This is a genomic window from Streptomyces sp. NPDC044984, from assembly GCF_040646935.1.
Classification (GTDB): domain Bacteria; phylum Actinomycetota; class Actinomycetes; order Streptomycetales; family Streptomycetaceae; genus Streptomyces.
This window is the reverse complement of record NZ_JBEZBE010000026.1, coordinates 57,165-112,944: the sequence shown is the minus strand read 5'-3', so window position 1 is coordinate 112,944 and position 55,780 is coordinate 57,165. Positions and strand designations below refer to the sequence as shown.

Here is a 55,780-nt window from a genome sequence, read left to right as displayed (position 1 = left end):
CACCGGTGACGCCGCGCGGACCCAGTACGGCGCGGTGCAGGTCCGGCTGACGGTGAGCGGCGGGAAGATCACCAAGGCCGAGGCGGTGCAGGCCCCCAAGGGCGGGCAGAGCGACCAGATCACCTCCCGGTCCGTCCCCAGGCTCAACCGGGCGGCCGTCGCGGCGCAGAGCGCGGAGATCGACGCGGTGTCGGGGGCGACCTACACGAGTTCCGGCTACCGGAAGTCGCTGCAGTCGGCGCTGGACAAGGCGCGGGCGGCGGGGCCCGCGGAGTCCTCCGGACCGGGGAACGCCGGGAACGGCGGGAACGCCGGGAGTGCGCAGGCGCGGACCGTCACCGGGGACGTGGCGCAGACGCAGTACGGGCCGGTACAGGTGCGGATCACCGTCAGCGGCGGGAAGATCACCAAGGCCGAGGCGGTGCAGACGCCCGAGGGCGGACGGAGCGACCAGATCACCTCCGACGCCGTGCCGAAGCTCAACCGGGCGGCGGTGGCGGCCGGCGACGCGGAGATCGACGCGGTGTCGGGGGCCACGTACACGAGCGCGGGGTACGAGCAGTCGCTCCAGTCGGCGCTGGACAAGGCCGGTGGCTGACACGGTGGCCGGGTCGGCTGAGGCTCCCGCCGCGGTGCGTCACGCGGAGGAGACGATGGGGACCGTCTTCTCCCTCGACGTCCGCGGCGGGGAACCCGCTGTGGTGCGCGCGGCGCTGGAGGAGGCCGTCGCGGGGCTGCACCGGGTCGACGAGGTGTTCAGCACGTACCGCGACGACAGCCAGCTCTCCCGGCTGGCGCGGGGGGAGCTGGGCGTCGGGGAGTGCGATGCCGAGGTCGCCGAGGTGCTGGAGCTGGCCGCGGAGGCGGAGCGGGTGAGCGACGGCTGGTTCAGTCCGCGCTACCGGGGGCGGCTCGATCCGACGGGCATCGTCAAGGGCTGGGCCACCGAGCGGGCGGCGCGGCGGCTCGCGGCGGCGGGGGCGACGGGGGTGAGCGTCAACGGGGGCGGTGACGTGCAGGTGCTGGGGGCGCCGGGGGCGGGGCGGCCGTGGCGGGTGGGTGTGTCGGACCCGTTGCGTCCGGGCGGTCTCGCCGCCGTCGTCTCCGCGGCCGGCGCGGGCGAACTGGCGGTGGCGACGTCCGGTACCGCGGAACGGGGGGATCACATCGCCGATCCCCGGACGGGGCGGCCGGCGGTGACCGATCTGGTCGCCGTGACGGTCGTCGCGCCTCGGCTGACGTGGGCGGACTGCTGGGCCACGGCGGCGTTCGCGATGGGGTCGCGGGAGGGGTTGCGGTGGCTGGAGTCCTTGCCGGACGTCGAGGGGCTGCTGATCACCGCGGGTGACGAGGTGCGGTGCACCGGGGGGCTGGCGGGGTGGCTGGGGTGAGCGGCGCCCCTGGGTGAGCGGTGCTGCGGCTGAGGTACCGGTGTGGCACTCACCCGCGTTCGCGGGTGCCGCTGCGCCCACCCGTGCCGCCCCAGCGGCACGACTGCCCGCAGCTGGGGGACGCTCGGCGGGCGGTGCAGCAGCTCCCTCAGGGGCGCGGGGAACTGCGCGACCGGCCACGACGCACCCGCAGTCGGCAGAGCACCGCCCCGGCCCCTTCAGTGGCCGTTCTGGGCCAGGCGCAGCAAGTGGTCGGCCAGCGCCTGGCCCCCCGTCGGCTCCCGGCTGATCAGCAGCAGCGTGTCGTCGCCGGCGATCGTGCCGAGGATGTCGTGCAGTTCCGCCTGGTCGATCGCCGAGGCCAGGAACTGTGCGGCACCGGGCGGGGTGCGCAGGACCACCAGGTTCGCGGAGGCCTCCGCGGAGATCAGCAGCTCCTGGGAGAGCCGCCGCATCCGCTCCTCCTTCGCGGACTCCCCCAGCGGCGCCCGGGGGGTGCGGAACCCCCCCTCGCTCGGCACCGCGTAGATCAGGTCGCCGTCGGTGTTGCGGATCTTCACCGCGTTCAGCTCGTCCAGATCCCGGGAGAGCGTCGCCTGGGTGACGCTCAGCCCGTCGTCGGCGAGCAGCTTCGCCAGCTGGCTCTGCGACCGCACCGGCTGCCGGTTGAGGATGTCCACGATCCGGCGGTGGCGTGCGGTGCGCGTCTGCGGCACGGCAGGCCCGGCGTGCTGGCCCTGGTCCTGCTCCTGGCTCATCGTCGTCTCATTCTCCGGATCGTCCTTCCCCGCCCGCCGTGCCGGCCTGGTCCAGGATGCCGGGCAGCGCCCCGAGGAAGGCGTCCACCGCGTCGTCCCCGAGGTTCAGCGGCGGCATCAGCCGTACGACATCGGGGGCGGGCGCGTTCACGAGGAATCCGGCGTCCTGAGCCGCCTGTTGCACCTGGGGCGCGAGCGGCTCGGTGAGCACGATACCCAGGAGGAGGCCCGCACCCCGGACATGGTCGATCAAGGCGTGGCCGGATCCCTCGATCCCGTCGCGGAGTTTCTCGCCCTGCCGCTTGACGTTCTCCAGCAGTCCCTCGTTCTCGATCGTGTCGAGAACGGCGAGTCCGGCGGCGCAGGCGACGGGGTTGCCGCCGAAGGTCGTGCCGTGGTGGCCGGGCCCCAGCAGGTCGGCGGCGCGGCCGAAGGCGACGGTGGCGCCCAGCGGCAGGCCGCCGCCGAGCTGCTTGGCCAGGGTGACGACGTCCGGCAGGACGCCCTCGTGGGCCTGGTACTCGAACCAGTTGCCGGTGCGGCCGATGCCGGTCTGCACCTCGTCCAGCACGAGCAGCGCGCCCTTGGCCGCGGTGATGGCGCGGGCCGCCTTCAGGTAGCCGGGGGGCGGGACGACCACGCCGTGTTCGCCCTGGACGGGTTCGATGACGACCAGGGCCGTCTGCTCGGTGACCGCGGCGTCCAGCGCCTGCGCGTCGCCGAAGGGCACGTGGGTGACGTCGGCGGGCAGCGGCTGGAACGGCTCCCGCTTGCCGGGCTGCCCGGTGAGCGCGAGGGCGCCCATCGTACGGCCGTGGAAGCCGCCCTCGGTGGCGACGACGTGGGTCCGTCCGGTGAGCCGGCCGATCTTGAAGGCGGCCTCGTTGGCCTCGGCGCCGGAGTTGCAGAAGAAGACCCTGCCGTCCCGGCCGAAGAGCTGGAGCAGCCGTTCGGCGAGGGCGACGGTCGGCTCGGCCATGAAGAAGTTGGAGATGTGGCCCAGGGAGCCGATCTGGCGGCTCACGGCCTCGACGATCGCCGGGTGGGCGTGGCCGAGGGCGTTGGTCGCGATGCCGCCGACGAAGTCGAGGTACTCCGTGCCCTCGGCGTCCCAGACCTTCGGGCCCTCGCCGCGTACGAGGGGCAGGCGCGGCGTGCCGTAGTTGTTCATCAGCGCGCCCTGCCACCGTGCGGTCAGTTCTGCGTTGCTCACGACTCCCCCTGTTCGTCGGGCACGACCATCGTGCCGATGCCCTCGTCCGTGAAGATCTCCAGCAGGATCGAGTGCTGGACCCGGCCGTCGATGACGCGGGCGGTGGTCACGCCGTTGCGTACGGCGTGCAGACAGCCCTCCATCTTCGGCACCATGCCGGAGGACAGCTCCGGCAGGAGTTTCTCGAGCTGGGACGCGGTGAGGCGGCTGATCACCTCGTCGGAGTTCGGCCAGTCCTCGTAGAGGCCCTCGACGTCGGTGAGGACCATGAGAGTCTCGGCGCCGAGCGCCGCAGCGAGTGCCGCAGCCGCCGTATCAGCATTGACGTTGTAGACATGTCCGTCGTCCTGGGAGCGGGCGATCGACGAGACGACCGGGATGCGGCCGTCGGCGAGCAGGGCCTCGATCGCGCCCGTGTCGATCGCGGTGATCTCGCCGACCCGCCCGATGTCGACGAGCTCGCCGTCGATCTCGGGCCGGTGCCTGGTGGCGGTGAGGGTGTGCGCGTCCTCGCCGGTGAGGCCGACGGCGAACGGGCCGTGCCGGTTGAGCAGTCCGACCAGTTCCCGCTGCACCTGTCCGGCGAGCACCATGCGTACGACGTCCATGGCCTCCTCGGTGGTGACGCGCAGGCCGGCCTTGAACTCGCTGACGATGCCGTGCCGGTCGAGCGCGCGGCTGATCTGCGGGCCGCCGCCGTGCACGACGACGGGCTTGAGGCCGGCGTGCCGCAGGAAGACGACGTCCTGGGCGAAGGCTGCCTTGAGGTCCTCGTCGACCATGGCGTTGCCGCCGAACTTGATGACGACCGTCTTTCCGTGGTGGCGGGTCAGCCAGGGCAGCGCCTCGATGAGGATCTGGGCCTTGGGCAGCGCGGTGTGCTTACGCGTGGTGCTCATGACGAGTAGGCGCTGTTCTCGTGGACGTAGTCGGCGGTGAGGTCGTTGGTCCAGATGACGGCTCCGGCGTCACCGGCGGCGAGGTCGGCGACGATGTGCACCTCGCGGTAGCGCATGTCGACCTTGTCGCGGTCCTCGCCGACGCCGCCGTTCTTGCAGACCCAGACGCCGTTGATGGCGACGTTGAGCTCGTCGGGCTCGAAGGCGGCCTTCGTGGTGCCGATGGCGGAGAGGACACGGCCCCAGTTGGGGTCCTCGCCGTGGACGGCGCACTTGAGGAGGTTGTTGCGGGCGATGGAGCGGCCCACCTCGACGGCGTCGTCCTCGGTCGCGGCGTTGATCACCTCGACCTTGATGTCCTTGCTGGCGCCCTCGGCGTCGCGGATGAGCTGCTGGCCGAGGTCGTCGCAGACGGTCCGTACCGCCTCGGCGAACTCGGCGTACTCGGGGGTCGCCCCGGTGGCACCGGAGGCGAGCAGCAGCACGGTGTCGTTGGTGGACATGCAGCCGTCGGAGTCGACCCGGTCGAAGGTGACCCGGGTCGCGTCCCGCAGGGCCCTGTCGAGCACCTCGGCGTCGAGGTCGGCGTCGGTGGTGAGGACGACGAGCATGGTGGCGAGGCCGGGGGCGAGCATGCCGGCGCCCTTGGCCATGCCGCCGACGGTCCAGCCGTCCTTGGTGACGACGGACGTCTTGTGGACGGTGTCGGTGGTCTTGATGGCGATGGCGGCCTTCTCACCGCCGTGTTCGGACAGCTGGGCGGCGGCGGTCTCGACGCCGGGGAGCAGCTTGTCCATGGGGAGCAGGACGCCGATGAGTCCCGTCGAGCAGACGGCGATCTCGCCCGCGCCGGTGCCGAGCACCTCGGCGGCCTTCTCGGCGGTGGCGTGGGTGTCCTGGAAGCCCTTCGGTCCCGTACAGGCGTTGGCGCCGCCGGAGTTGAGGACGACGGCGGACAGCTGCCCGCTCTTCAGCACCTGCTCGGACCAGAGGACGGGTGCCGCCTTGACGCGGTTGGAGGTGAAGACGCCGGCGGCGGCGCGGCGGGGGCCGTTGTTGACCACGAGGGCCAGGTCGGGGTTGCCGTTCTCCTTGATCCCGGCGGCGATGCCCGCCGCCGTGAATCCCTTCGCTGCCGTCACACTCACGGCGCAACTCCGATCGTCGTCAGCCCGGTGGCCTCGTCGAGCCCCAGGGCGATGTTCATGCTCTGGACGGCACCGCCCGCGGTGCCCTTGGTCAGGTTGTCGATGGCGCTGATCGCGATGATCCTGCCCGCGGCGGCGTCGTACGCGACCTGCACCTGAACGGCGTTGGAACCGTGGACGGACGCGGTCGCCGGCCACTGCCCCTCGGGGAGCAGACGGACGAAGGGCTCGTCGGCGAAGGCCTTCTCGTAGGCGGCGCGCACGGACTCGGCGGTGACGCCGGGCTTCGCCTTCGCGGTGCAGGTGGCGAGGATGCCGCGGGGCATCGGCGCGAGGGTCGGCGTGAAGGAGACCACGACCCGCTCGCCGGCCGCCGCACTGAGGTTCTGGATCATCTCGGGGGTGTGCCGGTGCCCGCCGCCCACGCCGTACGGCGACATGGAGCCCATGACCTCGCTGCCCAGCAGGTGCGGCTTGGGCGCCTTGCCCGCGCCGGAGGTGCCGGAGGCGGCGACGACCACCACTTCGGGCTCGGCGAGACCGGCGGTGTACGCCGGGAAGAGGGCGAGGGAGACGGCGGTGGGGTAGCAACCGGGCACCGCGACGCGCTTGGACCCCTCCAGCGCGGCGCGGGCACCCGGAAGTTCGGGCAGGCCGTAGGGCCAGGTGCCGGCGTGCGGGGAGCCGTAGAACGTCTCCCAGTCGGCGGCGTCCTTCAGCCGGAAGTCGGCGCCCATGTCGATCACGAGCACCTCCTCGCCGAGCTGCTCGGCGACGGCGGCGGACTGGCCGTGCGGCAGCGCGAGGAACACGACGTCGTGCCCGGCGAGCGCCTCGGGCGTGGTCGGCTCCAGTACGCGGTCGGCGAGCGGCAGCAGGTGCGGCTGGAGCGCGCCCAGCCGCTGGCCGGCGTTGGAGTTTCCGGTCAGGGCACCGATCTCGATCCCGGGGTGTGTCAGGAGCAGACGCAGCAGCTCACCGCCCGCGTACCCGCTCGCTCCGGCCACCGCCGCACGTACCGCCATGGAAAACCCTCCTCCTGGATGGCATGACTATACGTTTCCATGCACGTTTATGCAACGGCGGACGCGTGCGGGCCGCCGTCGCGGAGACGGCGGCCCGTGTCCCGGTACCCGCTACCGCTGCTTGATCCGCAGGAACGTCACCGAGTTCGCCGGGAAGGTGTACGTGAACTTCTCCGCCGCGCCCCGGAAGGTGGACGTCACCGGGGTGACCGGGGCGTCCGTCTCGGTGTTGACCGCGTCCGCGTCGGCGGCCAGGGTGGTCACGCGAGCCTTGGCGGAGACCCTCGCGCCGCCGAGGTCGATCGCCGTGCGGGCCTCGGCCGGCCGGGCGTTGACGACCTTGACGATCAGGTCGCCGGTGCGGGCGTCCTCGGTGACCACCTGGCGGAACGGCTCGGCCGGCTTGTCGTCGGTGAAGCCGCCCCACTCCTGGCCGTCGAGGTAGAGGGTCACCTGGCGGCCCCGCACCTTGACGTCGATGTCGTAGGCGCGGCCCGTCTCGATCGAGCCGGCCTTGGAGATCAGCGTCGACTTGCCGCCGTCCGAGGCCTGCTCGACGGCGGACCGGGTGTTGTTCCAGCCGCCGAGGTTCCACCAGTAGTAGTTGCCGGTGTCCTTGACGCCGAAGGCGACGAGGAAGCCCTCCTTGCCGGCCTTCTTGGTGGCCTTCACGTGCAGGTCGTAGTCGTGCCAGGCCGGGTCGCCGGCCGTGACCAGGGTGTTCTCGGCGGCCTCGTCGGTCTGCACGTACTGCCCGTCCTGGACGCTCCAGCTGCCGCCGCCTTGTTGCGTCCACTTCGAGGCGTCACCGGAGAAGTCGTCGCTCAGCAGCGTCGTGCCGTCGGCGGCGGTCACCTCCACGTCGTCGTACGCCGCGCTCGTCGCCCACGTCGACAGGCCGACGGCGCCGGTGACGGGGCCGCTGACGTCCGGGGTGGTGCTCGCCCGCGACGGGACCACGCGGTCGCCGACGTTGGTCATGAACAGCTTCTGGACCTCGTAGTTGGCCGAACCCCAGGAGGCGTGGTTGTTGAACCAGATCATGTCCGGCGACCACTGGACGTAGTCCTCGTTGGCGAGCAGCGGCGCGTACGAGGCCAGCTCGACGATGTCGGCGTTGCGCTCCAGGCCGGTCATGAAGGCGGCTTCGGCGAGGCCGTTCTTCCAGGCGTTGCCCTGGGAGGCGTACTCGCCGAGGAAGACCTTCGGGCCGTTCCTGTCGTAGGAGTCGTAGCGGTCGTTGTTCTGCAGGAACCACTGCGGGCTGTTGTAGTAGTGCTCGTCGACCATGTCGACCTCGCCCTCGCGGTTGAGCTGCCAGGCGGTGTCGAAGGTCGTGCCGGAGTCGTCGGGGCCGGAGTTGGAGACGACCGTGATGTCCGGGTACTTCGCCTCGATGGCGGCCCGGAACTGCTGGAAGCGGGCGAAGAACTCGCGCGGCAGGTTCTCCTCGTTGCCGACCCCGATGTGGGTGAGGCCGAAGGGCTCGGGGTGGCCCATCTCGGCGCGGACCTTGCCCCAGGTGGAGGTGGCCGGGCCGTTGGCGAACTCGATCAGGTCGAGGGTGTCCTGGATGTGCCGCTTCAGCAGTGCGGGGTCGTCGGTGGCCCTGTTCTGGCCGCAGCCGGTGACCAGCGCGGGGACGACGGGCAGCGGCATCGCGCCGACGTCCTCGGCGAAGCGGAAGTACTCGTAGTAGCCGAGGCCGTAACTCTGGTTGTAGCCCCAGAAGTTGGCGTTGGTGGCGCGTTCCTCGACCGGGCCGACGGTGTCCTTCCACTGGTAGGAGCGCTTGCGCTGCCAGCCGGAGGCCTCGCTGTAGTCCTCCATGGAGCCGGTGTTGACCAGACAGCCGCCGGGGAAGCGGACGAAGCCGGGCTCCAGGGCGGCGATCTTCTCGGCGAGGTCCTTGCGCAGGCCGTTGGGCTGGTTCTTGTAGGTGTCGCGCGGGAACAGCGACACCATGTCGAGGGCGGCGGCACCGGAGGAGGCGACGGCGAGCCGGCCGCGGTTGCTGGTGCGGGTCGCCTTGAAGGTGGCCTCGTACTTCGCCCAGCCGCCCTCGACGGCCACCTTGCGGGCCTTCGCGAGCTCACCGGCGGCGTCCTTCAGCGTGACGGTGAGGGTGGTGCCGCTCTCGGCGCGGGCCCACACCGAGAAGTCGTACCGCTCGCCCTCCTCCACCCGGACGCCGGTGTTGTAGCCGGAGTTGGTGACCGACGAACCGGCGGCCAGGGAGAGGTAGTTGCGGTTGCGCTCGTTGAGCCGGCCGGAGTCGTTCACCACCTCGGCCGTGCCGCCCACCGCCCAGGAGGTCAGGGGCGTGTAGGAGCCGTTGTCGGCGGTGGAGTACTCGAAGGACCGGTTCTGCACGAGCTCGGCGTACAGGCCGCCGTCGGCGGCCCGGTTGATGTCCTCGAAGAAGACGCCGTACATCGTGTCGTCGATCTCCGCGCCCTCGGCTCCCGGGTCGACGGTGATCGTGTAGTCGGTGGTGTCCTCGGCGTGCGCGGGGGCCGGGACGAGGGCGGCGGCCGTCAGGAGCGCGGTGGCGGTGAGACCGAGTCTGAGGCGGGTGCGGTGGCGTGCCGTGCGTGACATGGATACTCAGCGGCTCTCTCTAGGAGTGGATGACTCTAGGAGGTGTTCGATATATCGATCAGTGGTCAGCACTTCGAACGGCAAGATAGGGAGGAGGCAGGAGCACGTCAATGGGTCGTGCGACGACGAGCACCACGCGGGAACGAGGCGGGATGGGCGAGTTCTGGCCAGTGCCCGACGTACTGGGCTATCTGAGCGGCCGCTGGCGGGCGGAACGGACCGTGCGGGACCTGGCGAGCGGCGAGGAGGGGCGCTTCGAGGGGACGGTCGTTTTCGGCCCGCTGGAGGGCGGCGGCCTGCTGCAGAGCGAGACCGGCGACTTCACCTGGCGGGGCGTCACCCGGCCCGCCGGGCGGACCCTGCGCTTCCTGCCCGGTCCGGGCGGCACGGCGGACGTGCGGTTCGCGGACGGGCGCCCCTTCCACGGCCTGGACCTCTCCACGGGACGGTACGTCGCCGACCACCCCTGCTCGGCCGACCTCTACCGGGGCGAGTTCACCGTCCGGGACGCGGACCACTGGCGGACCCTCTGGCGGGTGCGCGGTCCCGCGAAGGACCTGGAGCTCACCACCGGCTACGCGCGCGTGGGCTGAGCGGGCACCCCTTCGAGGCGCAGGCTCCAGCGGCCCGCCCGGCCGGCGACGCCGATCGTCGACAGCGAGCGGACGTCGATGTTCCAGTACGTGGCGGGCGGAGCCTTGAGCACGTACACCAGGGCCGCGCGGATCACCGACGGCTCGGCCACGGCGACGATCCGGCAGCCGTCCTCGACCGGCCGGGTGTCGAGCCAGCCGCCGACGCGGCCGATGAAGGCCGGCAGCGACTCCCCGCCGTGCGGGGTGGACCGCGGGTCGGCGAGCCAGGCGTCGACGGCCCCCGGCTCCCGGGCCATCGCCTCCCCGAGGGTCAGCCCTCGCCAGCGGCCCATGTCGCAGTCGCGCAGGGCGAGTTGCACCAGCGGCGCGTATCCGAGCCCTTCCCCGGTGGCACGGCTGCGCGGGGCCGGGGAACAGTAGCGCAGATCGGCCGCGGCGAGCGGCAGCAGTTCGTGCGCGACCCGTCGCACCTCGCTCCAGCCGGCCTGGTCCAGCGGCCGGTCGTCCTCGAAACGTTCGGCGAGGACCGAGGAGCTCCCCGCGGCGGCGACGAACGTGACCCGAAGTGCCATGCGGGGATCGTGGGTCTCCGGGGTGCGCGGGTCAAGAGGTGTCACGGAGACGTCACTCAAGGTGCATCCGGGCTTACCGGCTGGCAGGGACGCGTCGGGCAAGTGCCCCGAAACGCGCCGTCATTCCCGGACGAGCGTCATCCAGTGGTCGGGCCGCTCCAGCGGCCGGAACCCGAGCTTCGCGTAGACCCCGTGCGCGTCGTACGTGGCCAGCATGATCCGCTTCAGCCCGCAGGGCCGCAGTTCCTCCCGCACGGCCGCCACCAGGGCCGTACCAATGCCCTTGCCGCGCACCGACGGGTCCACGTACACGTCGCACAGCCAGGCGAAGGTCGCCCGGTCGGTGACGACCCGGGCGTACGCCACCTGCTCCCCCGAGAGCGTGTCGTGGACGCCGAAGTTGAGCGAGCCCTCGATCGCCCGGTCCTGCTTCTCACGGGAGCGGCCCAGCGCCCAGTAGGCGTCGGTGGACAGCCACCGGTGCACGCGCTCGGCGTCGATCCGGGCGGTGTCGGTGGAGGTCTCGTAGCCCTCGGGCAGGCGCGGGGTGTCGGTCACGGCCGGATGCTCGCAGGTCGGGCGGGGCGGCGTCGAACCGTTATCCCCGGTGTCCCGGCACCTCGTCGCGGGCGGCGCGCAGTCGCCGTACCCCCTCCGCGATCTCCCCGGTGCCGGCCACCGCCGCGAAGCTCAGGCGGAGGTGGCCGGCCGGGGGTTCGGCGCTGAAGTAGGGGCGGCCGGGAGTGACGGCGACGCCCGCGCGCAGGGCGGCGGCGGTCAGGGCCGGCTCGGACGTGCCGTCGGGCAGCCGCAGCCACAGGTGGTAGCCGCCGGACGGGATGTGCGGCAGGGCGAGTTCGGGCAGGCGCAGGCGGAGCGCGGCGGTCATCGCGTCCCGGCGGGCCCGCAGCGCGGCCGAGACCGCGCGCAGATGGCGCGGCCAGGCGGGCGAGCCGACGAGTTCCAGCGTGGCCTCCTGGAGGGGCCGGGGCACGAAGAAGGTGTCGACGACCTGGATGGCCCGCAGCCGTTCCAGGACCGGGCCGTGCGCGGCCAGGGCGCTCACCCGGAAGCTGGGCGAGGTCGCCTTGGTCAGCGAGCAGACGTGCACCACCACCCCGTCGGGGTCGTCGGCGGCGAGCGGGCGCGGCAGCGGGCCCGCGTCCTCGTGCACCAGCCGCCGTACGAAGTCGTCCTCGACCACGAAGGCGCCTGCCTCGCGGGCGATGCGCAGCACCTCACCGCGCCGGTCGGGGGCGAGCACGGCGCCGGTGGGGTTCTGGAACAGCGGCTGGCAGACGAAGACCCGGGCGCCGGTCGCCCGGAACGCGTCCGCGAGCAGCGCGGGCCGTACGCCGTCCGCGTCCACCGGGACGGGCACCGGGCGCAGTCCCGCCGCGCGGGCGATGGCCAGCATGCCCGGGTAGGTGGGCGACTCGACGAGGACGGGGGCGCCCGGCGGGGCGAGCGCGCGCAGGGCGGTGGTCAGCCCGGACTGCCCGCCCGAGGTGACCAGCACGCCCGCCGCCGTCATCGGCCCGCCGATGCTGCGCGCGAACCACTCGCGCAGCTCCGGCAGCCCCTCCATGGGCGGCCGTCCCCAGGCGCCCGGCCGCCGTCCGGCCCGGGACAGCGCCGCCGCCATGGCCCGCTCCGGCTGCAGGGAGGGGTGCAGATAGCCGCCGTTGAACTCGATCACCCCGGGCGGCGGGGCGGCCAGCGAGACCAGCACCCCGGAGGCGTCCACCGAACGCGGTACGAGGTCGGCGGCCCCGTCGGCGCTGAGGGCGACCTCCTGCCAGGAGGTGTCCCCGGCGGGCGCGGCCGTCGTCCGGGGCTGTGCGCGGAAGGCGCCGGCGCCGGGCCGGGTGATCACCAGGCCCTCGGCGGCGAGCTGCGCCAGCGCCCGGGAGACGGTCACCGGACTCACCCGGAACCGCTCCACCAGGGCCCGACTGGAGGGGAGCTTTCCACCGGGAGAGTAGCGGTCCAGCTCCCTCCGCAACTGTTCCGCCAGCTCACCGACACTGCTACGCTCATGCATGAGAGCACAGAATAGCGCTACCGCTGATCTGCCGATAGCAGTCACCGCCCCCCGCGACCGCCGCGGCTTCGGCACCCTCCAGGCCGCCCTCGGCGTGATCGCCTTCTCCCTCACCTTCCCGGCCACCGCCTGGGGTCTCGAAGGCTTCGGGCCCTGGTCGCTGGTGGCGGTGCGCAGTGTGCTCGCGGCGTTCATCGCCGGCGGCTGTCTGCTCGCCCTGCGCGTCGCGCCGCCGGCCCGGCGGCACTGGCCCGGACTCGCGGTGGTCGGCGCGGGAGTGGTGCTCGGTTTCCCGATGCTGACCACCCTGGCGCTGCAGACCTCCACCACCGCGCACGCGGCGGTCGTGGTGGGCCTGCTCCCGCTGACCACGGCACTGCTGTCCGCCCTGCGCGTCGGCTCCCGGCCCTCGCGCGTCTTCTGGGTGGCGGCCCTCGCCGGGGCCGCCGCCGTCGTGGCGTTCACGGTGCAGCAGAGCGGCGGCGCGCTGACCACGGCCGACCTGTACCTGTTCGGGGCGCTGCTGGTGTGCGCGGCCGGGTACACCGAGGGCGGCAGGCTGGCCCGGGTGATGCCGGGCTGGCAGGTGATCGGCTGGGCGCTGATGCTGTGCCTGCCGCTCACCGTGCCCGCCGCCGCGGTCGCGCTGGCCGTCGAACCGGTGACGCTGACCGCCCACAGCGTGACCGGCCTGCTGTGGGTGGCGGCGGGCTCGCAGTTCCTCGGGCTGATCGTCTGGTACCGGGGCATGGCGGCCATCGGCATTCCCAAGGCCAGCCAGTTGCAGCTGGCCCAGCCTCTGCTCACACTGGTGTGGTCGGTGCTGCTGCTGAACGAGCAGCTGACGGTGGCCGCCCCGCTGACGGCCGCGGCTGTGCTCGTGTGCATCGCCGTCACCCAGCGGGCACGCGGTTGAGAGGAGGCCCCGATGCGCGCAACCGAGGGCGACCAGCTTGTCCAGCACGGCAGGGTGGTCGGCCAGCACGACAAGGTCGGAGAGATCGTCGAAGTGATGGGCCAGGAAGGGAACCCGCCCTACCGCGTCCGTTTCCAGGACGGGCACGAGGGCGTGTGCTCGCCCGGCCCCGACACCGAGATCCGGCACAAGACCCCACAGCACTAGATCAGCGCGGAGGTTCCGCCGGCTGCCGGTAGTGGTCGGCGACCACCCGCGCCATCGCCCCGACGGGGTCGGCCGTCACCTCACGGGCGGCGAAGAAGACGTGCCCGCGCACCTCCGGGTGCGCGGCGGCCAGCGTGAGGTGGCGGGACAGCTCGGCCGGATCCCGCCAGGCCGCGGGCTGGGCCGGGTCGCCCGCCTTGTAGAGGGCCTCCCCCGCGTACAGCAGGGTCCCGGAGCCCCGGACGACCTCGGCCCACCAGGGCAGCAGCTTCGCGTAGTCGGCGGCGGCGAAGCCGATGTTCCAGTACAGCTGCGGGCAGATGTAGTCGATCCAGTTCTCCCGGGCCCACCGGCGGGTGTCGGCGTGCAGGTCGTCGTACGTCTGCACGCCCGCGCGGGTGTCGGAGCCCCGCCCGTCCACGTCGGCGTTGCGCCACACGCCGAAGGGGCTGATGCCGAAGCGGGTGCCGGGCCGGATCTCCTTGATCCCGGCGGCCGTCTCGCGCACCAGCCGGTCGACGTTGTCCCGCCGCCAGGCCGCCCGGTCCGGGAAGCCGCCGCCGTGGGTGTCGTGGGCGAGGTCGTCGTCGAAGGTCTGGCCGGCCACCGGGTACGGGTAGAAGTAGTCGTCGAAGTGGACCGCGTCGACGGGGTAGCGGCGCACCGCGTCGAGCATCGCCTCCCGTACGAAGGCACGGACCTCGGGCAGCCCCGGGTTGTAGTAGAGCCTGCCGCCGTACGGGACGGTCCAGCCGGGGTTGCGGCGGGCGGGGTGGGAGGCGGTGAGCCGGCCGGGGTCGGCGTGCGTGGCCACGCGGTACGGGTTGAACCAGGCGTGCAGCTCCAGGCCTCGGGCGTGGGCCTCGGCGACGGCCGTGCCGAGCGGGTCCCAGCCGGGATGCGCGCCCTGGGTGCCGGTGAGGTACTGCGACCACGGCTCGTACGGCGAGGGCCACAGCGCGTCGGCCGTGGGCCGCACCTGGAGGATCACGGTGTTGAGGCGGTTGCGGACGGCCGCGTCGAGGTGGGCGAGCAGTTCGGCGCGCTGCCGCGCGGCGCTCAGCCCCGGCCGGGAGGGCCAGTCCCGGTTGGTGACGGTGGCCACCCACATGCCCCGCATCTCACCGGTCGCCGCGGCCGGCACCGCGCGTCGCCGCGGCGCGGCGGACGCCCGCGGCACCATCGCCAGCGCGGCCAGCCCCGCCGTCGCGAACATCCTGCGTGACACCCGTCCCATGACGCCCCCCTGGAACACCGCCGAACCGCCTGGTCGGACACGGTCCTGCGCCCAGGATGCCCCACCCCCACGATCGATCATCGATACTTCGGAGTAACGTGCACGGACGGAGCAGGAACCGGGACCCGGCGAGCCTGCCACAGCCGTAAGCAGTAGCGAAGGGAACGATGTGACCGACATCGAGCGCGTCGGAGTGGTGGGCTGCGGTCAGATGGGTGCGGGGATCGCCGAGGTGTGCGCCCGGGCCGGACTGGACGTCAGGGTCGCCGAGACCACCGGCGAGGCCCTGGAGATCGGCCGTACCCGGCTGTTCAACTCCCTGTCGAAGGCGGCCGAGCGCGGCAAGATCTCCGAGGAGGAGCTGGCGGCCACGCAGGCCCGGCTGAGCTTCACCACGGACCTCGGCGAGTTCGCCGACCGTGATCTGGTGATCGAGGCCGTGGTCGAGAACGAGCAGGTCAAGACCGAGATCTTCCAGGTCCTCGACCAGGTGGTGACCCGGCCGGACGCGATCCTGGCCTCCAACACCTCCTCCATCCCGCTGGTGAAGCTGGCGGTCGCCACCTCGCGGCCCGACCACGTCATCGGCATCCACTTCTTCAACCCGGCCCCGGTGCAGAAGCTGGTCGAGCTGATCCCGGCGCTGACCACCTCCGAGGGCACGCTGAGCCGGGCCCAGGTCTTCGCCGAGAAGGTGCTGGGCAAGCACGCGATCCGCGCCCAGGACCGCTCCGGCTTCGTGGTGAACGCGCTGCTGATCCCGTACCTGCTCTCCGCGATCCGGATGTTCGAGTCGGGCATCGCCAGCCGCGAGGACATCGACAACGGCATGGAGATGGGCTGCGCCCACCCGATGGGCCCGCTGAAGCTGTCCGACCTGATCGGCCTGGACACGGTGGCCTCGGTGGCGTACTCGATGTACGAGGAGTACAAGGAGCCGCTGTACGCCGCTCCGCCGCTGCTGCAGCGCATGGTCGACGCGGGACGGCTGGGCCGGAAGTCGGGGTCGGGGTTCTACACCTACGGCTGACACCGCGGTCGTGGGCCCGGTCCGGTGGTTCCGGGTCGGGCCCACAGTCGTTCCCGCCGGGGCGACGGCTGGGCGGAGTCGCGTCACTCCCGAGACGGCCTGTCCCTCACGACGCTTTTCTGTCGCACTCGTCCGATTTCTCGACCTCCTTCGTGAAGGAGACGATCAGACGCTTCATGGCGTCGGCGTCCCTGTGGTCGGAACCGTAGGCCTGAATTCCGGTGTAGAGCTCCTGCTCGTACTTCTCGTCGACGCAGCCTTCCGTCTTGCCGAACGCCTGCCAGCCGGAATACACGTACCGCCCCTCGTCCGCGGTCTCCTCCACCCGCTCCAGGGTCTGGCCGCGGAGGAAGTGCGCCGTGTCATGGCCACCCTGCCACCATTTCTGGACCGTTCTGACGGCGAGCTTTCCGTCCACGGACACATCGCACCAGATCGACGCGGGGTTGACCTCGGGCTTGACGGAGAGCTTCTCCCCCGGCGGGAGGAACGGAGTGAGCTCCTCGGCGTCGACGCGTATGCCGCAGAGGGTGCCCGGCACGGAGTAGTCCCTGGTCTCTTCGTCGGCGCCGCATCCCGTGACCGTGGGGGCCAGGGTGGCGAGAAGGACGGCGACGAAGGCAGGACCGGAGCGTGGTCCGGGAGCCGGTCGACGGCGGGTCATGGTGGTACCTCTCAAGGGCTGTTTGATATCCGGGTGAGGTTCGGCGACTTGGTCAGGACGTTGTCCGGCTGCCCGGAGTACGGCCGTCGACGATCGCCTGGGCGTTGTAGAAGCCCTGTTCGCCGCTGTCTCGGGCCCAGTTCTCGGCGTCGGCGGGGTCGACCATGCCGTGCTCTTCCGCGGCCAGCCGGGCCGCCTGGCCCGAGTGGTTGCCGTTGCTCTCCAGGACCTTCTGCCAGCGCTCGCCCCTCGCGTCCTCGGAGTCCTCCAGTTCCGTGCTCTTGAAGTCCTGGAACACGGATTCGAGGACGGTGCCGGTGACGGTGGTGGTGGCGCCACCCGCGAGGGCTCCGACCCAGGGGGTTGCGACGAAGGAGGTTCCCACGCCGACCGCCGTACCGAGACCACCGGAGATGCTGCTCTTGACCAGGTCCATCGAATCCTTGTAGGCCTCGTCCCGCTCCTTCCCCGCAGCCGCCAGTTCCTCTTGGCGGCCCGCGGCGAGGATGCCGGAGACCTCCCCCGACTTCTCCGCGATCTGCCGCACCACGTCTTCCGTGTCGTCGTCCACGACCCGGCCGGCAGGCAGATCGGGGTTGAGGTGGTACTCCATCAGATGGCTCATGTACGCCTTCTGGCCGACCTCCACCGCCGCGTAGCCGTCCGGGTTCTGGCCCACGGTGAAGAGGAGCTTCGTCACGTCCCGTGGATCGAGTACGGCCTCTTCCCCGTACATGGGGTACATCTTCTGTGTCCGCTCCCACGACGTCGACTCGGGGTCGTCCCGATCCGCGCCGCTGATGGACCGGTTGATGTCCGGGAGGTACTCGGCGGTGATCTGACCCACGCTGTCGATCATGTGTCCGTGCTTGAGCAGACGCTCCTCCGGGTCCTCGCCGATGGACGACACGAGGCGTTCCATGAGCTTGGTCTGCTCGGCGTTGTGGTGCGGTGTGTCCAGGGTCGGCTGTTCACCGGCCGGGTGGCCTGTGGTGGCGGCCTCGAGGGCCATCGCCAGGTTGTTCCGGCCCGCGATGCTCTCCTCGTGCTCGGAGTCGTAGTCGGTGGGCCAGTCACGCTCCTCGAAGAGGTAGTCGAAGTTGGTCAGTGACTTCTTGACCTCCTTGTCGTCCTTCTTCTCCGTGAAGTCGTGGTCCTCGTCCTTGGTGAGGAAGGTGTCGTTGAAGAAGGACGTCGCGGCGTCCGGGTTGTTGGCGAGGGCCTTGAGGTAACCCGTCATCGGGTCCCAGCCGCTGTCCGTGCCCGTGTGGTTGAGCGTCGCGTCGGGACCCATGCGCTGCCAGGCGCCGTGCCGCCCGTTGCTCGTGAACTTCTTCTCCGTGGCCATGAGCTTGTCGCCGTAGCTGTTCAGGAACCGGTCGTCGTAGTCGCCCCAGCGCATCAGGTTGCTCATCACCTGCCCGCCCAGCGGGAAACCGCCGCCGCGGCCCACGGGCTGGTCGACCAGGGCCACCATGTTGCCCTTCCACGAGGTCATCGCGGCGCTGTCGCTCTGGGTGGCGCTGGCGAGGGTGAGGCTCAGGTGCTTCTGGAGGTCGTCGAACTGCTCCCGGCGGTCATGGCGCAGCTCCCACCCCGCGTTCTGGCCGGTGATGCCGGTCCAGAAGTCCAGTGTCTTCCGCGGTCCGAGCGTGGTGGCGAAGCGTTCGGCGAACAGCGGGTCGGCGGAGTACTTCTTCAGCCCCGCGTTGAGCCGGTCGAACTCGGCGGTGGAGAGCTTCTCCGGGTCCTTCTTGGCGAGTGCCGCCAGCTCGTCGGCCGTCTTGAGCGCTTCGGCGGCCGCGTCCCGGTCCTGGTAACTAGCGTCGCCGAAACCGTAGTTGGTCTGGTCGGCCAGCGCCTTGAGGACTTTGCTGGCGGAGTTGTCACTCTCGGTGGCCTTGCCGAGGATGCCCTGGATCTCGTCGCGCAGGGCGTTGACGTCGCTCTGGGTGTGGGAGGGCGGGGTGTGGCCCTCCGCCGCGCGGTCCGGGTGGACGTTCATGGTGACGGTGAAACCGCCGTCACCGGTGTCCATCACGGTGAGGTTCTTCTTCAGGCCGCGGTCGATGGCGTCCTTCAGCTGGGTGCGGTAGCCCTTCAGCTCCCCGGCGGTGTCCTTGAGGATGTCGTGGATGGACTTGGCCTGGGTGTGGGCGTCCTTGATCTCGCCGGCCGTCTTGCCGATGAACTCCTTGGTGACCCGTGAGTTCTCACCGGCCCAGTTCGCCTTGTTGGCCGCCTGGCGCAGGCCCTTCTCGGCGTCCTCGGCGAGGGTGTTCAGATTGCGGACGATGATCGACCAGTCCTCGACGGCGTCGTCGAGCAGCTTGAGGTTGGCGTGGCGCAGAGTGTCGAGATCCATGAGTGGTGCCCCCGTTGTGCGGTTACTTCTTCTTCTCGCCGTAGATCGGGTTCTTCTCCCCGGCCGGTCCCACCCGCTCGTCGAACCCGGCGTCGAGGGTGGCGATGCTGCTCATCTGCCGCTGGATGTAGGCCTCGTCACCATTGTGGATCTTCTTGGTGACCTGCATGTGGTTGGAGATGTGTGCGCAGGCGTCGAGGACGGTGTTCAGCTGCGTGGACCAGCGGTTCGACACGTGCTGGAGTCCGGAGCCGAGCGCGAATCCCTGTGAGGACAGGTCGCTCGCCGCCTCGTCGACGCTCGTGTTGTCCAGGCGGGCCTGGTCCCAGAGCCGGTCGTAGAGCTCGTGCGCGTGGCTGCCGATCTTGGAGAGGTCCTGCTGGTTGACGTTGAGGTCACCCGTCTTGTCGGGCGTCGTCGGGGCCGAGCCCGGGCCGGAGTCGCCGGGATACTGGTTGAGCTGCATCTGTGTCGCGCCGCCCTGCTGGCGTTCCAGCGCTTCGGCCTTCAGTTGGTTCCACTCGTCCCACGCCACCGACCTGCTCCTTCATCCCCGAAGACCATCGCCGGCAGGCCACTGATCGGCCCCGGCGCCGCTAGCGTAGTCATTCGTCCTGGAGTTCGGGACCGCTGCCCGCAGTCTCCTCCAAGGTCTCCACAGGACGTGGCCCGGGGGTCGGCGAGTCGGTGGTGCGTCCGAGGGCCCGGCACCCGAGGGCGCCGGGCCCTCGGTGTCAGGGCCTGCCGTCCTGGCCGAGCCGGAGGTGGTGCAGCAGGAGTAACGCCGCCGCCATGCCGGCGGCCGGGACCTCGCCGGCGGCGACCAGGTCGGGGACCACTTTCAGGGGCACCCACTCCCGGCGGTCCGACTCGAAGTCGTCCACGGGGTGTCCGACGTACTCGCCCTCGTCGGACCAGTAGATGTGGTGCCGGGCGTCGGTGAGGCCGTTGGACGGCTCCACGGTCATGAGGTGGTGCAGCGGCCCCGGACGCCAGCCGGTCTCCTCCTCCAGTTCCCGCGCGGCGGCCCGGGTGACGTCCTCGCCGTCCTCGGCCACGCCGGCCGCGAGTTCCCACCCCCAGCTGTCGGTGATGAAGCGGTGGCGCCACAGCAGGAGGACCTCGTTGGCCTCGTTCACCACCGTGGCCGCGGCGACGGGCCGCAGCCGGATGAGGAAGTGGTCGAGATGTCGGCCGTCCGGCAGTTCGACATCCGCGAGATTGACACTGAACCAGCGATTTGAGTACACGGTCTGTTCGTTCTGCTTCGTCCACTGCACGGTTCTGCCACCTTCCGACGAGTGAGGGGCAATATCGCAGCAGCGGTGGTCCGGCAGGCAGGCGCACGGGAGGCAGCCCGTGGCGCAGCGGCGGGTGCGGCGGAGGCGCGCGGCCGGGCACGGGGGGTCTTGACCCGTGCCCGCGCCTTCGCCCGTGCCCGCGCCTGCACCCGTGCCCGCACCCGTGCCCGCGCCTGCGCTACAGCGGTACGCGCATTGCCCCGTCGATGAGTTCGGCCGCCTCGGCGGTGCCCGCGCAGCCGCTGCGGACGAGGTGCTCGCGCACCTCGCGCAGTCTGTCCCGCAGCCGCTGCGACTCCATTCCCCGGGCCTGCTCGGCCATCCGCACCGCGACGGCCACCGCCTTGTCGGCATTGCCCTGGCGCAGTTCGATGGTGCTCAGCATGGCCAGCCGGTGCACCCGGCCCCGGTCGTGCGCGGGGGTGTCCACGGCCGCCGCCGCGTGTTCCCCGGCCGCCGCCAGCTCGCCGAGGCTGAGCAGCGCCTCCGCCACCTGGACGTTGACCAGGCCGGGCTGGACATAGCCGGTCTCGTCGGGTTCGGTTCCGCGCCGGATCCGCTCGGCGGCCTGTTCGGCCCGCCGGATGCGGGACAGCGCGGCGGTGCCGTCGCCGAGGTGCGCGTACGCCTTGGCCTGCATCGCGTACAGGTCGGAGGCGAGGGCCGGGGTGATGTGGGTGCCGGCGGCGCGCAGCGCGGCCTCCGCGAAGGCGACGGCCTGCCGGTACTCCCGGAGGTACAGCGACTGGTTGACGAGCAGCGCGATCACATAGGCGCCGAGTCCCCGGTCGCCGCTGGCCTTCGCCAGCCGCAGCGCCTGGTGGAAGTAGCGCTGGGCGAGGCCGTGCGCGTCGGAGTCGTACGCGCAGATGCCGGCGACCGCCACCAGGCCGCCGGTGGCCCGGTGCAGTTGGCGGCCGGTGGCGTCGGTGTAGCCGCCGCGCAGCAGCGGGGCGGCCTCGGCGTTGAGGAAACCGACGATCCGGGCGCGGGTCGCGACGCCACCCGCCTTGCGGTACATCTGCTCGTAGTGGGTGCGGGCGGCGCGCAGCATGTCGAGGTCGCCGGGGGTGACCCGGTGCCGGCCGCCGCGGGAGACGTCCATGTCCTCGGGCGGGTTCTCCCACTCCCACACGGGCATGACGGCGGGCGTGCCGGTGACGGCGGGGGCGCCGAGTATGTGCGGGCGCCGCTGCTGGTCGGAGCGCCACAGCGCGGTGGCCCGCTCGACGAACCCGCAGAGCGAGCCGGTGTGCGGGGCGGACGGCTCGCCGGGCACGCCGAGGCCGATGTCGTCGAGGGTGACCTGGCGGTGCAGGCGGGCGGCGAGCACCTCGCAGATCAGGTCGGGCACCTGGCCCCGGGGCCGCTGTCCCTTCAGCCACCGCGCCACGGCGGTGTGTTCGTAACGGAGCGACAGGCCGCGCGCCCGGCCGGCCTGGTTGACGTGCGCGGCCAGGCCCGCGTGCGAGATCCCGGCCTCGTCCAGGAACGCGTCGAGCAGAGTGTTGGGCTGCATTCCAGGCCCCCCGGTGGCTCGGTGCCGGACAGAGTAGTGGTTGCGCGTTCACACGGGGTGTGAACGGAGTGCCCGAATCCGCAGTGTGCGCGCACTGTCGCCGAACGTGTCCGGCCGGTTGACTGAAATGCCTCGAAAGAGGCCGGCCGGGCCGCCGGCTCCCCCTCGCACAGTGCGGCGGCCCGTTTCCACGCCGTCCGCCCTGCTGCCTGCCCGACACTCCGTGGCGGGACGGACGGCGTGGCGCCGGTCACGCCGGGGACTGGAGGTGATCCGTCGGGTGCGGGGGCGGGTGCGCGGTGCTCTGCCGCACGGTGGCGCGCATCCCGGTGGGGGTGCTCCCCACATGCCGCTCGTTCCTCAGGATCAGCAGGGCCACGTCGTCCTTCGGCGGGCCGGCGGTGTGCCGCAGCAGTGCCGTGAGGACCGTGCGCAGTACGGACCGGGCGGTGAGCGGGTGCTCGCGCACGGCCTCGGTGAGGACGTCCCGCAGGGGGAAGAACCGGCCCTCGGCGTCCCGTGCCTCCTCGGCTCCGTCCGTGTGCAGGACGAGTGCGTCACCGGGCAGCAGGGCTCCGCAGGGGACGGCGGGCAGCTCGGACGGCAGCGGGAACGGGCCGAGCGGCGGGAGCGGATCGGTGCGGGCGAGCGGTTCGGCCCGTGCGCCGGTCAGCAGATACGGCCAGGGGTGGCCGCAGTTCAGGGCCCGTACGCCCCCGTCCGGGAGGATCTCCAGCAGCAGGACGGTGACGAACTCCTCGCCGGGCGGGCCGTCCTGGGCGGCGCCCGCCGGGTCGTGTCCGCCGTGGGCCCGCTCCCTCAGGTGCCTGGCCATCGCCCGCTCCAGCCGGCGCAGCACACCGGCGAGTTCGGCCTCGTCGTGGGCGGCCTCGCGGAAGCTGCCGAGCACGGTGGCGGCGGTCCGTGCGGCTCCGAGTCCGTGCCCGCGGACGTCACCGATGACGGCCCGTACGCCGTGCTCGGTGGCGACCACCTCGTACAGGTCGCCGCCGATCCGGGCTCCCGGGTCGGCGGAGAGGTGGACCGCGGCGGCGGCCAGGCCGTCGATCCGCGCGGGCGGGGGCCGCAGCAGCGCGCTCTGCGCCTCCTCCGCGACCCGGCGGGCCCGCCGCAGTTCGCGCAGCAGCCGGCACCGCACGTGCATCACCAGGCCGGTGACGATCGCGCACATCACGGCGCTGCTGACGAGGCGTGCGCCGAGGGCTGCGTCGTGGGCGAGCGGGCAGGTCAGCCGGTAGGCGACCGCGGTGGCGCCCAGGGCCGTGGGCACCGCGAGGGTGGGCACCCGTGAGGACAGGAACCGGGGTGGCACCCTGCGGGGAGCCCCAGGCTTGAAGCGGATCATGCCGATGGCCCCCCATATAGGCCCGGACAGCGCAGACCGGCCTCGAGAGGCCGGTCTGATTCTGTCGACCGTATGGCTTGATCCGGACGTATCACCTCGAATAGTCACCCGAATGAGTGAGGTGACCGGCGGGATGTGGGGACCGGGGGGTGCGGGGGGCGCGTGTCACGCCCCCCGCACCCCGGGAGCCGGCGGTTATCAGCCCCGCGGGCCGGCTTCGGTGCGCTTGGCTGTGCGGGCGGGGGCGGGGCAGGGGGTTCGCCCCCGCCGCCCCTTCCCGTCCCGTCCCCGGGGGCTGCGCCCCGGACCCCTTTGTCCTCAAACGCCGGACGGGCTGATTGTGCTGGACGGGGCGGACGGGTCGGAAGGGGCGGACGGGCTGAGACGGAGCCCTAGCCCCTCAGGACCGCTCCGGTGCGGTCGCCCGCGAGGGTGACCGCCGATTCGCGGGCCGCCGAGGCCTCGTCGACGGTCAGCGTGCGGTCGGTCGCGCGGAACCGCAGCGCGTACGCCAGGGACTTGCGTCCCTCGCCCAGCTGCTCGGCGTTCTCGTACACGTCGAACAGGCGGATGGACTCCAGCAGTTCACCGGCGCCCTCGCGCAGCGCCGCCTCGACGTCCGAGGCGGGCACGAACGCGTCGACGACCAGCGCGACGTCCTGCGTGGCGACCGGGAAGGTGGAGATGCCCGGCGCCTGCGGGATGCCGTCGCCGACCTGCTCCAGGGCGTCCAGGTCCAGCTCCATCGCGCAGGCGCGCGCGGGCAGGCCCAGGGCCTTCAGGACGCGCGGGTGCAGCTCACCGGCGTGGCCGATGACGCGCTCGGCGCCGTCGACGGTGACGGTCAGCTCGGCGCAGCGGCCCGGGTGCCACGGCCCGTATTGGCCCTTGCGGACGCCCAGTTCGGCACCGGCCTCACGGGCGACGGTCCGGGCGGCCTCGACCGCGTCGGCCCAGTCGGCGGTGCGGCCCTTGCCCCACCAGCCGGCCTGCTCGCGGGCGCCCGCCAGGACGACGGCGACGTGCCGCGGCTGGTGGGGCAGCGCGGCGTTCAGCGCGGCGATGTCGTCCTCGCTGGGGCGCCGGTCGACGGACAGGTTCGCGGCGACCCGCTGCTCCTCGCGCGGTCGGAAGACCAGGCCGGTCTCGAACAGCGCGAGGTCGTGCGAGCCCCGGCCGTCGTTGCGGCGCAGCGCGCCGAGCAGGCCCGGCAGCAGCGAGGTGCGCAGCGCGGGCTCCTCGTCACTGAGCGGGTTGACCAGCTTGACGACGCGGCGGGCCGGGTCGTCGGCCTCCAGGCCGAGCTGGTCGAAGACCTGCTCGCTGACGAACGGGTAGTTCGGCGCCTCGACGTAACCGGCACCGGCCAGGGCCCGGCCGATACGGCGGTGCAGGCGCTGGCGGGCGGTCAGCCCGCGGCCGGCCGGCGGCTTGGGCAGCGTGGAGGGCAGGTTCTCGTAGCCCTCCAGGCGGATGACCTCTTCGGCCAGGTCGTTGGCGTCGGTGAGGTCGGGCCGCCAGGACGGCACGGTGACGATCAGCTCGTCCTGCCCGTACACGTCGCAGCCGACCTCCTGGAGGCGGCGTACGACGGTCTCCCGGCCGTACGTCACCCCCGCGACCTTGTCCGGGTGGTCGGCGGGGACCGTGATGGTGTGCGGCGCGGTCGGGGCGATGGCCTCGGTGACGCCGGCCTCGGCGGTGCCGCCCGCGAGCAGCACCAGCAGGTCGACGGTGCGCTGCGCGGCAGCGGCGGCGGCCTGCGGGTCGACGCCGCGCTCGAAGCGGCGGGACGCCTCGGAGGACAGCTTGTGGCGGCGGGCGGTGCGCGCGATGGACACTTGGTCGAAGTGGGCGGCCTCGATGACCACGTCGGTCGTCGAGTTCCCGCCGTTCTCGGCGGCGTCGTGGTCGGCGATCTCCGTGTTGGCGCCGCCCATGACACCCGCGAGCCCGATCGGACCGCGGTCGTCGGTGATGACCAGGTCCTCGGCGTGCAGCTTCCGCTCGACGCCGTCGAGGGTGACGATCTTCTCGCCCTCCGCGGCGCGGCGCACACCGATGGTGCCCTGGACCAGGTTGCGGTCGTAGGCGTGCAGCGGCTGGCCGAGCTCCATCATCACGTAGTTGGTGACGTCCACGGCGAGCGAGATCGGGCGCATGCCGACCTTCTGCAGCCGGCGCTTCAACCAGATCGGGGAGCGCGCCTCGGGGCTGAGGCCGGTCACCGTGCGGGCGGTGAAGCGGTCGCAGCCGATCGGGTCGGAGACCTTCACCGGGTAGCCGAAGGCGTTCGGTCCCGGCACGTCGAGGAGCGCCGGGTCGCGCAGCGGCAGGCCGTAGGCGATGGCGGTCTCGCGGGCGACGCCGCGGAGGGACAGGCAGTCGCCGCGGTTGGCGGTGACGGCGATGTCCAGGACCTCGTCGACCAGTTCGAGGAGCTCGATGGCGTCCTTGCCGACCTCGGTCTCCGGCGGCAGCACGATGATGCCGTGCGTGCCGTCGTCGCCCATGCCCAGCTCGTCGCTGGAGCAGATCATGCCGTGGGAGGTCTTGCCGTACGTCTTGCGCGCGGAGATCGAGAAGCCGCCCGGCAGGGTGGCGCCGGGCAGGACGACGACGACCTTGTCGCCGACGGCGAAGTTGCGGGCGCCGCAGACGATCTCCTGGGGCTCGCCGGTGCCGTTGGCCTGTCCGACGTCGACGGTGCAGAAGCGGATCGGCTTCTTGAAGCCCTCCAGCTCCTCGATGGTCAGCACCTGGCCGACGACGAGGGGGCCCTTGAGGCCGGCGCCGAGGTGCTCGACGGTCTCGACCTCGAGACCGGCCGAAATGAGCTTGGCCTGTACGTCACGGCCGGTCTCCGTCGCCGGCAGGTCGACGTACTCCCGCAGCCAAGAAAGCGGGATCCGCATCAGATCTCCATCCCGAACGGCCGGGTGAACCGGACGTCACCCTCGACCATGTCTCGCATGTCCTCGACGTTGTGGCGGAACATCAGCATCCGCTCGATGCCGAACCCGAAGGCGAAGCCGCTGTACCTCTCGGGGTCGACGCCGCAGGCGGTGAGCACCCGCGGGTTGACCATGCCGCAGCCGCCCAGCTCGATCCAGCCCTCGCTGGAGCAGGTGCGGCAGGGGCGGTCGGGGTTGCCGACGGACGCGCCCTTGCAGACGTAGCAGAGCATGTCCATCTCGGCGCTCGGCTCGGTGAAGGGGAAGAAGTTCGGCCGCAGCCGGGTCTTCATCTCCGCGCCGAACAGCGACTGGACCATGTGGTCCAGGGTGCCCTTGAGGTCCGCCATGGTCAGGCCCTCGTCGATCGCGAGCAGCTCGACCTGGTGGAAGACGGGGGTGTGCGTGGCGTCCAGCTCGTCGGTGCGGTACACGCGGCCGGGGCAGATCACGTAGACCGGCGGCTCGCGGTCGAGCGCGGAGCGGATCTGCACGGGCGAGGTGTGGGTGCGCAGCACCACGCCGGACTCGGTGCCGCCGTCCGTCCCCCGCACGAAGAAGGTGTCGGCCTCGCCGCGGGCCGGGTGGTCCGGGCCGATGTTCAGGGCGTCGAAGTTGAACCACTCGGCCTCGACCTCGGGGCCCTCGGCGACCTCGTAGCCCATGGCCACGAAGATGTCCTCGATGCGCTCCGACAGCGTGGTGAGCGGGTGGCGGGCGCCGGCCCGGACGCGGTCGTAGGGCAGCGTGACGTCCACCGCCTCCTCGACCAGGACGCGCGCGTCGCGCTCGGCCTCGAGTTCGGCCTGGCGGGCGGCGAGGCCCTTGTTCACGGCACCGCGCGCCTGTCCCACCCGCTTGCCGGCCTCGGCCTTGGCGTGCGGGGGCAGGGCGCCGATCTCGCGGTTGGCGAGGGACAGCGGGGAGGTGGGGCCGGTGTGGGCGACCTTGGCCTCGTGGAGGGCGTCGAGGGAGTCCGCGGCGGCGAAGGCGGCGAGCGCCTCGTCCCGCATGCGCTCGATCTCTTCCGGTTTCAACGTCTCGACCTCGACAGGGTCGTACGACTTATTGGGTGCCGACATCTCTTCCCGTGCTTCCGATTGGCTGGCTGATGGTCCCCGTACCGACTCGTGGACGGTGCGTCCAGGTTTTCGGGACACAAAGGTGCCAAAGGCCGAGTCTAACGGGGTGAGGGAACGCGAATGCGCCCGTGGGGCCGCCGGGCGTCTCAGGTGAGATACGCCGGTGCCGCCACGGGCAACGTAAATCGGAACTCGGCGCCGCCACCGGGGGCGCGTCCGACCGTGATGGTGCCGCCGTGGGCCTCGACGATGCCCTTGACGATGTACAGCCCGAGGCCCGTCCCGCCGCGCTTGCTGCCCCGCCAGAAGCGGGTGAAGACGCGGTTCATGGACTCCTCCGGAATGCCGGGCCCCTCGTCGCTCACCGTGACCGACGTACCGGCGTCCTCCCGTTCGCGGGGGGACGCCGAGGGCGTGATGTCAATCGTGACGGTTCCCTCGCCGTGCCGCACCGCATTTTCCAGCAGGTTGCCCAGCACCTGGTCGATCTTGTCGGGGTCGGCCCACAGGGCGGGCAGCGGGCGCTGCACCCGCAGCAGGAAGCGGTCGGCCTGCTGTCCGGCGGCGACGTGGGCCTGGATGTGCCGTCCGACGGCGGCCCCGATGTCGACGGGCTGGCGGCGCACCTCCAGGCGCCCGGAGTCGATGCGGGATATGTCGAGCAGCTCGGCGATGAGCCGGGTGACCCGGTCGGCGTCGGCGTCGACGGTCTCCAGCATCAGCCGTTTCTGGTCGTCGGTGAACCGCTCCCACTTGGCGAGCAGGGTGGCGGTGAAGCCCTTGACGGAGGTGAGCGGGGAGCGCAGTTCGTGGGCGACGGTGGCGATCAGCTCGGCGTGGCTGCGCTCGGTGCGGCGTCGGGCCTCGGTGTCGCGCAGGGTGACGACGACGCGGCGGACGGGGCCGGTGGGTGCGGCGCGGACGTAGCGGGCGGAGACGAGGACCTCCCGGCCTCCGGGGAGCAGCAGGTTGCGTTCGGGCTGGCGGACGCGGATGGCGAGGCCGCCGTAGGGGTCGGTGAGCTGCCACCAGCGGCGGCCCTCCAGGTCCTCTAACGGCAGGGCGGTCTCCAGCGGCCGGCCGAGGGCCCGCTCGGCCGGGACGGCCGTGATGCGGACGGCCGCCGCGTTGAAGCAGATCACCCGTCCGTGTTCGTCGGCGACGACCAGTCCGTCGGGCAGCTGGTCGGGGTCGATGCCGAGTTCGGCGAGATCACCGGGCCGGGGCGCGGGCGGGCGCGCCGCCCGTTCTGCTCCCGGTGCGCTGCTCGTGCCGACGCTCATCCCCGTACCCCACCTCTCGGAACGTCCTCGGGGCGCCCCGTGCTCGAGCCCTGCCGAGAGCTTGGGGGAGGGTCCCCGAGCTGGTCACCCTACTAGTTCCCGGTGACGGAGCGGCACCCTCCGGCGGCGCGCTGTGCACGCGCCGACGCGTAGAGACATACGGCGGCGGCGGTGGCGAGGTTCAGGCTCTCCGCCTTTCCGTGGATGGGGACGCGGACGACGGCGTCGGTGAGGGCGCGGGTCTCCTCGGGCAGGCCCCAGGCCTCGTTGCCGAAGACCCAGGCGGTGGGCCCGCCCATGGTGCCCTTGTCGAGCTCGTCGTCGAGGTCGCGGTCCCCGGCGCCGTCGGCGGCGAGCAGCCGCACGCCCGCGTCGCGCAGCCCGGTCACGGCCTGTGCGACGGGGACGCCGACGGCGACCGGGAGATGGAACAGGGAGCCGACGGAGGCGCGTACGGCCTTGGGGTTGTACAGGTCGACGGAGGCGTCGGTGAGGACGACGGCCTCGGCTCCGGCGGCGTCGGCGCACCGCAGCACGGTGCCGGCGTTCCCGGGGTCGCGCACGTGGGCGAGGACGGCGACCAGCCGGGGCCGGGCGGCGAGGATCTCCTCGAACGGCGTGTCCAGGAACCGGCAGACGCCGACCAGCCCCTGCGGGGTGACGGTGGTGGAGATGTCGGCGATGACGTCCTCGGAGGCGAGGTGCACCCGGGCCCCGGCGTCCCGCGCCGCCCCGACGATGTCGGCGTACCGCTCGGCGGCCTCGACGGTGGCGAACAGCTCGACGAGCGTGCCGGCGTCCCCGGCGCGATGCCCGGCCGCCTCCCGCACGGCCTGCGGCCCCTCGGCGAGGAACAGCCGCTCCTTCCCCCGGAAGTTCCGCCTGCCGAGCCGCCGGGCGGCGGACACACGGGGCGAGCGGGGGGAGATCAGCTCGGGGCTGACGGGGGGCATCTTCTTCACCTTCGGGAGAGTCACAACGTGCGGCGCTTCTTGGGACTGGGGCAACGGTGTCGTCCCCTGGCGTCGGCGTGACGCGGCTGCCGTGGAGGCGGGCGTCGCCGCGACTCCCGGGGGCACGGGGCTGTATGACATGCGGCTCCGCCGCGTGGGCGCGACCAGCCGCAACGGACCCGCGGCCGAACGGCGGCCGACGACCTGGCAACGACAGGACCCGCAAGCTGCGAAGCCTGCGGGTCCTGGAAAGTCACGTCGGCTCAGGGCCGGCGCGGCGTCACGCGGCCTTGGGCGCGTTCACGTCCGCCGGCAGCGCCTTCTGCGCGACCTCGACGAGCGCGGCGAACGCCGTCGCGTCGTTGACGGCCAGCTCCGCCAGGATCTTGCGGTCGACCTCGACGTTCGCGGCCTTCAGACCCTGGATGAAGCGGTTGTACGTGATGCCGTTGGCGCGGGCAGCGGCGTTGATGCGCTGGATCCACAGCTGGCGGAAGTCACCCTTGCGCTTCTTGCGGTCGTTGTAGTTATAGACCAGCGAGTGGGTGACCTGCTCCTTGGCCTTGCGGTACAGGCGCGAGCGCTGACCGCGGTAGCCGGAGGCCTGCTCGAGGATCGCCCGGCGCTTCTTGTGGGCGTTGACTGCCCGCTTGACGCGTGCCACTTGTTTAACTCCTTGTAGCGGGGCCGTGGTTGTCCTCACACGGCCCGGAAACGATTGGGTCCCGGTGTGGGTGGATCAGGCGCTGGGCGCCCGGTCTCACTTGCCGAGAAGCTTCTTGATCTTCGCGGCGTCGCCCGGGGCCATCTCGGCGTTGCCGGTGAGGCGACGCGTCACGCGGGACGACTTGTGCTCGAGCAGGTGGCGCTTGCCGGCGCGCTCACGGAGCACCTTGCCGGAGCCGGTGACCTTGAAGCGCTTGCTGGCACCGCTGTGCGACTTGTTCTTCGGCATAGCGCCGTTCTCTCCTCGTCGGTGGCGCTCCGGTGCCCGGTCATGAGAACCGGGCACGGTGGAGCGTCGTACTTGTGTCGGTTTGCTTCCTGGGGACTCGCGTCCCCCGGGGTCACGCCTCGGCGGAAGCCTCGGCCGGAGCGTCGGCGTTCGCGGCGTCGGGGTCCGCGGCGTTCATCGAGCGGCCGGGGTTGGCCTTCGCCTCCGCCTTGCGGGCTTCCTGCGCCTGGCGAGCCTCGGCCATCGCCTCGGTCTTCTTCTTGTGCGGACCGAGGACCATGATCATGTTGCGGCCGTCCTGCTTCGGGTTCGACTCCACGAAGCCGAGGTCCTGGACGTCCTCCGCGAGGCGCTGCAGCAGTCGGTAGCCGAGCTCCGGCCGGGACTGCTCGCGACCACGGAACATGATCGTGATCTTGACCTTGTCGCCCTGCTTGAGGAACCGGACGACGTGACCCTTCTTGGTGTCATAGTCGTGCGGGTCGATCTTCGGCCGGAGCTTCATCTCCTTGATGACCGTGTGCGCCTGGTTCTTGCGCGCCTCACGGGCCTTCATGGCCGACTCGTACTTGAACTTCCCGTAGTCCATGAGCTTGCACACGGGCGGACGGGCGTTCGCCGCGACCTCGACGAGGTCGAGGTCGTACTCCTGCGCAAGCTCCAGGGCCTTGGCAAGCGGGACAATCCCGACCTGCTCGCCGCTGGGACCGACAAGTCGCACCTCGGGAACGCGAATCCGGTCGTTGATGCGGGGCTCGGCGCTGATGGATCCTCCTCGGTAGCACCACGCGACGGTCTGGCGGACAGCCGCGTAACGTCTGTGTTCGTGAGACCTAACCGCGCCGGAGCAAAGAAAATGCCCCGGACGATCACAGGCGGGGCTCCTCGAACTACCGGAACACCGCCGCGATGACCACGGGGCGCACTTTCGGGCGGATCGCCGCCTCGGGACGGGACCGCCTGACCGGTGACCCGCCGCCCTGAGGGCGGTCAGGTGGGAGTTCGAAGCCTCCACTTGTGGGCCGGGCTCGTGAGCCGCGAGGCATACGGGTCCGACCGGTCGTTACACAAGGTTAGCAGCTCCCGGCGGGGCGCACCAACCGGCCGTCTCCCGCCTCCTGCCGTCAAAGGGGTCGTCCCGCTGCGCCTATCGTGTGGGGCATGAGTGACACCTCCCCCTCGGACACCCCCGAGACCCCCGGCAACCCCGACTTCGACGCCATGGCCCGCGACATCGCCGAGGTCCCGGCCGTCGAGGTGATCGTGACGGTCGCCGTCAACCTGATGAGCGCCGCCGCCGTGAAGCTCGGTCTGTCCGAGGAGGGCGACACGTTCAAGGACCTGGACGAGGCCCGCAAGCTGGTGCACGCGCTGGCCGGTCTGCTGGACGCCTCCGCCACGGAGATCAGCTCGTTCCACGCGGCGCCGCTGCGCGACGGCCTGAAGTCGCTCCAGCTGGCGTTCCGCGAGGCCTCCCTGGTCCCGGACGAGCCCGGCCAGGGCCCGGGTGAGAAGTACACCGGGCCGCTCTACGCCTAGGACGTCAGGGACGTACGTACAAGGGCTCGCCCGGGGGCGTGGTCCCGGCCGGCAGGACTGCCAGGTCGAGGCCGCGCACCAGGCGGGCCCTCAGTGTTTCGTCGGCGGCGAGCCGCCGGGCCACGGCACGGGCGGTCTCGGCGACGGGGGCGTCCGGGTCGAGGACGAGGGCGAGGGTGCCGTCGGCCTGCCCGGGCCCGAGGTGGGCGCGCAGCACGGCGGGCTCCGCGGCGACGGCGGCCCGTACGGCCCGGGCGACGGCCGGGTCGGCGAGCGGGTCGGTGCTGGTACGGCCCTCGGCGAGCGCGAGCAGCGCGGGACCGGTCAGCTCGAAGGGCACGGGGCCGGACACGTCCAGGACGACCGTGTCCGCCTTCTCGTGCGCGGCGGCCTGCAGGGCCTGGTGCAGCGGTACGGCGACGGGGCGGGCCGCCGGGTCCCAGCGGGCGAGCGACTCGGTGGACGTGAAGGCGGGCAGGGCGGTGCGCCCGCCGGCCTTCAGGGTCGGTACGGCCATGTCGCTGGTCTTCTCGCGGCGCAAGCCGTTCTCGTCCTCCTCCACCTCGCCGAGCAGGGCCACGACGGGAACGAGCAGCCGGGCGCCCTTGAGCGCCTCCAGGACGGGACCGACGGCGTCGCCGTCCTCGGCCCAGGCGGCGAGCGCGGCGCTCAGCCGGGGGTCGGCGGAGCCGTCGTCGTCGCGGAACGGGGAGTCGGGGATGTTCTTGTTCGCCACGGTCACCGACCCTATCGGGGAGGGACGGAGCGTTCCTCGGACGCCTTCCCTTCACTTTTAAGCCAGGTCTCACTCCAGTACTACAAACCGCACGGCCGATGTACCGATCATTGCGGGCATGCCCTCCCACAGCGGACCACCGCGGCACCGTCGTGCCCGACGGTCGCAGCACCGCGGCCGTCGGGCCCGACGGCCGCGGCGTCGCGCCCTGCTGCCCCTCGCGCTCACCCTGGTCGTCGTCGGGAGCGGTGCGACGGCCGGTGTGATGTACATGGGCGCGTGGACGCGTCCGCGGGCGGAGACCGTGTCCCCGTCGGCGTCCTCGTCGGTCCTGCGGGCGGCGGACAAGGAGGAAGCGGTGGAGAACGCGACGGTGGGCCGGGACGCACTGCTGGCGACGGCCATGGAGTCGGTGGCCGTGGCGGACGGCACCGAGGTGTCGGTGGTGGTGCTCGACCAGGACTCCGGGGAGTCGGCCTCGTACGGGACGGGCGCCTTCGACACGGCGAGCATCGTCAAGGTCGACATCCTGGCGGCGCTGCTGCTCCAGGCGCAGGACGCGGGGCGGACACTGACCGCCGAGGAGAAGACGTACGCCGCCGACATGATCGTGAACAGTGACAACGACTCCACGTCGGCGCTGTGGCGGGCGATCGGGACCGCGGACGGGCTCGACGCCGCGAACGAGCGGTTCGGGCTGACGGAGACGGTGGGCGGGGACGGCCCCGTGTGGGGGGTGACGCAGACCACGGCCGCCGACCAGATCGCGCTGCTGCAACAGGTGTTCGGCACGGAGGGCTCAGAGCTGAGCGAGGCCTCACGGGCGTATGTGCGGGAGCTGATGGAGCGGATCGCCGTGGGGCAGCGGTGGGGTGTGTCGGCGGCGGCCGACGGTGCGGCGTGGGCGTTGAAGAACGGCTGGCTGCGGCGCAGCACCACCGGGCTGTGGGTGGTCAACAGCATCGGGCGGGTGACGGCAGGGGGCCACGACTACCTGGTGGCGGCGCTGTCGCAGGGCAACGCGACCCAGGAGAGGGGGATCGCGCTGACCGAGGCCGCGGCGCGGGCGGCGGTGTCCGTGTTCACCGGGGCCGGCGCGGACGACGCGGCCGGGGCTCAGCCCGCGTCGTAGCGGGTGCGGCGGCCGCGCCACAGGACCACCGCGGCGACCAGCAGCACTCCGCCCGCGCTGCCCGCCAGGGGGGCCGCCCAGTCGGCGGTGTCGTCGTCGGAGCCTGCGGTGTCCGGGCCGGGACCGAAGTACTTCTCGCCGTACGCCGCCGGTTTCAGGCCCTCCGGCTCCAGCCGGGACGCGGCCTCGATCGCGGCGGCCGGGTCGATGAAGCCGAAGCCGCGGGAGTCGTCGCGGCCGTCGGCGGGGGCGTTGCGGGCGGTGTCCTCCAGGAGCCGCTTGATCTGGGCCGGGGTCAGGTCCGGGTGGGCCGCCTTGACCAGGGCGACGGCGCCGGAGACGAACGCGGCGGCGGCGCTGGTGCCCCAGCCCTCGTAGTACTTGTGGTCGGGCGCGGCGATGATCACGTCGACGCCGGGGGCGCTGACCGTGGCGTACCAGCGGCGGGTGGAGAACGGGGCGCGGGTGCCGTAGCGGTCGACGGCGGTGGCGGCTATGACGCCCGGGTAGGCGGCCGGGTAGGAGATGTGGTCGCCCTTCTCGCCGCCGTTACCGGCGGAGGCGACGACGGTCACGCCCTTGCGCAGGGCGTACTGGATGGCCTGGTCCTCGCCGGGTTCGGGGTGCGCGGAGGCGGAGTCGTCGCCGAGGGAGAGGTTGATGACGTCGGCGCCGTGGTCGGCGGCCCAGCGGATGCCCTCGGCGAGGGCGTTGCCGCGGGTCTTGCGGGCCTCGGCGCGGGAGGGGTCGTCGTCCTCCAGGATCACGCGGACGGGGAGGATCTTCGCCTCGGGCGCGACGCCCATGACGCCGTCGGCGTTGCCGGGGCCGTGTCCGTGGCCGGCGATGATGCCGGCCATGGAGGTGCCGTGGAGGGCCCAGGCGGGGTCGCCCTCGCTCGCGCCGAAGCCGACGAGGTCCTTGCCGGTGAGGACGTTGCCGTCGAGGTCGGGGTGGTCGGCCTCGACGCCGGTGTCCAGGACGGCGACGGTGACGCCCGCGCCCTTCGTGGTCTGCCACGCCGCCTCGGTGTGCATGGCCTCCAGGGCCCACTGCCGGGCGCGGATGCCGTCGGCGTGCGCGGCGGTGGCGGGGACGAGCACGAGGGCGGTGGCGAGGAGGCCGCCGAGTGCCGCCGTGGCGGGACGCCGGCCGGTGACGGGCCTCATGACGGCTGCTCCGTGGGGGTGTCGGCCTTCTTGCGCAGGCCGCGTTCGACGCGGTCGGCGAGGCCCTGGGCCTCGTGGCCCAGGCCTGCCTGGGCGGGGGCGGTGGTGGCTCCGGACTCCATGGCGTCCTCGGCGGGTTGCGGGGTGTCGACGCCGCGGCCGTCGGCCCACCCGGAGACGGCGTAGACGACGACGGGGGCGTCCGTGAGGACGGAGATCGCCCAGGAGGCGCGCTGCCCGGCGCCGAACCCGGCGGCGGCGGTGCCCTTCGCCGCGTACGGCAGGGGCATCAGATCGGTACGGCGGTCCAGGCGCTCGGCGTCGAAACGGCGGGCGAGGGAGGTCATGCCGGCGGCGTCGGCCTCGGTGAACAGCAGGCCGACGGTGGTGACGTGGCTCTGGGTGGCGTCGGTGTAGGTGGCGCGCAGCAGACGCTCGCAGCCGACGGGGGCGAGGACCTTGCGCAGCAGGGCGTCGAAGGCGTCCTCGCAGCCGCTGTCGGGGGCCACGGCGATACGGGTCCAGGACCGGTCGGCGCCGCCGGGGCCCGCGCCCTCGCCCTGCAGGGTGGGCGGGAACAGCTGGTCGACCGGGACGTCGTGCCACATGTCCTGGGCGGCGGCGAAGCCGTGCCGGGTGCCCGGCCCCTCGGAGTCCCCGGCGAGCCAGCTCCCGGTGACGGCACCGCCGATGAGTCCCGCCCCGAGGACGAGGCAGGCGGCGGCCGCGACGGCCTGTGCCCGTCCCCGCCGCCCGAGGGGCCGCGGCCGCGCCCCCTCGTCGTACCCCTCCGGCTCCCCGAACGACACGACGGGCCGCCCCGCTCCGGGCGTACCGCCCGGAGCCGTGGGGGAACTCCAGGAGAGTGCGGGATCGGGCGCGTGCGCCGGGCCCGTCCCGGCGCCCGGCCGCGCGTCCGGGGCCCGGTCGCCGGGACCGGGCCGCCACGCGGGGCGGGGGGTGCGGGCGGGCGCGGGCGCCGGGCCCGCCTCGGAGCGGCCCGCGCCGCCGGTGCCCCGGCTCGTGCCGGACGCCGGGGTCGTGCCCGGACGGCGCGCTTCGTCCGTGCCCGGCCGTGCGGGCGGCACGACGCGCAGGCGGGTGGTGGTCTCCGACGGGGTTTCGGGAGGGGTGGCCGCGCCGCGTGCGGTGGGCTGCGGCGGTACGGAGGGTGAGCCAGCCGGGGACCGCGTGCCGCGCCCGGCGGCCGGCGGCGCGTCGGGGAAGCGGGCGGAGGCACGCGGGGGCGGGGGCGGCACCGGGCCCGTACCGGCGGGCACACCGTCGCCGAAGCCCGGAAAGCGCGGCCGGGGCGCCGGGCGGCCGGCGCCACCGGCGCCCGTGCCGTCCCGGCCGGCGTCCCCGGCCGGCGGGTGCGAGGTCTCACGGACCTCGAACGCACCGGACCCGCCGGAGGTCCGTCCACGGGGCTCGGGCGCGGCCGAGCCGCCGCCGGCCGGCGGGTGGGACGGCGCGGGCGGGACCGGGGCGTCGGAGGCGGGTTCGCCGGGCGTGCCGGCCGGGGGGCGGGACGGTTCGCGGGGGTCGAAGGGGCCGGAGCCGCCCGAGGTGCGGCCTCGGGGGCCGACGGGACTCTCCGGTTGCTCCGTGCCGGTCTCCGCCGGCCCCGGCGGATGCGCGGGGCGCGGGGGGACGGTGGGGCGCGGAGGGTGGGAGGCGCGGCGCGCTTCCGTGCTCATGCACCCCCCGTTTCGTCGCGCCCGCCCGGCACGGACTCGTCCCGGGCACAGATACCCGCACGGACGGCGCGTCATCCCGGCGCGGCCCTCCGGCCGGCCCCGTTCCGCCGTGCGTGCGCGTCACTCTACGGCGTGGTCCGCGTCGGACGGGAACCAGTCCGCACGGCCGCGGCATCTGCCCGGAACATCCCCTACCGTGCGGTAATCCCGTCTGGCAGGCTGCGCCCATGACTGCGCGCACCGCCGACCGGGCCCGTTACGACAGGGCCACCGCCCACCTCGACGCCCCCTTCGCGATCGTGGACCTGGACGCCTTCGACGCCAACGCGGACGATCTGGTCCGCAGGGCCGGCGGGAAGCCGGTCCGGGTCGCGAGCAAGTCCGTACGCTGCCGCGCGCTGCTCGAACGGGTCCTCGCCCGGGACGGTTTCGCGGGCGTCATGTCGTTCACGCTCGCCGAGTCCCTGTGGCTGGCCCGCTCCGGTTTCGACGACGTCCTGCTGGCCTACCCCTCCGCCGACCGCGCCGGCTACGCCGAACTCGCCGCCGACCCCGAGCTCGCCGCCGCCGTCACGGTCATGGTCGACGATCCGGCGCAGCTGGACCTGATCGACGCCTCACGCGCGGGCGGCGGTGAAGTGGTGCGCGTCTGCCTGGAACTGGACACGTCCCTGAGGCTGTTCGGCGGGCGGGTGCGGATCGGCGCCCGGCGTTCCCCGCTGCACTCCCCCGCCCAGGTCGCCGAGTTCGCGCGGGCGGTGGCGCGGCGGCCCGGGTTCGCGGTCGTCGGGATCATGGCGTACGAGGGGCATGTGGCCGGTGTCGGCGACGCGGTGGCCGGACGGCCGCTGCGGTCGCGTGCGGTACGGCTGATGCAGGCCGCCGCACGCCGTGAACTCGCCGAGCGGCGGGCCGCGGTGGTGCGGGCGGTGCGGGAGGTCGTACCCGGTCTGGAGTACGTCAACGGCGGGGGCACGGGCAGCGTGCAGCACACCGCCGCGGAGGACGCGGTCACCGAGATCGCGGCCGGTTCGGGGCTGTACGTGCCGCGCCTGTTCGACAACTACACGTCGTTCAACGGGCGTCCGGCGGCCCTGTTCGCCCTGCCCGTCGTACGGCGGCCCGGTGTCGGCGTGGTGACGGTGCTGGGCGGGGGCTATCCGGCGTCCGGCGCGCCCGGCGCGGACCGGCTGCCGGTGCCGTATCTGCCCGAGGGGCTGCGGTACGACGCCCAGGAGGGGCCGGGCGAGGTGCAGACGCCGCTGCTGGGCTCGCCCGCCGACGATCTGCTGATCGGCGACAAGGTGTGGTTCCGGCACGCCAAGGCGGGCGAGCTGTGCGAGCGGTTCGACGCGCTGCACCTGGTGGAGGGTGACGCGGTGACGGCGACCGTGCCGACGTACCGGGGCGAGGGGCACACGTTCCTCTAGGGGTCCGCGCGTTCCTTCGGCCAGGGGTCCGCGTGTTCCTTCGGCGGCTCAGTCCGCCGGGCCGATGCTGCTGCCGACGCCGCCGCCGGAGGCCGGGTCGGTGACCGAGCGGATGCCCTCGGTGATGCGGTCCATGTCGGCCGGGGGCGGGCCGTCCTCGCCGGCGTCGAAGACGTAGCGGACGAGGACCGGGGACCCGGTGCCGACGCTGGAGGGGAACACCAGCGACTGCACGTAGCCGCCGGGCCCCTCGGCGGTGGTGACGCGCCAGCGCACGAAGTACCCGGCGCGGCCCGCCACCGCGACCGGGCCGGACTTCACGACCTCGTGGGACTCCAGGCCGCCGTAGGGGCGCCGGCCGAGGACGTCCTCGTCGAAGGCCTCTTCGGCCGCGTCGGAGACGTCCTCCTCGGCGAGCGCCTCGGGCGAGGTCTCGTCGTTCTCGGTGACGGTGCGGGAGATGACGAGGCCGTGCCGGCAGACGGTGCCGTCGCCGGGGCAGTCGTAGGTGCCGTCGGTGGTCATGACGACGTCGTCCTGGGTCACGTTCTCGGGGCGGACCCAGCCGTCGAGGAGCGGGAAGGTGATCCCGTTGAGCTGGTCCTCGACGACGTCCGGGTCCTCGGCGGGCGCCTCGGACGTGGACGGTGACGGGGGCTCGGGGGCCGGTGTGGTGGCCGTCGGACCGGTGCGCGTCTCCGGGTCGCCGCCGTCCCCGCCGAGGAGCACCGCGCCGGTGACGATCGCCGCGGCCAGCACGGCACCGGCGGTGGTGAGGGCGATCGCCCTGACGCGTCCGGTGCCGCCCGTGCCGTCCGTGGACGGGGCCGGCGGCACGGCGGGAGCCCCGGGCGTGCGCCGGTGCCCGGTCCAGGCCGTGCCGTCCCACCAGCGTTCCAGGTGCGGGGCGTGCGGGTCGCGGTACCAGCCGGGCGGGGGCGTCATGCTCATCCGGGCACTGTAGGGCGAACGCTAGAGCGGTGTGACGTACGCCCCCGAGATCCCGCCGTCCACCAGGAAGTCGGTGGCGTTGACGAAGGAGGAGTCGTCGCTGGCCAGGAAGGCGACGGCGGCGGCGATCTCCTCGGCCTCGGCGAACCGGCCGAGCGGGATGTGCACCAGGCGGCGGGCCGCGCGCTCGGGGTCCTTGGCGAACAGCTCCTGCAGCAGCGGGGTGTTGACCGGGCCGGGGCACAGGGCGTTGACGCGGATGCCCTCGCGGGCGAACTGCACGCCGAGTTCCCGGGACATGGCGAGGACGCCGCCCTTGGAGGCGGTGTACGAGATCTGGCTGGTGGCCGCCCCCATCCGGGCCACGAACGACGCGGTGTTGATGATGGAGCCCTTGCCCTGGCGCCGCATGTAGGGGATGGCCGCCTTGCAGCACAGGTAGACGGAGGTGAGGTTGACCTCCTGGACGCGTTTCCAGGCGTCGAGGCCGGTCTCCAGGATGGAGTCGTCGTCGGGCGGGGAGATGCCGGCGTTGTTGAAGGCGACGTCGACGCTGCCGTAGGTGTCGTACGCGGCCTCGAACAGGGCCTCGACCTGCTCGGGGTCGGTGACGTCGACGCCGACGAAGAGGCCGCCGGTCTCCTCGGCGGCGGCCTTGCCGCGTGTCTCGTCCACGTCCCCGCAGACGACGTGGGCGCCCTCGGAGGCGAGCCGGCGGGCGGTGGCGAGGCCGATGCCGCTGCCGGCTCCGGTGACGACTGCGGTGCGGCCGGCCAGTCGGCGGCAGATGGTCTCTTCGCTCATGTGCGGTCAGGCCTCCGTGCTGATGAAGACGTTCTTGGTTTCGGTGAAGGCGCTCAGCGCGTCCGGGCCGAGCTCGCGGCCGACGCCGGACTGCTTGAACCCGCCGAAGGGGGTCCAGTAGCGGACGCTGGAGTGGGAGTTGACGGACAGGTTGCCCGCGCGCACCGCCCGGGAGACGCGCAGGGCGCGGCCGACGTCCCGGGTCCACAGGGAGCCCGAGAGGCCGTAGTCGGTGGCGTTGGCCAGGCGTACGGCGTCGGCCTCGTCGTCGAAGGGGAGGACGACGGCGACGGGGCCGAAGACCTCCTCGACGGCGACGCGCGCGCGGGGGTCGACGCCGGTGAGGACGGTGGGCGGGAACCAGTAGCCGGGGCCCTCGGGGGCCTTGCCGCGGATGCCGTCGAGGCCGTCGGTGGCGTAGGAGCGGACGCGGGCGAGCTGGCCGGCGGAGATCAGCGGGCCCATCTGCGTGTTCTCGTCGGCCGGGTCGCCGACCCGGACCGCCTCGATCGCGGGGGCGAGCAGTTCCAGGAACCGGTCGTGCGCGGAGCGCTGGACGAGGATGCGGGTGCGGGCGCAGCAGTCCTGTCCGGCGTTGTCGAGGAAGGACATGGGTGCGGCGGCCGCGGCGGCCTCCAGGTCGGCGTCGGCGAAGACGATGTTGGGGCTCTTGCCGCCGAGTTCGAGGGTGACGCGCTTGAGGCGGTCCGCGCCCTTGGCCCACACCTGTCTGCCCACGGCCGTCGACCCGGTGAACACGATCTTGGCGACGCCGGGGTGTTCCACGAGGGCGTTCCCGGCGACGGGACCGTGTCCGGGCAGCACCTGGAACAGGCCCTCGGGGAGTCCTGCCGCCAGGGCGAGCTCGGCCAGGCGCAGGGCGGTGAGGGGGGTGGTCTCGGCGGGTTTGAGGAGCACCGCGTTGCCGGCGGCGAGGGCGGGTGCGGTGCCCCAGGCCGCGATGGGCATCGGGAAGTTCCAGGGGGCGATCACGCCGACGACGCCGAGCGGTTCGAGGAAGGTGACGTCCACGCCGCCGGGGACCGGGATCTGGCGGCCGGTGAGGCGCTCCACTCCCCCGGCCGCGTAGTCGAGCAGGTCGCGGACGTTGCCCGCCTCCCAGCGGGCGTTGCCGAGGGTGTGGCCGGCCTCGCGGACCTCCAGGCGGGCCAGTTCCTCGAGGTGCGCGTCGACCGTGGCGGCGAACCGGCGCAGCAGCCGGGCCCGGTCGCCGGGGGCGAGGGCGGCCCAGGCGGTCTGCGCGCGGGCGGCGCGGACGACGGCCGCGTCGACGTCGGCGGCGGTCGCGGCCGGGACGGTGGCGATCACCTCCTCGGTCGCGGGGTTGCGTACCTGGAGCTCGTCGGGCTGGTCGGACAAGGAGGGCCTCACATGCGTTCGAAGGAGCGGCGCAGTTCCCAGTCGGTGACCGCGGCGTCGAAGGCGTCGGTCTCGACGCGCGCCATGTTGCGGTAGTGCGCGACGACCTCGTCGCCGAAGGCCGCCTTGGCGATCGCGCTGTTCTCCCACAGCTCGGCGGCCTCGCGCAGGGTGGTGGGGACGTGCTCGAAGCCGGCGGTGTAGGCGTTGCCGGAACAGGGTTCGGGCAGCTGGAGCTTCTGCTCGATGCCGTACAGCCCCGCGGCGACCATGCCGGCCACGGCGAGGTACGGGTTGACGTCACCGCCGGGCAGCCGGTTCTCGAAGCGCAGGGAGCGGCCGTGGCCGACCACCCGCAGGGCGCAGGTGCGGTTGTCGTGCCCCCAGGCGACGGCGGTCGGGGCGAAGGAGCCCGGCTGGAACCGCTTGTAGGAGTTGATGTGCGGGGCGTAGAGCAGGGAGAACTCGCGGAGCGCGGCGAGCTGCCCGGCGAGGAAGTGGCGCATGACCTCGGACATGGCGTCCGGCTCCTCGGCGGAGTCCGGCATGACGCTGTCACCGCCGAGATCGGCGAGGGAGAGGTGGATGTGGCAGGAGTTGCCCTCGCGCTCGTTGTACTTGGCCATGAAGGTGATGGAGACGCCCTCCTGGGCGGCGATCTCCTTGGCGCCGGTCTTGTAGATCGCGTGCTGGTCGCAGGTGACCAGGGCCTCGTCGTAGCGGAAGGCGATCTCGTGCTGGCCGGGGTTGCACTCGCCCTTGGCGGACTCCACGGTGAGTCCGGCGCCGGCCATCTCGTTGCGGATGCGGCGCAGCAGGGGCTCGATGCGGCCGGTGCCGAGCACCGAGTAGTCGACGTTGTACTGGTTGGCGGGGGTGAGCCCGCGGTAGCCGGCGTCCCAGGCCTGTTCGTAGGTGTCCTTGAAGACGATGAACTCCAGCTCGGTGCCGACCCGGGCGGTGTGGCCGAGGGCGGCGAGGCGGTCCAGCTGGCGGCGCAGTATCTGCCGGGGGGCGGCGGCGACCGGGGAGCCGTCGGCCCAGGCGAGGTCGGCGACGACCATGGCGGTGCCCTCGTTCCAGGGCACCCGGCGCAGGGTGTCGAGGTCGGGGTACATGGCGAAGTCGCCGTAGCCGGTCTCCCAGGAGGACATGGCGTAGCCGTCGACGGTGTTCATGTCGGCGTCGACGGCGAGCAGGTAGTTGCAGCCCTCGGTGCCGTGCCGGAGTACCTCGTCGAGGAAGAAGCGCGCGGCGAACCGCTTGCCCTGGAGCCGCCCCTGCATGTCGGGGAAGGCCAGGACGACGGTGTCGATCTCACCGCCGGCGACGAGGGCGTGCAGCTCCTCGACGGAGAGCGGGGGTGTGCGGTCTGCCACGGGAGAGCCTCCTCGGCTTCTTCGGGCTTCTTCGGTCGAGCCGGGAGCCATAAGGTATTGCCGAGAACCATTGCTTGGGAAGGGGGCACGGCCGAATGCCGGAGGACGCGGTGGGCGCGGTGGGCGCGGTCGGGGACCGACTGGCACCGGTGCTGCGGCAGGTCCGCGCGGGCAACGGTTTCGAGGAGGCGCTGGAGCAGATCCTCCAGGTGGTGCGGCTGGGTCTGGTGGCGGGCGGGGAGCGGCTGCCGGCCGAGCGGGAGCTGGCGGAGCGGCTGGGGATCAGCCGGGTGACGCTGCGCGAGGTGCTGAAGGTGCTCCAGGACCAGGGCCTCGTGGAGTCGCGGCGCGGCCGGTACGGCGGAACGTTCGTGCTGCCCCGTCCGACGGACACCGGCGAGGAGGAGCTGCGGCGGCGGATCGCCGGGGTCGACATCGAGGACGTGCTGCGCTTCCGTGAGGTGCTTGAGGTGGGCGCGGCGGGCCTGTGCGCGGCGCACGGGCTGGCAAAGGAGCAGGCGGCGCGGCTGCGCGAGGCCCTGTCCGGCACGCGGGAGGCGCCGCTGGCGGAGTACCGGCGTCTGGACACGCTGTTCCACCTCACCCTGGCGGAGCTGTGCGGCTCGCCGACGCTGACCGCGCAGTACGCGGCGGTACGGGCGACGGTGAACGACCTGCTGGACTGCATCCCGCTGCTGGTGCGCAACCTGGAGCACTCCCAGCGGCAGCACACCGCGCTGGTCGAGGCCGTGCTGGAGGGGGACGCGGACGGGGCGCGGGAGGTGATGCGCGAGCACTGTGCGGGGACGGCCGCGCTGTTGCGGGGGTTCCTGGCGTGAAGGTCCTCGGGGGTGGGCACGGTTTACCGGGGATCGACGCAGAGGGCTTGCGCTGACGCCGTTCACGCCGCGAGGGTATGGGCCCACAAAGGTCTGGATCCGTTCCATTGCCCCCTCCGTCGCCGCCCCTTGGGGAGTCGCCTCGTGAGCCTTCCGTCCGCTTCCCATGAGTCCGCCGGTGAGGCGGACGACTACCTCGAACGCAGGAGGCTGCGCCGCGGCAGCGCCGGCTGGCTGCTGCTGACCGGCCTCGGCGTCGCCTACGTCGTGTCCGGGGACTACTCGGGCTGGAACTTCGGCCTGGCCGAGGGCGGCTTCGGCGGCCTGGCGATCGCCATGGTGCTGATGGGAGCCATGTACACCTGCATGGTCTTCGCCCTCGCCGAGCTGTCCTCGATCCTGCCCACGGCCGGTGGCGGCTACGGCTTCGCCCGCCGGGCGCTCGGACCGTGGGGCGGTTTCCTCACCGGGACCGCGATCCTCATCGAGTACGTCCTCGCGCCCGCCGCGATCTCCATCTTCATCGGGGACTACGTCGAGTCGCTGGGCCTGTTCGGGCTGGAGTCCGGCTGGCCGGTGTACCTGGCCTGCTTCGTGGTCTTCATCGGCATCCACCTGTGGGGCGTGGGCGAGGCGCTGCGCTTCAGCTTCGTCGTGACGGGCATCGCGGTGGCGGCGCTGGTGGTGTTCGCGCTCGGTGCGCTGCCCGGGTTCGACGCCTCCTCGCTGGACGACATCCCGGTGGATTCCTCCGCGTTCGGTGCGAACTCCTGGCTGCCGATGGGGCTGCTGGGCATCTGGGCGGCGTTCCCGTTCGGCATGTGGTTCTTCCTGGGCGTGGAGGGCGTACCGCTGGCCGCCGAGGAGACCAGGGAACCGGCCCGTACGCTGCCGAGGGCGATCCGCTGGTCCATGGGCATCCTGGTGGTGCTGGCCGTGGTGACCTTCTTCGCGGCGGCCGGGGCACGGGGCTCGGCCGCGGTCCAGGACGCGGGCAACCCGCTGGTGGAGGCTCTCCAGCCGGACGGCGAGGCGACGGCGCTGAGCCGGGTCGTGAACTACGCGGGCCTCGCGGGACTGGTCGCCTCGTTCTTCTCGCTGATCTACGCCGGTTCACGCCAGCTGTTCGCGCTGTCCCGCGCGGGCTACCTGCCGAGGTTCCTCTCCCTCACCAGCAGCCGCAGGGCGCCGTACCTCGGTCTGCTGGTGCCCGGCGCGATCGGCTTCGCGCTGGCCGCCGGGTCGGGCGACGGCGCCCGCATGCTGAACATCGCCGTGTTCGGCGCGACGATCTCGTACGCGCTGATGTCCCTGTCGCACATCGTGCTGCGCCGCCGGGAGCCGGAGCTGCCGCGGCCGTACCGCACGCCGGGCGGGGTGCTCACCTCGTCGGTGGCGCTGGTGCTGGCCTGCGCGGCGCTGGTGGCGACGTTCCTGGTGGACGTGACGGCGGCGTTCATCGCGCTGGCGGTGTACATCGTGGCGGTGGCGTACTTCGGGCTGTACAGCCGCAAGCACCTGGTGGCGAAGGCGCCGGAGGAGGAATTCGCGGCGCTGGCGGCGGCCGAGGCGGAGTTGTCACGGGACTGAGGCACGGGAAAGGTGATCGGCATGACGGCCAGGCCACTCATCGGCATCAGCACGTACGCGGAGTCCGGTGTGCGCTGGGGGGTGTGGCGGCTGGACGCCGCGCTGCTGCCGGCCGGCTATCCGCGGCTGGTGCAGCGGGCGGGCGGACTGGCCGCGATGCTCCCGCCGGACGCGCCGGAGCGGGCGGCGGCGACCGTGGCCCGGCTCGACGGCCTGGTCGTCGCGGGCGGCCCGGACGTGGAACCCGTCCACTACGGCGCCGAGCCCGATCCGCGCACCGGGCCGCCCGCCCGGGCCAGGGACGCCTGGGAACTCGCCCTGATCGAGGCGGCCCTGGACCGCGGGATCCCGCTGCTGGGGATCTGCCGGGGCATGCAGCTGCTGAACGTCGCCCTGGGCGGCACCCTGGTCCAGCACATCGACGGCCACGCACCGGCCCCGGGCGTCTTCGGCCACCACCCGGTCAAGCCGGTCCCGGGCACGCTCTACGCCGGCATCGCCCCGGAACAGACCTCCGTACCGACCTACCACCACCAGTCGGTGGACCGCCTGGGCAAGGACCTGACCCCCTCGGCCCACGCGGAGGACGGCACGGTGGAAGCCGTCGAACTCCCGGGACCCGCGTGGGTCCTGGGCGTCCAGTGGCACCCGGAGATGGGCGAGGACGTACGCGTCATGCGTGCGCTGATCGCCTCCGCAATCCGCGGGCAGTCGTGCCGCTGGGGCGGCGCGGGTGGGCGGTGGGGGTCCCCCCGCTCGAGCGAAGCCGAGAGTGGGGGAGGCACCTTGTAAGCGCCGGGCTGCGCAACCCCACCCCCGCCCAGCCACAACAAGGCTCACCCCCGCGTCAACGACAACAGATCCCGCGCCGGCCCGGTCGGCCGGTGCCCCGTCGGCCACACCGCACGCAAATCACGAGCAAGGGCGATCCCGTTCACCGGAATCCGCACCAGCCGCCGCATCGCCAGCTCCTCCCCCACCGCGAGCTCGCTCAACACCGCCGGCCCCGCCCCGCCCACCGCCGCCGCCTTCACCGCCGTGGTCGAGGACAACTCGATCAACGGCCGGGCCAACCCGCCCAGCGCGGCGTCCAGCACCTGCCGCGTCCCGGACCCCTTCTCCCGCAGGATCAACGGCGTACTCGCCAGCTCCTCCGCCGCGAGCGGCCGCCGCCGACGGGCCCACGCGTGCGACGGCGCGGCCACCACGATCAGCCGGTCGTGGGCGATCACCACCGAGTCCAGTCCGCCCGGCACCGTGAGCCCTTCCACGAACCCCACGTCCGCCTCCCCCGACAGCAACCGCTCCGCCACCGCCGCCGAGTTCCCGGCCAGCAGCGACACCGCCGTGTCCGGCCGGTCCGCGCGCAGCGCGAGCAGCCAGCCCGGCAGCAGGTACTCGGCGATCGTCATGCTCGCCGCCACCCGCAGCCGCGAGTCCCTGCGGTCCCGCAGCGCCTGCGCGCCCACGTCGAAGGCCTCCGCCGCCTCCACGATCCGCCGCGCCCAGTCGGTGACCAGCGCCCCCGCGTCCGTCAGCCGTGACCCGCGCGGCGACCGGTCCACCAGGGCCACGCCGAGCTGCCGTTCCATCGACCGGATCCGGCTGCTGGCGGCGGGCTGGGTGATGCCCAGCTCCCGCGCCGCCCCGCCCAGACTCCCCAGCCGCGCCACCGCCAGCAGCAGCTCCAGCGCCCCGAGGTCCGGCACTCGGTGGGCCAGGGCCCCCGGGCTCGCGGAGCGGTGCCCGGGATGGTCGTGGTCGTCCGTTCTGCTCATAAGCCCAGCTTATGCCGCCATAGAGGGGGGCTCCCTGGTGGCGGCGCCCCGCCGGTCCGACCGTATGACCATGGTCACCGCAACCCGGCCCCTGCCACCCCTCCCCCGTGCCACCGCACGGCCCCCGCGTGCCGACGCCCTCCGTCACCTCGGACCCAACTGGTACGCCTGCGTCATGGGCACCGCCGTCGTCGCCGGAGCGGGCGCCGCGCTCCCCGTGCACGCGTCCGGCTGGCGCCCCGCCCTCACCGCCGTCTGGGCGCTGTCCCTCGTCCTCCTGACGGTGCTGCTCGCCGCCCGCGCCCTGCACTGGGCCCGCCACCGCGACCGGGCCCGCGCCCACCTCCTCGATCCCGCCGTGGCCCCCTTCTACGGCTGCCTCTCCATGGCCCTGCTGGCCGTCGGCGGCGGCGCCCTGACACTCGGACGGGACTGGATCGGGCTGCGCGCGGCCGTCGTCCTCGACGCCGTGCTGTTCACCGCCGGCACGGCCGTCGGGCTGGCCGCCGCCGTGGCCGTCCCGTACCTCATGGCCGTACACCACCGGGTGACGGCGCGGGAGGCGACGCCCGCCTGGCTGCTGCCGCTGGTCGCGCCCATGGTGTCCGCCGCGCTCGGCCCCCTCCTGGTGCCGTACCTCCCGGCGGGCCAGCCCCGCGCGACCCTGCTGCTGGCCTGCTTCGCGATGTTCGGGCTCAGCCTGCTGGCGACCCTGATCACGCTGCCGCTGGTCTTCGGCCGGCTGCTCACCGGCGGTCCGCCGCCCCTCGCGCTCACCCCGACGCTGTTCCTGGTGCTCGGACCGCTCGGCCAGTCCACGACCGCGGCCGGCGCCTTCGCGGACGTGGCGCCGGGGGTGGTGCCGGCGCCGTACGACGAGGGGTTCGAGGTGTTCGCCGTCCTGTACGGGGTGCCCGTCATGGGCTTCGCTCTGCTGTGGCTCTGCCTCGCCTCCGCCCATGTCCTCCGGGCACGGCGGCAGGGGATGCGCTTCGCGATGACGTGGTGGTCGTTCACCTTCCCGGTGGGCACCTGCGTCACCGGTGCCGGTGCCCTCGCCGCGCACACCGGGCTGGTCGTCTACGACGCGCTGGCGTTCGCCCTGTACGCCCTGCTGGCGGGGGCCTGGGCCGTCGCCGCCCGGCACACGGCGCGCGGCCTGTTCAGCGGCGCGCTGCCCGCAGGGCCCGCCCCAGCACCTCCGGGGCCCCGGCCAGCGACGGACCGTACCAGGTGAGGTGCCGGCCGTCGACGAGTGCGCAGGGCAGCCCGGGGAAGGCCTCCGGGCCGTCGTCGGCGGTGAAGCGGTAGGGCTCGTCGGGGAGCACGACGAGGTCCGGGTCCGCCGCGCGCAGCGCGTCGAGCGGGACGCGCGGATAGCGCTCCGGGTGGTGCGCGTACAGGTGGTCGACGCCGAGGCGGGAGAGCAGGTCGCCCGCGAAGGTGTCCCGGCCCAGCACCGTCCAGGGCCGCCGCCAGACGGGCACGACCGCCGTCCGGCGCTCCGCGGGCGGGGGCAGGGCCGCCCAGGCGGCCTCGGCCTCGTCCAGCCAGCGGGGGCGGGCGGGCACCCCGCACGCCGTGAGCACCCGGTCCAGCTCGTGGAAGGCCTGGGGCAGCGTCCGCACCTCGGTCACCAGGACGTCGAGGCCCGCCGCGCGCAGGGCCGCCAGGTCGCTCCCGCGGTTCTCCTCCTCGTTGGCGACCACCAGCTCGGGGCCGAGCGCGACGATCCGGTCCACCTTCGGGTTCTTGGTGCCGCCGACGCGTACGACGTCCAGCCCGGCCGGACGCGTGCACCAGTCGGTGGCGCCGGCCAGGGAGCCGGGGGCGGAGAGCGCCACGGCCTCCGTCAGCGACGGGACGAGGGAGACGACCCTGACGGGACTCATCGGCGCGGCTTGTCCCGCAGCGCCTCGATGTGGTCGGCGACGGCGACGACCAGCAGCCGTGTCTCCGGGACCGTGGCCCGCCAGCGGTGCCGGACGCCTCCGGTGAGGTACAGGGTGTCGCCGCGGCCGAGACGGTACGCGCGGCCCTCCGCCTCGATCTCCACGGCGCCGTCCGCCACGTACATCAACTGGTCGTTGCGGAACTGGAGTTCACGGCCGGCGTCATGGTCGCCGGTGAATTCGGAGGCGTGCATCTGGTGGTGGCCGCGCACCAGGGAGCGCACCTGCGGTTCCGCCCACGGCTCGGCGCCCTCGGCGCGGACGACGTCCACGCTGCACGCCGGGTCGGCGGCGGCGAGGAGCTCCACGGCGGTGGTGCGCAGGGCGTCGGCGACCTTCTCCAGGGAGCTCTGGCTGGGACGCGCCCTCTCGTTCTCGATCTGGCTGAGGAACGGGACCGACAGGCCGCTGCGCTCGGCCACGACGGCGAGGGTGAGGTCCAGCGCGCGGCGTCGCCGCCGCACGGCCGCGCCCACCCGCAGGGGCTGTTCCTTGTGGTCGCCCATCGCTCCGGCTCCCTCCTCCGCCGATCGTCCCGCGCCCCGCGCACCGCCGGTCCGGCGCACTCCTTTTCGTGAGTTGTCTGCACCCTACGCATGTTCGGCAAACCGTTTCAGGCGCCTGCCACGTCGCCGTCACACACGACCGGCGCCGACCCGCCAGTTCGCGCCAGTCGCCCCACGGGCCCCTCGTTCCTCCCGCGTGCGCGACAAAGGGTGTTCCCGCCATTGTTCCCCTCACCCGGCGGAAGGTCACGGGGGAGGTTCGAGGAGGTTCGGGGAGAACATCGCGCTGCGTGGTTGTCCGGATTCCTACCGTGCTCCCGCCCGGCTCCGGACGTGCCCGAGGGACGCTCCGGACATGCCGGAGGGGCGGGCCCGGCCGCGCCGTCAGGTGCGGGTCCGGGCCCGCCCCTCGGGGGCGGCCGGTACGGCGGTTACCGCGGGGTCATCCGCTCCACCATGTCCGGGTGCTCCTCCAGCCAGGCGGCGACGGCCTCCTCCTCGTGGCCCTGGCCGCGGTCCTTGATCTCGGCCTCCAGGGTGCCGAGCTCGTCCTCGCTCATCCGGAAGCCCTTGATCCACTCGGTGAGCTGCGGATACTGCTCCGGGAACTTCTCGCTGGCGATGGTGCGGATCGTGTTGCCCTCGCCGAAGGCCTTCTTGGGGTCCTTCAGCTTGGTCAGCTCGTAGTCGCTGTACGCCCAGTGCGGTGACCACAGGGTGACCGCGATGGGCTCCTTCTCGGCGAGGGCGCGCTTGAGCTCGGCCAGCATCGCCGGCGTGGAGCCGTCGACGACCTCGTACTCGTCCTCCAGGCCGTAGCCGGGCATGACCTCGTTCTTGAGCAGCTGCATCTCCCCGGTACCGGGCTCGATGCCGATGATCCGCCCGTCGAAGAGGTCGGCCTTGCCCTTGAGGTCCGCCAGGGACTCGACGTCCTTGACGTAGGAGGGGACGGCGATCTCCAGCGAGGTGGGTTCGTACCAGGTGCCCAGGTCGGTGAGCTTGTCCTTGTTCTTGTCCCAGTAGTTCTTCTGCGCGTACGGCAGCCAGGCGTCGAAGTTGAGGTCGAGGTCGCCGGAGGCGAGGCCGGTGTAGACCGGGCCGACGTCCATCTGCTTGAGGTTCAGCCGGTAGCCGCGCCGCTCGAGGACGTTCTTCCACAGGTAGGTGACGGCGACGTCCTCCTCCCAGGGGAACCAGGCCACGTCCAGCGGGCGCTTCGCCTCGGCCGGGGTGGCGCCGGAGCCGGACGCGACCGGGGCCAGCTCGTCGACGACGCCCGGGTTGGCCTTCAGCCAGGTCCGGACGGCGTCCTGCTGCCCGCCCTTGCCGGCCTTGTTGATCTCGGCTTCCAGGCCGGTGAGTTCCTCCTCGGTCATCGAGAAGTCCTTCAGCCACTTCCCGACGAGCGGGTTGTCGTCGGCGAAGCCCTTGCGCGACACCGTGTGCACGCCGTCGCCCTTGCCCCAGCTGCCCTTGGGGTCCTCCAGCTTCTTCAGGTCGTAGTCGCTGTACGCCCAGTGCGGCGACCAGAGGGTGACGACGACCGGTTCCTTCTTGCCGTAGGCCCGCTTGAGCTCGGCCAGCATCGCCGGCGTGGAGCTGTCGACGACCTCGTACTCCTGGTCCAGGCCGTACTCCTTGAGGACCTTGCTCTTCAGCAGGCCCATCATTCCGGCGCTGGACTCGATGCCGGTGATCTCCCCGCCGAAGACGGACGCCTTGCCCTTGAGGTCCTCCAGGCTGTCGACGTCCTCCATGTACGCCGGGACGGTCAGCTCCAGCGACGTCTCGCCGTACCAGGAGCCGAGGTCGTCGAGCCGCTTGCCGTACTTCTTCCAGTACGCCTCGTGGGTGGTGGGCAGCCAGGCGTCCGTCTGGAAGTCGACGTTGCCCTGCGCGAGGGCGGTGTAGAGCGGGCCGGCCTCGAACTGCTCGGCCTCGACCTCGAAACCGCGCCGCTCCAGGATCTCCTTCCACAGGAAGGTGGAGGCGACGCCCTCGTCCCAGGGGATGTAACCGATGGTGATCTTCTTGCCGTCGCCGACCTTCTCGCCGCCGGCGGTGCTCCCGGAGCCTCCGCCGCTGCCGCCGAAGATCCCCATGCCGCCCGCGACCAGGGCGAGGACGACCACACCGACCACGGCGACCTGCGGGCGGGGCCGGTAGGACCAGATCCTCAGCCCCTGCGCGGCGCGCGCCTTGGCGGCGGCGCGGCGGCCGAGCGGGGAGACCTGGGTGCCCAGGGCGCTGGTCATGCGGTCCAGGTAGATCGCCAGGATGACGATGGCGATGCCGGACTCGGCGCCAAGACCGATGTTGAGCTGCCCGATGGCCTCGATGACCGCGCCGCCGAGTCCGCCGGTGCCGACCATGCCGGCGATCGCGGCCATGGACAGGCCCAGCATGATGACCTGGTTCACGCCCGCCATCACCGTGGGCAGTGCCAGCGGCAGCTGCACGCGCAGCAGGGTGTTGCGGGGCGTGGTGCCGAACGCCTCGGCCGCCTCGACCAGCTCCTTGTCGACCTGGCGGATGCCCAGCTCGGTCATGCGCACGCCCGGGGCGAGCGCGAAGATCAGGGTGGCGACGATGCCCGGGGCGGAGCCGGTCCCGAAGAACAGGATCGCCGGGATGAGGTAGATCATCGCGGGCAGCGTCTGCATGAAGTCCAGGACCGGCCGGACCACGGCGCTGACCCGGTCGGAGCGGGCCGCCCAGATGCCCACCGGCACCGATATGACCAGCGCGATCACCGTGGCGACGATGACCAGCGACAGCGTCACCATCGAGTCCTCCCACAGTTCGAGGGAGTCCAGGAAGGCGAAGCCGGCGAAGGTGAGGACACCGGCGAAGGTGCCGCGCAGCCAGAAGGCGATCACCGCGAAGATGCCGCAGAGGATCAGCGGTTCGGGGGCCTGGAGGACGGCGTTGACGCCGTCGTAGGCGCCGGTGAAGACGATCTTGAAGAAGTCGAACAGCCAGGTGACGTTGGCGAGCAGCCAGTCGACGGCGCTGTTGACCCAGTCGCCGAGCGGAATCCTAGGCACGGGCCATCACCTTCTCGCCGCCCTTGTCGCGCGGGGTGTCGCAGACGCCGGGATCGGCCTCCTCGTCGCCGAGGAAGCCGACGAGGCGCTGCCGGGGCACGACCCCGACGAGCGCGTCCTCCTGGTCGAGCACCGCCACGGGGTGCGGGACGCGGGCGCTGATCGCGCACAGGTCGGTGAACGGCGTGTCGGGCGTCGCGGTCTCGCAGCCGCAGTCGGCCTCGTCGCCGCGGACCTCGCGCTCCATCACGGCGCCGGCGGTGAGTACGCGGGAGCGGTCGACGTCCTGGGTGAAGGAGGCGACGTAGTCGTTGGCGGGGCGGATCAGGATGTCTTGCGCGGTGCCGATCTGCACGATGCGGCCGTCGCGCATCACCGCGATCCGGTCGCCCAGGCGCATGGCCTCGTTGAGGTCGTGGGTGATGAAGACGATCGTCTTCTTCAGGGTCTTCTGCAGTTCGAGCAGCTGGTCCTGCATGTCGCGGCGGATCAGCGGGTCGAGGGCGCTGAAGGACTCGTCCATCAGCAGCAGGTCGGCGTCGGTGGCGAGCGCGCGGGCGAGCCCCACGCGCTGCTGCATGCCGCCCGACAGCTCGTCCGGCCACGACTTCTCCCAGCCGGCCAGGCCGCACAGGGCGAGCGCCTCGTCGGCGCGGCGTTCGCGCTCGGCGCGGGGCACGCCCTGCACTTCAAGACCGTAGGCGGCGTTGTCACGGACGCTGCGGTGCGGGAACAGCGCGAAGTGCTGGAAGACCATGCTGATCTTCTTGGACCGGACCTGGCGCAGCTCCCGGTCGGGCAGCGCGGTCAGGTCCTGGCCGTCGAAGCGCACGTGTCCTGCGGTGGGCTCCAGCAGGCCGTTCAGCATCCGCAGCAGGGTGGACTTGCCGGAGCCCGACAGGCCCATGACCACGAAGATCTCGCCCGGCTCCACCGTGAACGAGGCGTCGATGACGGCGGCGGTGGTGCCGTCGGCGCGCAGTTCCTCCCGGTCGGTCTCCTTCTGGCGCAGTCGTTCGACCGCCTGGTCCGGTCGTCTGCCGAACACCTTGAACAGATGCTCGGCCTCAAGCCTGGATGACACGCGTACCTCTTGTCTCGACGGCAATGGCAGGAGCGATGCCCGGCGGACGGCTCACACGGCCCACGACAGTTGAATCTGTAACCGGCATCGCTCCGGGGCCGCGCCTCCCCGGTTTTGCACAGGACAAACGTTTTGGTGTGGTGCCTCACACAGGTGGCGCAGGACGCAACTCATCGCGCATCACGCACTCGCGCGCTTCTGCGGAGCGCTGTCAGCGGTGTGCGGCATGATGCGGGACGTGACCGGACGACTGATGCTTCTCGACACCGCCTCCCTGTACTTCCGTGCCTACTTCGGCGTCCCGGAGTCCGTCAGGGCCCCGGACGGCACGCCGGTGAACGCCGTGCGCGGACTGCTCGACTTCATCGACCGCCTGGTGAAGGACCACCGGCCGGACCACCTGGTGGCCTGCATGGACGCCGACTGGCGCCCGAAGTGGCGGGTGGAGCTGATCCCCTCCTACAAGGCGCACCGCGTCGCCGAGGAGCGCGCGGCGGGCCCGGACGAGGAGGAGGTGCCGGACACGCTGTCCCCGCAGGTACCGGTCATCGAGAGCGTGCTCGACGCGGTGGGCATCGCGCGGGTGGGGGTCGCCGGGTACGAGGCGGACGACGTGATCGGCACGTTCACCGCCCGCGCCGACGGGCCGGTCGACATCGTCACCGGCGATCGCGATCTGTACCAGCTGGTGGACGACGCGCGCGGGGTGCGCGTGCTGTATCCGCTGAAGGGCGTCGGCACGCTCCAGATCACCGACGAGGCCGCGCTGCGCGAGAAGTATGGGGTGGACGGCGGAGGGTACGCGGATCTGGCACTGCTGCGCGGCGATCCGAGCGACGGTCTGCCGGGCGTGCCGGGCATCGGGGAGAAGACGGCGGCCAAGCTGCTGGCCGAGTTCGGCGACCTGGCCGGGATCCTGGCGGCCGTGGACGACCGGCAGGCCAGGCTCACGCCGTCGCAGCGCAAGCGTCTGGACGAGGCGCGGCCGTATCTCGCGGTCGCCCCCAAGGTCGTCCGGGTCGCGGACGACGTCCCGCTCCCGGACGTCGACACGGCGCTGCCGCGCGGGCCGCGCGACCCGGCCGGGGCGGAGTCCCTGGCCGCCCGATGGGGCCTGGGCGGCTCGCTGCAGCGCCTGCTGACGACCCTCTCGGCGTGAGCCGCACACATCACTGAACCGGACGGAGTCTCCGCCGACGAGGTGTCGACCGGGATCGAGGTGCTAACTTAGGTAACCCTAACTGTGACAGCTGGGAGGCTCCTCATGGCAGAGCGACCGGTACGCGCCCCGCGCGCGCCGCACACCGCCGAGGTCGTCCGCACCGAGCGGCTGACCCCGCACATGCAGCGCGTGGTGCTCGGTGGTGAGGGGCTCTCCGATTTCTCGGCGGACACCTGCACCGATCACTACGTCAAGCTGCTGTTCCCGGCCGCGGGGGCGGCGTATCCGGAGCCCTTCGACCTCCAGCGCATCCGCGAGGAGTTCCCGCGCGAGCAGTGGCCGGTGACCCGGACGTACACGGTGCGGCAGTGGGACGCCGAGCACCGTGAGCTGACCCTGGACTTCGTGGTCCACGGCGACGAGGGCCTGGCGGGTCCCTGGGCGGCGAACGTCCGGCCGGGCGAGGTCGTCCGGTTCATGGGTCCCGGCGGCGCCTACGCGCCCGACCCGGCGGCCGACTGGCACCTGCTCGTCGGCGACGAGAGCGCGCTGCCCGCGATCGCCCGCTCGCTGGAGGCTCTGCCGCACGGTGCCAGGGCGTTCGCCTTCGTGGAGATCTCCGGCCCCGACGAGGAGCAGAAGATCGACTCCGATGTGGAGGTCCGCTGGCTGCACCGCGGCGGCCGGCCCGTCGGCGAGGCCCTGGTGGAGGCCGTCCGGGATCTCGACTTCCCGGAGGGCCGGGTGCACGCCTTCGTGCACGGTGAGGCCCACTTCGTGAAGGAGCTGCGTCGGCTGCTGCGGGTCGAGCGCGGCATCCCGCGCGAGGACCTGTCGATCTCCGGTTACTGGCGGCTCGGCCACAACGAGGACGGCTGGCAGGCTTCCAAGCGCGAGTGGAACGCCCGCATCGAGGCCGAACAGGAAACCACGAACACCTCCGCCTGACGAGCTCGCGGCAACGCCTGCGGCAGGCGGGCCGGGGCCGCACCGTCAGCGGCTACCGCCCGCCGCTCCCGCGCTCCCGCGGGCAGTCGTGCCGCTGGGGCGGCACGGGTGGGCGCGACGGCACCCCGCAAGCGCCGGGCCGCGCGAACACCCCCCGGCCCGCACCAACACGGCGCACCCACCAAACACCGGCCCGCACCAACACGGCGGCACCCCGCCAACGCCGACCCCGCGAACCCACCCCCGCCCCACCCCGACGCCCCACACATCCGCCGAACGGGGGAACCACACCCCGTCCCCCCGGGCACGGCGGCGTGGCGAGCCCATGAGAGCGGACCCCTGCCGCAGGATCCGGGCGCGTGGCACACACCTTCGACGAACTCGTGGCCAAGCAGCGCGCGGCGGACGAGGCGCACGCCCTGGTCCAGCGACTGCGGGACGCCTACGGCCCGCCCAACCGGACCAAGTGGAGCGGGCACCAGACCAGCACCTGGGAGACCGCCTGGCGGGCCTGGCGCGACCTCGCCCGTGACGTCCGCCTCGCGGTGACCGAGTACGCCCGGGCCGAGGGC

The 55,780-nt window shown here is 72.6% G+C and carries 51 protein-coding genes (2 of these 51 only partly in view); 16 read left to right on the top strand and 35 right to left on the bottom strand.

All coding sequences use genetic code 11. The annotated features are described in order from the left end of the window. Together AB0A94_RS26405 and AB0A94_RS26400 are read left to right on the top strand one after the other, a co-directional pair. Nucleotides 1-598: the 3' portion of an FMN-binding protein gene (locus AB0A94_RS26405; RefSeq protein WP_361748222.1), read on the top strand. 188 nt of this gene lie to the left of the window's left edge; 598 of the gene's 786 nt are visible here — the last part of the coding sequence; its start codon lies beyond the left edge, outside the window; its stop codon occupies nt 596-598. Nucleotides 599-653: 55 nt separating this feature from the next. After that, nucleotides 654-1,391, top strand: coding sequence for an FAD:protein FMN transferase (locus AB0A94_RS26400; protein WP_361748220.1), 738 nt, complete (start codon nt 654-656; stop codon nt 1,389-1,391). A 218-nt stretch (nt 1,392-1,609) separates the two neighbouring features. Here the strand turns inward: AB0A94_RS26400 and AB0A94_RS26395 are convergent, their stop codons facing one another. The 6 genes from AB0A94_RS26395 to AB0A94_RS26370 all read right to left on the bottom strand — a co-directional run bounded on the left by AB0A94_RS26395 (nt 1,610) and on the right by AB0A94_RS26370 (nt 9,035). Next, nucleotides 1,610-2,149: an arginine repressor gene (locus AB0A94_RS26395; protein ID WP_159530854.1), complete on the bottom strand. Its 540-nt coding sequence runs from the start codon at nt 2,147-2,149 to the stop codon at nt 1,610-1,612. 7 nt (nt 2,150-2,156) lie between these two features. Continuing rightward, on the bottom strand, nt 2,157-3,362 hold the full coding sequence (locus AB0A94_RS26390; RefSeq protein ID WP_361748218.1) for an acetylornithine transaminase: 1,206 nt from the start codon (nt 3,360-3,362) through the stop codon (nt 2,157-2,159). Next, nucleotides 3,359-4,261 carry an acetylglutamate kinase gene (argB, locus tag AB0A94_RS26385; protein WP_361748216.1) on the bottom strand — a complete coding sequence of 301 codons (903 nt, stop codon included), beginning with the start codon at nt 4,259-4,261 and terminating at the stop codon, nt 3,359-3,361. Before argB ends, AB0A94_RS26390 begins: the two co-directional genes overlap by 4 nt. Continuing rightward, entirely contained in the window at nt 4,258-5,409 is a 1,152-nt protein-coding gene (gene argJ, locus AB0A94_RS26380) for a bifunctional glutamate N-acetyltransferase/amino-acid acetyltransferase ArgJ (RefSeq protein ID WP_361748214.1), read from the bottom strand. The genes argB and argJ overlap by 4 nt, the downstream gene beginning before the upstream one ends. Further along, nucleotides 5,406-6,434 carry an N-acetyl-gamma-glutamyl-phosphate reductase gene (gene argC, locus AB0A94_RS26375; RefSeq protein WP_361748212.1) on the bottom strand — a complete coding sequence of 343 codons (1,029 nt, stop codon included), beginning with the start codon at nt 6,432-6,434 and terminating at the stop codon, nt 5,406-5,408. Before argC ends, argJ begins: the two co-directional genes overlap by 4 nt. A gap of 111 nt (nt 6,435-6,545) precedes the next feature. Further along, nucleotides 6,546-9,035, bottom strand: coding sequence for an alpha-L-arabinofuranosidase C-terminal domain-containing protein (locus AB0A94_RS26370; protein ID WP_361748210.1), 2,490 nt, complete (start codon nt 9,033-9,035; stop codon nt 6,546-6,548). Between the two features lie 152 nt (nt 9,036-9,187). On the opposite strand from AB0A94_RS26370, the gene AB0A94_RS26365 reads away from it, so the two are divergent. Next, nucleotides 9,188-9,628: a DUF6314 family protein gene (locus AB0A94_RS26365; RefSeq protein ID WP_361748262.1), complete on the top strand. Its 441-nt coding sequence runs from the start codon at nt 9,188-9,190 to the stop codon at nt 9,626-9,628. On the opposite strand, the gene AB0A94_RS26360 is transcribed toward AB0A94_RS26365, so the two are convergent. The 3 genes from AB0A94_RS26360 to AB0A94_RS26350 all read right to left on the bottom strand — a co-directional run bounded on the left by AB0A94_RS26360 (nt 9,610) and on the right by AB0A94_RS26350 (nt 12,247). Beyond that, on the bottom strand, nt 9,610-10,203 hold the full coding sequence (locus tag AB0A94_RS26360) for a histidine phosphatase family protein (protein ID WP_361748208.1): 594 nt from the start codon (nt 10,201-10,203) through the stop codon (nt 9,610-9,612). The genes AB0A94_RS26365 and AB0A94_RS26360 overlap by 19 nt on opposite strands. Before the next feature lie 120 nt (nt 10,204-10,323). Beyond that, nucleotides 10,324-10,761, bottom strand: a complete 438-nt coding sequence (locus AB0A94_RS26355; RefSeq protein ID WP_361748206.1) for a GNAT family N-acetyltransferase — start codon at nt 10,759-10,761, stop codon at nt 10,324-10,326. Nucleotides 10,762-10,801: 40 nt separating this feature from the next. Next, a complete protein-coding gene (locus tag AB0A94_RS26350) occupies nt 10,802-12,247 on the bottom strand; it encodes a PLP-dependent aminotransferase family protein (RefSeq protein WP_361748204.1) in 1,446 nt (481 codons plus the stop codon). On the opposite strand from AB0A94_RS26350, the gene AB0A94_RS26345 reads away from it, so the two are divergent. Beyond that, nucleotides 12,246-13,163 (top strand): DMT family transporter, encoded by a 918-nt coding sequence (locus AB0A94_RS26345; RefSeq protein ID WP_361748202.1) that lies wholly within the window; start codon nt 12,246-12,248, stop codon nt 13,161-13,163. The two genes, AB0A94_RS26350 and AB0A94_RS26345, sit on opposite strands and share 2 nt — an antisense overlap. A 12-nt stretch (nt 13,164-13,175) precedes the next feature. Next, entirely contained in the window at nt 13,176-13,370 is a 195-nt protein-coding gene (locus tag AB0A94_RS26340) for a DUF1918 domain-containing protein (RefSeq protein ID WP_217130239.1), read from the top strand. 1 nt (nt 13,371) lies between these two features. On the opposite strand, the gene AB0A94_RS26335 is transcribed toward AB0A94_RS26340, so the two are convergent. After that, entirely contained in the window at nt 13,372-14,586 is a 1,215-nt protein-coding gene (locus AB0A94_RS26335; RefSeq protein WP_361748260.1) for a family 10 glycosylhydrolase, read from the bottom strand. A gap of 190 nt (nt 14,587-14,776) precedes the next feature. Here AB0A94_RS26335 and AB0A94_RS26330 point away from each other — a divergent pair, with 190 nt between their 5' ends. Then, a complete protein-coding gene (locus tag AB0A94_RS26330; protein ID WP_217130240.1) occupies nt 14,777-15,637 on the top strand; it encodes a 3-hydroxybutyryl-CoA dehydrogenase in 861 nt (286 codons plus the stop codon). A gap of 106 nt (nt 15,638-15,743) precedes the next feature. Here the strand turns inward: AB0A94_RS26330 and AB0A94_RS26325 are convergent, their stop codons facing one another. The 13 genes from AB0A94_RS26325 to infC form a co-directional block, all read right to left on the bottom strand. Next, a complete protein-coding gene (locus tag AB0A94_RS26325; protein WP_361748200.1) occupies nt 15,744-16,301 on the bottom strand; it encodes a hypothetical protein in 558 nt (185 codons plus the stop codon). A gap of 52 nt (nt 16,302-16,353) precedes the next feature. After that, a complete protein-coding gene (locus tag AB0A94_RS26320) occupies nt 16,354-18,666 on the bottom strand; it encodes a DUF6571 family protein (protein WP_361748198.1) in 2,313 nt (770 codons plus the stop codon). A gap of 22 nt (nt 18,667-18,688) precedes the next feature. Next, nucleotides 18,689-19,201, bottom strand: a complete 513-nt coding sequence (locus AB0A94_RS26315; RefSeq protein WP_361748196.1) for a hypothetical protein — start codon at nt 19,199-19,201, stop codon at nt 18,689-18,691. Nucleotides 19,202-19,400: 199 nt separating this feature from the next. Further along, nucleotides 19,401-19,946 (bottom strand): NUDIX hydrolase, encoded by a 546-nt coding sequence (locus tag AB0A94_RS26310; RefSeq protein WP_361748194.1) that lies wholly within the window; start codon nt 19,944-19,946, stop codon nt 19,401-19,403. Nucleotides 19,947-20,145: 199 nt separating this feature from the next. Next, nucleotides 20,146-21,486: a transcriptional regulator gene (locus tag AB0A94_RS26305; protein ID WP_361748192.1), complete on the bottom strand. Its 1,341-nt coding sequence runs from the start codon at nt 21,484-21,486 to the stop codon at nt 20,146-20,148. Nucleotides 21,487-21,736: 250 nt separating this feature from the next. Continuing rightward, on the bottom strand, nt 21,737-22,852 hold the full coding sequence (locus tag AB0A94_RS26300; RefSeq protein WP_361748190.1) for a PP2C family protein-serine/threonine phosphatase: 1,116 nt from the start codon (nt 22,850-22,852) through the stop codon (nt 21,737-21,739). Between the two features lie 392 nt (nt 22,853-23,244). Continuing rightward, the gene (pheT, locus tag AB0A94_RS26295; protein WP_361748188.1) at nt 23,245-25,767 is read right to left on the bottom strand and encodes a phenylalanine--tRNA ligase subunit beta; all 2,523 of its coding nucleotides are present in this window, start codon (nt 25,765-25,767) and stop codon (nt 23,245-23,247) included. Further along, a complete protein-coding gene (gene pheS / locus AB0A94_RS26290; RefSeq protein ID WP_361748185.1) occupies nt 25,767-26,888 on the bottom strand; it encodes a phenylalanine--tRNA ligase subunit alpha in 1,122 nt (373 codons plus the stop codon). Before pheS ends, pheT begins: the two co-directional genes overlap by 1 nt. Nucleotides 26,889-27,034: 146 nt before the next feature. After that, nucleotides 27,035-28,171, bottom strand: coding sequence for an ATP-binding protein (locus AB0A94_RS26285; RefSeq protein WP_361748183.1), 1,137 nt, complete (start codon nt 28,169-28,171; stop codon nt 27,035-27,037). Between the two features lie 92 nt (nt 28,172-28,263). Beyond that, nucleotides 28,264-29,124, bottom strand: a complete 861-nt coding sequence (locus tag AB0A94_RS26280) for an RNA methyltransferase (protein WP_361748181.1) — start codon at nt 29,122-29,124, stop codon at nt 28,264-28,266. A 280-nt stretch (nt 29,125-29,404) separates the two neighbouring features. Continuing rightward, the gene (rplT, locus tag AB0A94_RS26275) at nt 29,405-29,788 is read right to left on the bottom strand and encodes a 50S ribosomal protein L20 (protein ID WP_004933571.1); all 384 of its coding nucleotides are present in this window, start codon (nt 29,786-29,788) and stop codon (nt 29,405-29,407) included. 96 nt (nt 29,789-29,884) lie between these two features. Continuing rightward, the gene (gene rpmI, locus AB0A94_RS26270; RefSeq protein ID WP_004933563.1) at nt 29,885-30,079 is read right to left on the bottom strand and encodes a 50S ribosomal protein L35; all 195 of its coding nucleotides are present in this window, start codon (nt 30,077-30,079) and stop codon (nt 29,885-29,887) included. A gap of 112 nt (nt 30,080-30,191) precedes the next feature. Continuing rightward, nucleotides 30,192-30,845, bottom strand: coding sequence for a translation initiation factor IF-3 (gene infC, locus AB0A94_RS26265; RefSeq protein ID WP_217130446.1), 654 nt, complete (start codon nt 30,843-30,845; stop codon nt 30,192-30,194). Between the two features lie 395 nt (nt 30,846-31,240). Here infC and AB0A94_RS26260 point away from each other — a divergent pair, with 395 nt between their 5' ends. After that, complete coding sequence (locus AB0A94_RS26260) at nt 31,241-31,618, top strand: DUF1844 domain-containing protein (RefSeq protein WP_361748179.1); 378 nt, start codon at nt 31,241-31,243, stop codon at nt 31,616-31,618. A 4-nt stretch (nt 31,619-31,622) separates the two neighbouring features. Here the strand turns inward: AB0A94_RS26260 and AB0A94_RS26255 are convergent, their stop codons facing one another. Beyond that, nucleotides 31,623-32,354: an SseB family protein gene (locus AB0A94_RS26255; RefSeq protein ID WP_361748178.1), complete on the bottom strand. Its 732-nt coding sequence runs from the start codon at nt 32,352-32,354 to the stop codon at nt 31,623-31,625. A gap of 118 nt (nt 32,355-32,472) precedes the next feature. Between AB0A94_RS26255 and AB0A94_RS26250 the strand changes: the two genes are divergently transcribed. Then, on the top strand, nt 32,473-33,486 hold the full coding sequence (locus tag AB0A94_RS26250; RefSeq protein ID WP_361748176.1) for a serine hydrolase: 1,014 nt from the start codon (nt 32,473-32,475) through the stop codon (nt 33,484-33,486). Here AB0A94_RS26250 and mycP read toward each other — a convergent pair. Together mycP and AB0A94_RS26240 are read right to left on the bottom strand one after the other, a co-directional pair. Continuing rightward, nucleotides 33,471-34,655 (bottom strand): type VII secretion-associated serine protease mycosin, encoded by a 1,185-nt coding sequence (gene mycP / locus AB0A94_RS26245; RefSeq protein WP_361748174.1) that lies wholly within the window; start codon nt 34,653-34,655, stop codon nt 33,471-33,473. The genes AB0A94_RS26250 and mycP overlap by 16 nt on opposite strands. Continuing rightward, the gene (locus tag AB0A94_RS26240) at nt 34,652-36,355 is read right to left on the bottom strand and encodes a hypothetical protein (protein WP_361748172.1); all 1,704 of its coding nucleotides are present in this window, start codon (nt 36,353-36,355) and stop codon (nt 34,652-34,654) included. The genes mycP and AB0A94_RS26240 overlap by 4 nt, the downstream gene beginning before the upstream one ends. A 227-nt stretch (nt 36,356-36,582) precedes the next feature. Here AB0A94_RS26240 and AB0A94_RS26235 point away from each other — a divergent pair, with 227 nt between their 5' ends. Further along, nucleotides 36,583-37,785 (top strand): amino acid deaminase/aldolase, encoded by a 1,203-nt coding sequence (locus AB0A94_RS26235; protein ID WP_361748171.1) that lies wholly within the window; start codon nt 36,583-36,585, stop codon nt 37,783-37,785. A gap of 48 nt (nt 37,786-37,833) precedes the next feature. Here the strand turns inward: AB0A94_RS26235 and AB0A94_RS26230 are convergent, their stop codons facing one another. Genes AB0A94_RS26230 through AB0A94_RS26215 form a run of 4 tightly spaced genes read right to left on the bottom strand, consistent with a single transcriptional unit; the run spans nt 37,834 to nt 42,299 of the window. Next, a complete protein-coding gene (locus AB0A94_RS26230) occupies nt 37,834-38,730 on the bottom strand; it encodes a DUF2510 domain-containing protein (RefSeq protein ID WP_361748258.1) in 897 nt (298 codons plus the stop codon). Nucleotides 38,731-38,757: 27 nt separating this feature from the next. Further along, nucleotides 38,758-39,540 (bottom strand): 3-oxoacyl-ACP reductase, encoded by a 783-nt coding sequence (locus AB0A94_RS26225; RefSeq protein ID WP_361748169.1) that lies wholly within the window; start codon nt 39,538-39,540, stop codon nt 38,758-38,760. Nucleotides 39,541-39,546: 6 nt separating this feature from the next. Further along, the gene (locus tag AB0A94_RS26220) at nt 39,547-40,920 is read right to left on the bottom strand and encodes an aldehyde dehydrogenase family protein (protein WP_361748166.1); all 1,374 of its coding nucleotides are present in this window, start codon (nt 40,918-40,920) and stop codon (nt 39,547-39,549) included. 8 nt (nt 40,921-40,928) lie between these two features. Further along, nucleotides 40,929-42,299, bottom strand: a complete 1,371-nt coding sequence (locus tag AB0A94_RS26215; protein ID WP_361748164.1) for a glutamine synthetase family protein — start codon at nt 42,297-42,299, stop codon at nt 40,929-40,931. 95 nt (nt 42,300-42,394) lie between these two features. Between AB0A94_RS26215 and AB0A94_RS26210 the strand changes: the two genes are divergently transcribed. The 3 genes from AB0A94_RS26210 to AB0A94_RS26200 all read left to right on the top strand — a co-directional run bounded on the left by AB0A94_RS26210 (nt 42,395) and on the right by AB0A94_RS26200 (nt 45,520). Then, entirely contained in the window at nt 42,395-43,138 is a 744-nt protein-coding gene (locus AB0A94_RS26210) for an FCD domain-containing protein (RefSeq protein WP_361748162.1), read from the top strand. Between the two features lie 144 nt (nt 43,139-43,282). Beyond that, nucleotides 43,283-44,728: an ethanolamine permease gene (gene eat, locus AB0A94_RS26205; RefSeq protein ID WP_361748160.1), complete on the top strand. Its 1,446-nt coding sequence runs from the start codon at nt 43,283-43,285 to the stop codon at nt 44,726-44,728. 21 nt (nt 44,729-44,749) lie between these two features. After that, nucleotides 44,750-45,520 carry a gamma-glutamyl-gamma-aminobutyrate hydrolase family protein gene (locus tag AB0A94_RS26200; protein ID WP_361748157.1) on the top strand — a complete coding sequence of 257 codons (771 nt, stop codon included), beginning with the start codon at nt 44,750-44,752 and terminating at the stop codon, nt 45,518-45,520. 44 nt (nt 45,521-45,564) lie between these two features. Here the strand turns inward: AB0A94_RS26200 and AB0A94_RS26195 are convergent, their stop codons facing one another. Then, nucleotides 45,565-46,506 (bottom strand): LysR family transcriptional regulator, encoded by a 942-nt coding sequence (locus AB0A94_RS26195; protein WP_361748155.1) that lies wholly within the window; start codon nt 46,504-46,506, stop codon nt 45,565-45,567. A 70-nt stretch (nt 46,507-46,576) separates the two neighbouring features. Between AB0A94_RS26195 and AB0A94_RS26190 the strand changes: the two genes are divergently transcribed. After that, on the top strand, nt 46,577-47,743 hold the full coding sequence (locus AB0A94_RS26190; RefSeq protein ID WP_361748153.1) for a TDT family transporter: 1,167 nt from the start codon (nt 46,577-46,579) through the stop codon (nt 47,741-47,743). Here AB0A94_RS26190 and AB0A94_RS26185 read toward each other — a convergent pair. From AB0A94_RS26185 to AB0A94_RS26170, 4 genes are all read right to left on the bottom strand, one after another. After that, nucleotides 47,670-48,398: a helical backbone metal receptor gene (locus AB0A94_RS26185; protein WP_361748151.1), complete on the bottom strand. Its 729-nt coding sequence runs from the start codon at nt 48,396-48,398 to the stop codon at nt 47,670-47,672. The two genes, AB0A94_RS26190 and AB0A94_RS26185, sit on opposite strands and share 74 nt — an antisense overlap. Next, a complete protein-coding gene (locus AB0A94_RS26180; protein WP_217130265.1) occupies nt 48,395-48,964 on the bottom strand; it encodes an XRE family transcriptional regulator in 570 nt (189 codons plus the stop codon). Before AB0A94_RS26180 ends, AB0A94_RS26185 begins: the two co-directional genes overlap by 4 nt. Nucleotides 48,965-49,395: 431 nt before the next feature. Then, nucleotides 49,396-52,014, bottom strand: coding sequence for an ABC transporter permease/substrate binding protein (locus AB0A94_RS26175; RefSeq protein WP_361748149.1), 2,619 nt, complete (start codon nt 52,012-52,014; stop codon nt 49,396-49,398). Next, nucleotides 52,007-53,098, bottom strand: a complete 1,092-nt coding sequence (locus AB0A94_RS26170) for a betaine/proline/choline family ABC transporter ATP-binding protein (RefSeq protein ID WP_361748147.1) — start codon at nt 53,096-53,098, stop codon at nt 52,007-52,009. The genes AB0A94_RS26175 and AB0A94_RS26170 overlap by 8 nt, the downstream gene beginning before the upstream one ends. Before the next feature lie 253 nt (nt 53,099-53,351). On the opposite strand from AB0A94_RS26170, the gene AB0A94_RS26165 reads away from it, so the two are divergent. From AB0A94_RS26165 to AB0A94_RS26155, 3 genes are all read left to right on the top strand, one after another. After that, on the top strand, nt 53,352-54,257 hold the full coding sequence (locus tag AB0A94_RS26165) for a 5'-3' exonuclease (RefSeq protein WP_361748256.1): 906 nt from the start codon (nt 53,352-53,354) through the stop codon (nt 54,255-54,257). A gap of 105 nt (nt 54,258-54,362) precedes the next feature. Next, nucleotides 54,363-55,208: a siderophore-interacting protein gene (locus AB0A94_RS26160; protein ID WP_361748145.1), complete on the top strand. Its 846-nt coding sequence runs from the start codon at nt 54,363-54,365 to the stop codon at nt 55,206-55,208. 359 nt (nt 55,209-55,567) lie between these two features. Continuing rightward, a protein-coding gene (locus AB0A94_RS26155) for a hypothetical protein (RefSeq protein WP_361748143.1) crosses the window boundary here: on the top strand, nt 55,568-55,780 show its 5' portion. The gene runs 57 nt beyond the window's last position; the window shows 213 of its 270 coding nt (coding positions 1-213); the start codon lies at nt 55,568-55,570; its stop codon lies beyond the right edge, outside the window.

What these genes read in the sequence shown, in the direction of transcription:
- AB0A94_RS26225 (WP_361748169.1), bottom strand. Translation starts at nt 39,540, where the DNA reads ATGAGCGAAGAGACCATCTGCCGCCGACTGGCCGGCCGCACCGCAGTC.
- AB0A94_RS26185 (WP_361748151.1), bottom strand. Translation starts at nt 48,398, where the DNA reads ATGAGTCCCGTCAGGGTCGTCTCCCTCGTCCCGTCGCTGACGGAGGCC.
- AB0A94_RS26320 (WP_361748198.1), bottom strand. Translation starts at nt 18,666, where the DNA reads ATGGATCTCGACACTCTGCGCCACGCCAACCTCAAGCTGCTCGACGAC.
- AB0A94_RS26165 (WP_361748256.1), top strand. Translation starts at nt 53,352, where the DNA reads ATGCTTCTCGACACCGCCTCCCTGTACTTCCGTGCCTACTTCGGCGTC.
- AB0A94_RS26200 (WP_361748157.1), top strand. Translation starts at nt 44,750, where the DNA reads ATGACGGCCAGGCCACTCATCGGCATCAGCACGTACGCGGAGTCCGGT.
- AB0A94_RS26335 (WP_361748260.1), bottom strand. Translation starts at nt 14,586, where the DNA reads ATGTTCGCGACGGCGGGGCTGGCCGCGCTGGCGATGGTGCCGCGGGCG.
- argC (WP_361748212.1), bottom strand. Translation starts at nt 6,434, where the DNA reads ATGGCGGTACGTGCGGCGGTGGCCGGAGCGAGCGGGTACGCGGGCGGT.
- AB0A94_RS26350 (WP_361748204.1), bottom strand. Translation starts at nt 12,247, where the DNA reads ATGCATGAGCGTAGCAGTGTCGGTGAGCTGGCGGAACAGTTGCGGAGG.
- AB0A94_RS26230 (WP_361748258.1), bottom strand. Translation starts at nt 38,730, where the DNA reads ATGACGCCCCCGCCCGGCTGGTACCGCGACCCGCACGCCCCGCACCTG.
- rpmI (WP_004933563.1), bottom strand. Translation starts at nt 30,079, where the DNA reads ATGCCGAAGAACAAGTCGCACAGCGGTGCCAGCAAGCGCTTCAAGGTC.
- AB0A94_RS26195 (WP_361748155.1), bottom strand. Translation starts at nt 46,506, where the DNA reads ATGAGCAGAACGGACGACCACGACCATCCCGGGCACCGCTCCGCGAGC.
- AB0A94_RS26345 (WP_361748202.1), top strand. Translation starts at nt 12,246, where the DNA reads ATGAGAGCACAGAATAGCGCTACCGCTGATCTGCCGATAGCAGTCACC.
- AB0A94_RS26370 (WP_361748210.1), bottom strand. Translation starts at nt 9,035, where the DNA reads ATGTCACGCACGGCACGCCACCGCACCCGCCTCAGACTCGGTCTCACC.
- pheS (WP_361748185.1), bottom strand. Translation starts at nt 26,888, where the DNA reads ATGTCGGCACCCAATAAGTCGTACGACCCTGTCGAGGTCGAGACGTTG.
- AB0A94_RS26240 (WP_361748172.1), bottom strand. Translation starts at nt 36,355, where the DNA reads ATGAGCACGGAAGCGCGCCGCGCCTCCCACCCTCCGCGCCCCACCGTC.
- AB0A94_RS26235 (WP_361748171.1), top strand. Translation starts at nt 36,583, where the DNA reads ATGACTGCGCGCACCGCCGACCGGGCCCGTTACGACAGGGCCACCGCC.
- mycP (WP_361748174.1), bottom strand. Translation starts at nt 34,655, where the DNA reads ATGAGGCCCGTCACCGGCCGGCGTCCCGCCACGGCGGCACTCGGCGGC.
- AB0A94_RS26280 (WP_361748181.1), bottom strand. Translation starts at nt 29,124, where the DNA reads ATGCCCCCCGTCAGCCCCGAGCTGATCTCCCCCCGCTCGCCCCGTGTG.
- AB0A94_RS26395 (WP_159530854.1), bottom strand. Translation starts at nt 2,149, where the DNA reads ATGAGCCAGGAGCAGGACCAGGGCCAGCACGCCGGGCCTGCCGTGCCG.
- AB0A94_RS26210 (WP_361748162.1), top strand. Translation starts at nt 42,395, where the DNA reads ATGCCGGAGGACGCGGTGGGCGCGGTGGGCGCGGTCGGGGACCGACTG.
- AB0A94_RS26305 (WP_361748192.1), bottom strand. Translation starts at nt 21,486, where the DNA reads ATGCAGCCCAACACTCTGCTCGACGCGTTCCTGGACGAGGCCGGGATC.
- AB0A94_RS26180 (WP_217130265.1), bottom strand. Translation starts at nt 48,964, where the DNA reads ATGGGCGACCACAAGGAACAGCCCCTGCGGGTGGGCGCGGCCGTGCGG.
- AB0A94_RS26260 (WP_361748179.1), top strand. Translation starts at nt 31,241, where the DNA reads ATGAGTGACACCTCCCCCTCGGACACCCCCGAGACCCCCGGCAACCCC.
- AB0A94_RS26250 (WP_361748176.1), top strand. Translation starts at nt 32,473, where the DNA reads ATGCCCTCCCACAGCGGACCACCGCGGCACCGTCGTGCCCGACGGTCG.
- AB0A94_RS26400 (WP_361748220.1), top strand. Translation starts at nt 654, where the DNA reads ATGGGGACCGTCTTCTCCCTCGACGTCCGCGGCGGGGAACCCGCTGTG.
- pheT (WP_361748188.1), bottom strand. Translation starts at nt 25,767, where the DNA reads ATGCGGATCCCGCTTTCTTGGCTGCGGGAGTACGTCGACCTGCCGGCG.
- AB0A94_RS26285 (WP_361748183.1), bottom strand. Translation starts at nt 28,171, where the DNA reads ATGAGCGTCGGCACGAGCAGCGCACCGGGAGCAGAACGGGCGGCGCGC.
- AB0A94_RS26160 (WP_361748145.1), top strand. Translation starts at nt 54,363, where the DNA reads ATGGCAGAGCGACCGGTACGCGCCCCGCGCGCGCCGCACACCGCCGAG.
- argB (WP_361748216.1), bottom strand. Translation starts at nt 4,261, where the DNA reads ATGAGCACCACGCGTAAGCACACCGCGCTGCCCAAGGCCCAGATCCTC.
- AB0A94_RS26325 (WP_361748200.1), bottom strand. Translation starts at nt 16,301, where the DNA reads ATGACCCGCCGTCGACCGGCTCCCGGACCACGCTCCGGTCCTGCCTTC.
- AB0A94_RS26300 (WP_361748190.1), bottom strand. Translation starts at nt 22,852, where the DNA reads ATGATCCGCTTCAAGCCTGGGGCTCCCCGCAGGGTGCCACCCCGGTTC.
- AB0A94_RS26340 (WP_217130239.1), top strand. Translation starts at nt 13,176, where the DNA reads ATGCGCGCAACCGAGGGCGACCAGCTTGTCCAGCACGGCAGGGTGGTC.
- AB0A94_RS26365 (WP_361748262.1), top strand. Translation starts at nt 9,188, where the DNA reads ATGGGCGAGTTCTGGCCAGTGCCCGACGTACTGGGCTATCTGAGCGGC.
- AB0A94_RS26190 (WP_361748153.1), top strand. Translation starts at nt 46,577, where the DNA reads ATGGTCACCGCAACCCGGCCCCTGCCACCCCTCCCCCGTGCCACCGCA.
- AB0A94_RS26360 (WP_361748208.1), bottom strand. Translation starts at nt 10,203, where the DNA reads ATGGCACTTCGGGTCACGTTCGTCGCCGCCGCGGGGAGCTCCTCGGTC.